This is a genomic window from Streptococcus parasanguinis (assembly GCF_009717775.1).
GTDB classification, from domain to species: Bacteria; Bacillota; Bacilli; order Lactobacillales; family Streptococcaceae; genus Streptococcus; species Streptococcus parasanguinis_AG.
This window is the reverse complement of record NZ_WMZF01000004.1, coordinates 1-57,671: the sequence shown is the minus strand read 5'-3', so window position 1 is coordinate 57,671 and position 57,671 is coordinate 1. Positions and strand designations below refer to the sequence as shown.

49 protein-coding genes, 1 other RNA gene and 1 pseudogene (1 of these 51 running past the window's edge) are annotated in these 57,671 nt (G+C 41.2%); 45 read left to right on the top strand and 6 right to left on the bottom strand.

Annotated features, from left to right (window positions below):
• The 11 genes and pseudogenes from infB to GMC92_RS07010 all read left to right on the top strand — a co-directional run.
• Positions 1–1,521, top strand: a pseudogene (infB, locus tag GMC92_RS07060) (translation initiation factor IF-2) (its annotated part extends 975 nt beyond the left edge of the window); the annotation flags it as partial.
• 73 nt (positions 1,522–1,594) lie between these two features.
• Entirely contained in the window at positions 1,595–1,945 is a 351-nt protein-coding gene (rbfA, locus tag GMC92_RS07055) for a 30S ribosome-binding factor RbfA (RefSeq protein ID WP_003003976.1), read from the top strand.
• Between the two features lie 450 nt (positions 1,946–2,395).
• Complete coding sequence (locus tag GMC92_RS07050; protein WP_155200057.1) at positions 2,396–4,027, top strand: Na/Pi cotransporter family protein; 1,632 nt, start codon at positions 2,396–2,398, stop codon at positions 4,025–4,027.
• Between the two features lie 153 nt (positions 4,028–4,180).
• A complete protein-coding gene (gene nagA, locus GMC92_RS07045) occupies positions 4,181–5,338 on the top strand; it encodes an N-acetylglucosamine-6-phosphate deacetylase (RefSeq protein ID WP_037608475.1) in 1,158 nt (385 codons plus the stop codon).
• Between the two features lie 131 nt (positions 5,339–5,469).
• Positions 5,470–5,688, top strand: coding sequence for a hypothetical protein (locus tag GMC92_RS07040; protein WP_003018530.1), 219 nt, complete (start codon positions 5,470–5,472; stop codon positions 5,686–5,688).
• Positions 5,685–6,527 carry an aldo/keto reductase gene (locus tag GMC92_RS07035; RefSeq protein WP_155200056.1) on the top strand — a complete coding sequence of 281 codons (843 nt, stop codon included), beginning with the start codon at positions 5,685–5,687 and terminating at the stop codon, positions 6,525–6,527. The genes GMC92_RS07040 and GMC92_RS07035 overlap by 4 nt, the downstream gene beginning before the upstream one ends.
• Before the next feature lie 269 nt (positions 6,528–6,796).
• Positions 6,797–11,215 (top strand): S8 family serine peptidase, encoded by a 4,419-nt coding sequence (locus GMC92_RS07030; protein ID WP_155200055.1) that lies wholly within the window; start codon positions 6,797–6,799, stop codon positions 11,213–11,215.
• Positions 11,216–11,724: 509 nt separating this feature from the next.
• Positions 11,725–12,642 carry a glycine--tRNA ligase subunit alpha gene (gene glyQ, locus GMC92_RS07025; RefSeq protein WP_002886077.1) on the top strand — a complete coding sequence of 306 codons (918 nt, stop codon included), beginning with the start codon at positions 11,725–11,727 and terminating at the stop codon, positions 12,640–12,642.
• 208 nt (positions 12,643–12,850) lie between these two features.
• Positions 12,851–14,887: a glycine--tRNA ligase subunit beta gene (glyS, locus tag GMC92_RS07020; protein WP_155200054.1), complete on the top strand. Its 2,037-nt coding sequence runs from the start codon at positions 12,851–12,853 to the stop codon at positions 14,885–14,887.
• 33 nt (positions 14,888–14,920) lie between these two features.
• Positions 14,921–15,178: a DUF896 family protein gene (locus GMC92_RS07015; RefSeq protein ID WP_003010384.1), complete on the top strand. Its 258-nt coding sequence runs from the start codon at positions 14,921–14,923 to the stop codon at positions 15,176–15,178.
• Positions 15,179–15,341: 163 nt separating this feature from the next.
• Entirely contained in the window at positions 15,342–16,724 is a 1,383-nt protein-coding gene (locus tag GMC92_RS07010) for an amino acid permease (protein ID WP_155200053.1), read from the top strand.
• Between the two features lie 101 nt (positions 16,725–16,825).
• Here the strand turns inward: GMC92_RS07010 and GMC92_RS07005 are convergent, their stop codons facing one another.
• Positions 16,826–17,005, bottom strand: coding sequence for a hypothetical protein (locus GMC92_RS07005; protein ID WP_042759811.1), 180 nt, complete (start codon positions 17,003–17,005; stop codon positions 16,826–16,828).
• A 150-nt stretch (positions 17,006–17,155) separates the two neighbouring features.
• Here GMC92_RS07005 and rsmH point away from each other — a divergent pair, with 150 nt between their 5' ends.
• The 13 genes from rsmH (at position 17,156) to pepC (ending at position 30,801) form a co-directional block, all read left to right on the top strand.
• Positions 17,156–18,106 (top strand): 16S rRNA (cytosine(1402)-N(4))-methyltransferase RsmH, encoded by a 951-nt coding sequence (rsmH, locus tag GMC92_RS07000; protein WP_155200052.1) that lies wholly within the window; start codon positions 17,156–17,158, stop codon positions 18,104–18,106.
• A gap of 11 nt (positions 18,107–18,117) precedes the next feature.
• Positions 18,118–18,453 (top strand): cell division protein FtsL, encoded by a 336-nt coding sequence (gene ftsL / locus GMC92_RS06995; protein WP_155200051.1) that lies wholly within the window; start codon positions 18,118–18,120, stop codon positions 18,451–18,453.
• Complete coding sequence (pbp2x, locus tag GMC92_RS06990; protein WP_009732319.1) at positions 18,446–20,728, top strand: penicillin-binding protein PBP2X; 2,283 nt, start codon at positions 18,446–18,448, stop codon at positions 20,726–20,728. Before ftsL ends, pbp2x begins: the two co-directional genes overlap by 8 nt.
• A gap of 1 nt (position 20,729) precedes the next feature.
• Positions 20,730–21,722 carry a phospho-N-acetylmuramoyl-pentapeptide-transferase gene (gene mraY / locus GMC92_RS06985; RefSeq protein ID WP_009732320.1) on the top strand — a complete coding sequence of 331 codons (993 nt, stop codon included), beginning with the start codon at positions 20,730–20,732 and terminating at the stop codon, positions 21,720–21,722.
• Between the two features lie 134 nt (positions 21,723–21,856).
• A complete protein-coding gene (locus GMC92_RS06980) occupies positions 21,857–23,200 on the top strand; it encodes a DEAD/DEAH box helicase (RefSeq protein ID WP_009732321.1) in 1,344 nt (447 codons plus the stop codon).
• Positions 23,201–23,396: 196 nt separating this feature from the next.
• The gene (locus GMC92_RS06975) at positions 23,397–24,197 is read left to right on the top strand and encodes an amino acid ABC transporter permease (protein ID WP_009732322.1); all 801 of its coding nucleotides are present in this window, start codon (positions 23,397–23,399) and stop codon (positions 24,195–24,197) included.
• A complete protein-coding gene (locus GMC92_RS06970) occupies positions 24,197–24,940 on the top strand; it encodes an amino acid ABC transporter ATP-binding protein (RefSeq protein WP_003003991.1) in 744 nt (247 codons plus the stop codon). Before GMC92_RS06975 ends, GMC92_RS06970 begins: the two co-directional genes overlap by 1 nt.
• Positions 24,941–25,021: 81 nt before the next feature.
• Complete coding sequence (locus GMC92_RS06965) at positions 25,022–25,249, top strand: DUF4059 family protein (RefSeq protein WP_003003995.1); 228 nt, start codon at positions 25,022–25,024, stop codon at positions 25,247–25,249.
• A 58-nt stretch (positions 25,250–25,307) separates the two neighbouring features.
• Positions 25,308–26,219 (top strand): thioredoxin-disulfide reductase, encoded by a 912-nt coding sequence (gene trxB / locus GMC92_RS06960; protein ID WP_155200050.1) that lies wholly within the window; start codon positions 25,308–25,310, stop codon positions 26,217–26,219.
• A gap of 137 nt (positions 26,220–26,356) precedes the next feature.
• Positions 26,357–27,817: a nicotinate phosphoribosyltransferase gene (locus tag GMC92_RS06955; RefSeq protein WP_023920286.1), complete on the top strand. Its 1,461-nt coding sequence runs from the start codon at positions 26,357–26,359 to the stop codon at positions 27,815–27,817.
• Positions 27,814–28,638: an ammonia-dependent NAD(+) synthetase gene (gene nadE, locus GMC92_RS06950; protein ID WP_031575281.1), complete on the top strand. Its 825-nt coding sequence runs from the start codon at positions 27,814–27,816 to the stop codon at positions 28,636–28,638. Before GMC92_RS06955 ends, nadE begins: the two co-directional genes overlap by 4 nt.
• Positions 28,639–28,847: 209 nt before the next feature.
• The gene (locus tag GMC92_RS06945; protein ID WP_031575284.1) at positions 28,848–29,399 is read left to right on the top strand and encodes a GNAT family N-acetyltransferase; all 552 of its coding nucleotides are present in this window, start codon (positions 28,848–28,850) and stop codon (positions 29,397–29,399) included.
• A 67-nt stretch (positions 29,400–29,466) separates the two neighbouring features.
• Positions 29,467–30,801 (top strand): aminopeptidase C, encoded by a 1,335-nt coding sequence (gene pepC, locus GMC92_RS06940; RefSeq protein WP_009732326.1) that lies wholly within the window; start codon positions 29,467–29,469, stop codon positions 30,799–30,801.
• A gap of 432 nt (positions 30,802–31,233) precedes the next feature.
• On the opposite strand, the gene pbp1a is transcribed toward pepC, so the two are convergent.
• Together pbp1a and recU are read right to left on the bottom strand one after the other, a co-directional pair.
• The gene (gene pbp1a, locus GMC92_RS06935; RefSeq protein ID WP_021154545.1) at positions 31,234–33,348 is read right to left on the bottom strand and encodes a penicillin-binding protein PBP1A; all 2,115 of its coding nucleotides are present in this window, start codon (positions 33,346–33,348) and stop codon (positions 31,234–31,236) included.
• On the bottom strand, positions 33,349–33,942 hold the full coding sequence (gene recU / locus GMC92_RS06930; RefSeq protein WP_003010355.1) for a Holliday junction resolvase RecU: 594 nt from the start codon (positions 33,940–33,942) through the stop codon (positions 33,349–33,351).
• Positions 33,943–34,006: 64 nt separating this feature from the next.
• Here recU and GMC92_RS06925 point away from each other — a divergent pair, with 64 nt between their 5' ends.
• The 5 genes from GMC92_RS06925 (at position 34,007) to GMC92_RS06905 (ending at position 37,987) form a co-directional block, all read left to right on the top strand.
• Positions 34,007–34,534, top strand: a complete 528-nt coding sequence (locus GMC92_RS06925; protein ID WP_070594448.1) for an SLOG family protein — start codon at positions 34,007–34,009, stop codon at positions 34,532–34,534.
• Positions 34,535–34,603: 69 nt separating this feature from the next.
• On the top strand, positions 34,604–34,945 hold the full coding sequence (gpsB, locus tag GMC92_RS06920) for a cell division regulator GpsB (protein ID WP_049496141.1): 342 nt from the start codon (positions 34,604–34,606) through the stop codon (positions 34,943–34,945).
• A 16-nt stretch (positions 34,946–34,961) separates the two neighbouring features.
• Positions 34,962–35,327: RNase P RNA component class B (gene rnpB / locus GMC92_RS06915), an RNA gene on the top strand.
• 66 nt (positions 35,328–35,393) lie between these two features.
• Complete coding sequence (locus GMC92_RS06910) at positions 35,394–36,551, top strand: THUMP domain-containing class I SAM-dependent RNA methyltransferase (RefSeq protein WP_023920295.1); 1,158 nt, start codon at positions 35,394–35,396, stop codon at positions 36,549–36,551.
• An 11-nt stretch (positions 36,552–36,562) separates the two neighbouring features.
• Positions 36,563–37,987 carry a cell division site-positioning protein MapZ family protein gene (locus GMC92_RS06905; RefSeq protein ID WP_023920297.1) on the top strand — a complete coding sequence of 475 codons (1,425 nt, stop codon included), beginning with the start codon at positions 36,563–36,565 and terminating at the stop codon, positions 37,985–37,987.
• A gap of 75 nt (positions 37,988–38,062) precedes the next feature.
• Here GMC92_RS06905 and GMC92_RS06900 read toward each other — a convergent pair whose 3' ends face one another.
• A complete protein-coding gene (locus GMC92_RS06900; RefSeq protein WP_023920299.1) occupies positions 38,063–38,545 on the bottom strand; it encodes an S-ribosylhomocysteine lyase in 483 nt (160 codons plus the stop codon).
• Positions 38,546–38,778: 233 nt separating this feature from the next.
• Here GMC92_RS06900 and GMC92_RS06895 point away from each other — a divergent pair, with 233 nt between their 5' ends.
• From GMC92_RS06895 to GMC92_RS06835, 13 genes are all read left to right on the top strand, one after another.
• Positions 38,779–40,386: a ribonuclease Y gene (locus GMC92_RS06895; protein WP_023920301.1), complete on the top strand. Its 1,608-nt coding sequence runs from the start codon at positions 38,779–38,781 to the stop codon at positions 40,384–40,386.
• Between the two features lie 106 nt (positions 40,387–40,492).
• Positions 40,493–41,125: a guanylate kinase gene (gene gmk, locus GMC92_RS06890; RefSeq protein ID WP_003003905.1), complete on the top strand. Its 633-nt coding sequence runs from the start codon at positions 40,493–40,495 to the stop codon at positions 41,123–41,125.
• 25 nt (positions 41,126–41,150) lie between these two features.
• The gene (gene rpoZ / locus GMC92_RS06885) at positions 41,151–41,465 is read left to right on the top strand and encodes a DNA-directed RNA polymerase subunit omega (RefSeq protein ID WP_003010339.1); all 315 of its coding nucleotides are present in this window, start codon (positions 41,151–41,153) and stop codon (positions 41,463–41,465) included.
• Between the two features lie 63 nt (positions 41,466–41,528).
• Positions 41,529–43,937, top strand: a complete 2,409-nt coding sequence (locus GMC92_RS06880) for a primosomal protein N' (RefSeq protein ID WP_037599925.1) — start codon at positions 41,529–41,531, stop codon at positions 43,935–43,937.
• Positions 43,938–43,948: 11 nt separating this feature from the next.
• On the top strand, positions 43,949–44,884 hold the full coding sequence (fmt, locus tag GMC92_RS06875) for a methionyl-tRNA formyltransferase (RefSeq protein WP_023920305.1): 936 nt from the start codon (positions 43,949–43,951) through the stop codon (positions 44,882–44,884).
• The gene (rsmB, locus tag GMC92_RS06870) at positions 44,874–46,187 is read left to right on the top strand and encodes a 16S rRNA (cytosine(967)-C(5))-methyltransferase RsmB (RefSeq protein ID WP_155200049.1); all 1,314 of its coding nucleotides are present in this window, start codon (positions 44,874–44,876) and stop codon (positions 46,185–46,187) included. Before fmt ends, rsmB begins: the two co-directional genes overlap by 11 nt.
• A gap of 21 nt (positions 46,188–46,208) precedes the next feature.
• Positions 46,209–46,949 (top strand): Stp1/IreP family PP2C-type Ser/Thr phosphatase, encoded by a 741-nt coding sequence (locus GMC92_RS06865; RefSeq protein ID WP_021154558.1) that lies wholly within the window; start codon positions 46,209–46,211, stop codon positions 46,947–46,949.
• Complete coding sequence (pknB, locus tag GMC92_RS06860; RefSeq protein WP_155200048.1) at positions 46,946–48,814, top strand: Stk1 family PASTA domain-containing Ser/Thr kinase; 1,869 nt, start codon at positions 46,946–46,948, stop codon at positions 48,812–48,814. The genes GMC92_RS06865 and pknB overlap by 4 nt, the downstream gene beginning before the upstream one ends.
• Before the next feature lie 119 nt (positions 48,815–48,933).
• Complete coding sequence (gene liaF, locus GMC92_RS06855) at positions 48,934–49,629, top strand: cell wall-active antibiotics response protein LiaF (protein ID WP_021154560.1); 696 nt, start codon at positions 48,934–48,936, stop codon at positions 49,627–49,629.
• A complete protein-coding gene (locus GMC92_RS06850) occupies positions 49,626–50,642 on the top strand; it encodes an envelope stress sensor histidine kinase LiaS (RefSeq protein WP_021154561.1) in 1,017 nt (338 codons plus the stop codon). The genes liaF and GMC92_RS06850 overlap by 4 nt, the downstream gene beginning before the upstream one ends.
• Entirely contained in the window at positions 50,639–51,271 is a 633-nt protein-coding gene (locus tag GMC92_RS06845) for a response regulator transcription factor (protein ID WP_021154562.1), read from the top strand. The genes GMC92_RS06850 and GMC92_RS06845 overlap by 4 nt, the downstream gene beginning before the upstream one ends.
• Positions 51,272–51,315: 44 nt before the next feature.
• Positions 51,316–52,716 carry a bifunctional Cof-type HAD-IIB family hydrolase/peptidylprolyl isomerase gene (locus GMC92_RS06840; protein WP_021154563.1) on the top strand — a complete coding sequence of 467 codons (1,401 nt, stop codon included), beginning with the start codon at positions 51,316–51,318 and terminating at the stop codon, positions 52,714–52,716.
• Between the two features lies 1 nt (position 52,717).
• A complete protein-coding gene (locus GMC92_RS06835; protein WP_023920312.1) occupies positions 52,718–53,083 on the top strand; it encodes a S1 RNA-binding domain-containing protein in 366 nt (121 codons plus the stop codon).
• 50 nt (positions 53,084–53,133) lie between these two features.
• On the opposite strand, the gene cysK is transcribed toward GMC92_RS06835, so the two are convergent.
• On the bottom strand, positions 53,134–54,057 hold the full coding sequence (gene cysK, locus GMC92_RS06830) for a cysteine synthase A (RefSeq protein WP_003004014.1): 924 nt from the start codon (positions 54,055–54,057) through the stop codon (positions 53,134–53,136).
• A 122-nt stretch (positions 54,058–54,179) separates the two neighbouring features.
• Positions 54,180–54,821: a YigZ family protein gene (locus GMC92_RS06825; protein ID WP_021154565.1), complete on the bottom strand. Its 642-nt coding sequence runs from the start codon at positions 54,819–54,821 to the stop codon at positions 54,180–54,182.
• A gap of 55 nt (positions 54,822–54,876) precedes the next feature.
• On the opposite strand from GMC92_RS06825, the gene GMC92_RS06820 reads away from it, so the two are divergent.
• From GMC92_RS06820 to hpf, 3 genes are all read left to right on the top strand, one after another.
• A complete protein-coding gene (locus tag GMC92_RS06820; protein ID WP_155200047.1) occupies positions 54,877–56,175 on the top strand; it encodes an ATP-dependent helicase ComFA in 1,299 nt (432 codons plus the stop codon).
• Positions 56,172–56,837, top strand: coding sequence for a ComF family protein (locus GMC92_RS06815; RefSeq protein WP_155200046.1), 666 nt, complete (start codon positions 56,172–56,174; stop codon positions 56,835–56,837). Before GMC92_RS06820 ends, GMC92_RS06815 begins: the two co-directional genes overlap by 4 nt.
• Positions 56,838–56,918: 81 nt before the next feature.
• Complete coding sequence (hpf, locus tag GMC92_RS06810; RefSeq protein ID WP_155200045.1) at positions 56,919–57,461, top strand: ribosome hibernation-promoting factor, HPF/YfiA family; 543 nt, start codon at positions 56,919–56,921, stop codon at positions 57,459–57,461.
• The last annotated feature ends 210 nt before the right edge of the window (positions 57,462–57,671 follow it).

Genomic DNA, 57,671 nt, shown 5'->3' with positions numbered 1-57,671 from the left:
TTGAATCCAGATGAGTTGGTAGAGCGTCCACCAGTTGTCACCATCATGGGACACGTTGACCACGGTAAAACGACCCTTTTGGATACCCTTCGTAATTCACGTGTAGCAACAGGTGAAGCGGGAGGAATCACCCAGCACATCGGTGCCTACCAAATCGTGGAAAATGGTAAGAAGATTACCTTCTTGGATACACCTGGACACGCGGCCTTTACTTCTATGCGGGCGCGTGGTGCATCTGTTACGGATATTACCATCTTGGTCGTAGCGGCAGATGACGGGGTGATGCCTCAGACTATCGAAGCTATCAACCACTCAAAAGCTGCCAATGTCCCAATCATTGTGGCCATCAACAAGATCGATAAACCAGGAGCTAATCCAGAGCGTGTCATCGGTGAATTGGCAGAGCATGGAGTTATGTCAACTGCCTGGGGTGGGGATTCTGAATTTGTAGAAATCTCAGCTAAGTTCAACCAAAATATCGATGAACTCTTGGAAACGGTCCTTCTTGTGGCTGAAATCCAAGAACTCAAGGCAGATCCAACTGTTCGTGCCATCGGTACTGTTATCGAAGCGCGCTTGGATAAAGGAAAAGGTGCGGTCGCAACCCTCCTTGTTCAACAAGGTACCTTGAATGTTCAAGACCCAATCGTTGTCGGAAATACCTTTGGACGTGTCCGTGCCATGACCAATGACCTTGGACGTCGTGTGAAGGTGGCAGGACCATCTACTCCGGTTTCTATCACTGGTTTGAACGAAGCGCCAATGGCGGGTGACCACTTCGCGGTTTATGAAGATGAAAAATCAGCGCGTGCAGCTGGTGAAGAACGTGCCAAACGTGCTCTGATGAAACAACGTCAAGCAACCAACCGCGTCAGCCTTGAAAATCTCTTTGATACCTTGAAGGCTGGTGAAGTGAAATCTGTTAATGTCATTATCAAGGCCGACGTCCAAGGTTCGGTTGAAGCCCTTGCTGCTTCCCTTCAAAAGATTGAAGTGGAAGGTGTGAAAGTGACCATCGTTCACTCAGCAGTTGGTGCCATTAATGAATCAGATGTCACTCTTGCGGAAGCATCTAATGCCTTTATCGTTGGATTTAACGTCCGCCCTACGCCACAAGCTCGTCAACAAGCTGAAGCTGATGAGGTAGAAATCCGTCTTCACTCAATCATTTACAAGGTGATCGAGGAAATGGAAGATGCCATGAAGGGAATGTTGGATCCTGAGTTTGAAGAGAAAATTATCGGGGAAGCAGTTATCCGTGAAACCTTTAAAGTCTCTAAAGTGGGTACCATCGGTGGATTTATGGTCCTCAGTGGTAAGGTCACTCGTGATTCCAAGGTTCGTGTCATTCGTGACGGTGTCGTGATCTATGACGGTGCTCTTGCAAGCTTGAAACACTTCAAAGATGATGTCAAAGAAGTGACAAATGGTCGTGAAGGTGGATTGATGATTGAAGGCTACAATGATATCAAGACAGATGATACCATCGAAGCCTACATCATGGAAGAAATTAAAAAATAAGAGGCTGACTAGGAAAAAAGAGGACTTTTCTCTGATTTCCTAGTTTTTAAACACAAAGCAGAAAGGAGTTCCTATGGCAAGTCATTTTCGGACAGATCGAGTAGGGATGGAAATCAAGCGTGAAGTCAATGAGATTTTACAAAAGAAAGTCCGTGACCCGCGTGTTCAAGGCGTTACTATTACGGATGTTCAAATGCTAGGTGATTTGTCTATGGCCAAAGTGTATTATTCAATTATGAGTGATTTGGCTTCAGACAATCAAAAGGCTCAGACAGGCCTTGAAAAAGCAACAGGAACCATCAAGCGTGAATTAGGTCGGAATTTGAAACTGTACAAGATTCCGGATCTTACTTTTGTCAAAGACGAGTCTATCGAATACGGTAACAAGATCGATGAGATGTTACGCAATTTGAACAAAGACTAGAGAGGTTGGAAATTTTCCACGCCCAGATTGAAAGACAAAGTCTTCTTAGAAACTTTCCTTAGGTGAGTACGGACGTCAGCGAACTTCTTCGAAGTTCCATGACTAATTATTGAGCCTAAGGTCTCAATAATTCCGAGTACCTGAAACTATTAAGTTTCAGGTACTTTTCTCACGACGAAAAGTTTCAGTAGATGATTGAATCACTCTAACGAGTAACATTTCTTTTTATAGAATTTATTAGATTTATAAAAAAGAATAGTTTGTCTACAGTCTCGGGTTGGAAATTTTCCACCCTCTTTTTTTGGCTCTTAAAACGAGGAAAATAAAACAGAAGGAAAAAACGGTTTCAAAAAATAATAGAAATTTACAGAAATCTCTTGTGTGATTGGAAATTATCCTTTACAATAGGAGAGGAGTTTTATTTCTGATCTCAAATTTGGAGGAATGAACATGTCGATTAACTGGCAGGAAATTGTATTTAACTTTTTGGGAGGCCTGGGGCTCTTTCTCTATAGTATTAAAACCATGGGAGAAGGCTTGCAACAGGCTGCAGGAGATCGACTTCGATACTATATTGATAAATATACGAGTAATCCCTTTCTAGGGGTTCTAGTAGGGATTGGGATGACTGCCTTGATTCAGTCGAGTTCAGGGGTTACAGTGATTACGGTCGGTCTGGTGAGTGCAGGACTTCTAACCCTCCGTCAAGCTATTGGTATTGTTATGGGGGCCAATATTGGAACGACTATTACCTCCTTTATCATTGGTTTTAAATTAGGAGACTACGCTCTTCCCATGCTCTTTATCGGAGCGGTTTGTCTCTTCTTTACCAAAAATCGTTTGGTTAATAATGTTGGACGAATCGTTTTTGGTGTCGGTGGTATCTTCTTTGCCCTCAACTTGATGAGTGGGGCTATGGAACCTCTTAAAGATTTGCAAGTCTTTCGTGACTATATGGTGCAGTTAAGTAAAAGTCCTATCTTGGGTGTCTTTGTTGGATCAGGCTTAACACTTTTGATTCAGGCCTCTTCTGCAACCATTGGTATCTTGCAAAATCTCTATGCTAGTCATTTGATTGACCTGAAAGGAGCCCTCCCAGTTCTCTTTGGTGATAATATCGGAACGACCATTACAGCTATCATTGCTTCCTTGGGAGCTAATATTGCGGCCAAACGTGTGGCAGGTGCCCATGTAGCCTTTAATGTTATCGGAACCATTATCTGTCTTGTCTTCCTTGTTCCGTTTACCTCTTTGATTCAATGGTTTGAAACGACTCTTCATTTATCCCCAGAAATGACCATAGCCTTTGCTCACGGAACCTTTAATATAACCAATACCATCATCCAGTTCCCATTCATTGGAGCTTTGGCATACTTTGTGACCAAGCTGATTCCTGGTGAGGACGAGGTTGTCAAATATGAACCGCTCTACTTGGATGAAAATTTGATCACTCAAGCACCTTCGATTGCTCTTGGAAATGCGAAAAAAGAGTTGCTTCATTTAGGTGGATATGCAGATAAAGCCTTTAGCCTCTCTTATGATTATATTGTTCATCAAAATGAGAAAACAGCTGAAAAGGGTCATAAGACAGAAGAAGCCATCAATACCATCGATGATGATTTGACTCGCTACCTGATTCGTTTGTCAAGTGAAGCCTTGAGTCCGAGAGAAAGTGAAGTTCTCACCAATATCTTGGATTCTTCACGGGATTTGGAGCGGATTGGAGATCACGCGGAAGCCTTGATCAATCTGACCGATTATTTAATTCGTAAGAAAGTGGTCTTTTCAGAAGCGGCCTTGGCTGAATTGGAAGATATTTACAACCAAACCCATCAATTTGTAGAGGATGCCTTAAAAGCTGTTGAGAACAATGATGTGAGTCTTGCAAACCAATTGGTAGCACGTCACGAGGCAATTGAAAAGTTGGAGAAAAGACTTCGGAAAACCCATATTCGTCGTTTGAACCAAGGTGAATGTACACCTCAAGCCGGAGTGAACTTTATTGATATTATTTCTCACTATACACGAGTTGCAGACCATGCCATGAATCTGGCTGAAAAAGTACAAATCGAGCAAATTTAAGGAACGTCAAACAGAGTAAGTAGGAAGCTTACTCTGTTTTTTGTTGGATTCTATTCAAAAATAGGTCTAGACCATTTACAAATGGAAGTGAAAGCGTTATAATATGTATGAATATAAATGGAACACAGTTCCTACAATGGAAAGGACGATTTTATGTCTACATATATTAAAGCAGATCAATTTTATTACCCACATGGGGTTCGCCGCGGAGGCTATTTGGAGCTTGTTGATGGCAAGTTTGGAAAACATGTGGAAAGCTTACCAGAAGGTGCGGATGTGCTGGATTATTCTGGTTACAGCATTGCGCCTGGCCTCGTAGATACCCATATTCACGGATTTGGTGGGGTAGATGTGATGGATAATAATATCGAAGGCACTCTCCATACCATGAGTGAAGGGCTCTTGAGTACAGGGGTTACGAGCTTTTTGCCTACGACCCTTACTTCCTCTTACGAACAACTTTTGGCAGTAACTGAAAATATCGGTGCACGATACAAAGAAGCAACAGGAGCTAAGATTCGCGGGATTTATTTTGAAGGACCTTATTTTACAGAAAAATACAAGGGAGCTCAAAACCCATCTTATATGAAGGATCCAAGTATGGAAGAATTCCGGGCTTGGCAAAAAGCTGCCAATGGTCTGTTGAATAAGATTGCCCTTGCTCCTGAGCGTGAAGGTGTAGAAGACTTTGTTCGGACCATTACAGGAGAAGGGGTGACTGTTGCTTTGGGACACTCCAATGCAACTTTTGAAGAAGCTAAAAAAGCGGTAGATGCAGGTGCGAGTGTCTGGGTGCATGCCTACAATGGTATGCGTGGTTTGACGCACCGTGAACTCGGTATGGTTGGTGCTATGTATGAGTTGCCTCATACAACAGCAGAGTTGATCTGTGATGGCCATCACGTGGATCCGCTAGCGTGTGATATCCTGATGAAACAAAAAGGAAAAGAAAATGTTGCCTTGATTACGGACTGTATGACAGCTGGGGGCTTAGAAGACGGGGACTACATGCTTGGGGAATTCCCGGTTGTGGTCGCTGAAGGGACGGCTCGCTTGAAATCAACTGGTAATCTAGCTGGCTCAATCTTGAAATTGAAAGATGGATTAAAAAATGTTGTAGAGTGGGGGATTGCTAACCCTCACGAAGCAGTGATGATGGCCAGCCTCAATCCGGCAAAATCAGTCCATATTGATGATGTTTGTGGTCAAATTCGCGAAGGGTATGATGCGGACTTCATCGTTCTTGATCAAAATTTGGATCTGGTTGCGACCTATCTCGATGGGGTCAAACGTTACCAGGCTACGAACTAGATTCAAGAATTAAAGATAGAATACTTCCTCTCTAGGTCATACCTAGAGAGGTTTTTGTTTACCAATGGTAGTGCAATTTTGTGAATGCTGTCTTTTCATGCTATAATGGGAATTGAAATGTGAGGTAGTTTATGAAGGCAATTGATATACGTTTTTTATTGATGGGAATTTTTTTCTTGCTCTATGGGATTGTAAGAAAAAATATCTTTATTGTGATTGTTGGTGGGGCATTTTTACTCTATAGTTTTTATAGCAAGAAGATGGAGCCAACCAAGAAAAATATTTTTAAGCCAGAGCTCAAGCTTCGAGGGCCTAAGAAACCGAAATCGAAGAAAGGAAAGAAAAAATGAATCATTATCGTTTAAATAATGGGGTGGAGATTCCTGTATTGGGATTTGGAACCTGGAAAGCAGCGGATGGAGAAGAAGCCTATCAAGCTGTCTTAGCTGCATTAAAAGCAGGTTATCGCCATATCGATACAGCTGCGATTTATCAGAATGAAGAGAGTGTGGGCCGGGCCATTAAAGACAGTGGTCTTGCGCGCGAAGACCTGTTTATTACCACCAAACTTTGGAATACTCACCACACTTATGAAGACGCTCAAGCTGCTTTGGAAGAGTCTCTTGAGAAACTAGGCTTGGACTATGTAGATCTTTATTTGATTCATTGGCCAAATCCAAAACCCCTTCGAGAAAATGATGCTTGGAAACAACGAAATGCTGAGGTTTGGCGGGCAATGGAAGATATGCTAGCTGCTGGCAAGGTTCGAGCTATTGGTATTAGCAATTTTCTGCCTCATCATTTGGAAGCCCTCCTTGAAACAGCTCGGGTCATTCCGGCTGTGAACCAAATTCGTCTAGCACCTGGGGTGTACCAAAGTGAAGTCATTGCATCAAGTCGTAAGCATGGCATTTTACTAGAGGCTTGGGGACCTTTTGGCCAAGGAGAATTGTTCCAAAATGAACAAGTAAAAGAAATGGCTACTAAATATGGAAAGACCGTCGCTCAACTAGCCTTGGCTTGGAGTTTGCAAGAAGGTTTCCTTCCACTGCCAAAATCGGTTACACCTGAGCGGATTGCGAGTAATTTAAATTGCTTTGATTTTGAATTGACGGCAGATGATATGGAACTCCTTCGCCATCTTCCGGTTGAAGCAGGTGCACCAGATCCGGACACCAAAGATTTTTAAGAGAGAATTTCTATTCATTAATGAAAACCGAGGACAGTTTCGTTCTCGGTTTTTAAAATCCTTTCAAGGATTAAATAATTTTAAAACTCCAACAAAAACAGACGTTCTATAATACTTTCCCATACTAATTTACATTTTTCCGAACGAAAATAAATTAACAGTTAGTAACATTCGTAAATGTTACATTTGTGTTACATTTTGTTTTTTGAATGAATTTTCAGATAATTTTGCGTTATAATAGTTACTATTAAAATAAAAGGGGAGTTTCTATGAATAGACAAGAACGTTTTTCATTAAGAAAATACAAATTTGGTGTAGCCTCAGTTTTATTAGGGGCTGTTTTGGTATTTGGATCTGCACAAGCGAGTGCTGAAGAACAAGCGGCTAACCAAACGAGTGCTGGAACACAGCTTGTAGCCACTACTCAACAGGCACCTGCTGAAGAAGAGCATTCACAAGCAACAGAAGCAAATACAGCAGTTGCTAGTGAGAAAGTAGCAGTTGCAAAAGAAGCAACAGTTGCTGCAAAGACAACGAATACAACAGAAGCAGCTCTTATTGAAAAAACAGAAGCTCCGAAAGAAGCAGCTGCTGTTCCAGAAACAAAACCGGAAGTAGCAGAAAAACCTGTAGAAAAAGCAACAGAAGTGGCTTCTGCGACAAGTTCAGAAACAACGAATCGCCATGAGGCAGCTGAAAAACCTCAAAGCATCGAAAGTGACGAAATTATTACTGTTCCCCAAACCTGGAAGCAAGGTTATAAAGGGGAAGGGATGGTTGTCGCCGTCATCGACTCTGGTTTGGATGTGAACCACGAGGTTCTTCGGATTACCGATCCTTCAAAAGCTAAGTTTAAAAACCAAGGAGAAATCGAAGCTGCTAAGAAAGCAGCAGGAATTGATTATGGTAAATGGTACAACGACAAGGTTGTCTATGCCTATGACTACTTTGATGGGACCGACAATATCAAAGAGGCCGAAAGAGATTCTCATGGGATGCACGTTACAGGGATTGCAACAGGGAATCCTGATAAAGCAGCAGGAAACGGAGAAAAGATCTATGGTGTAGCACCAGAAGCGCAAGTTATGTTTATGCGTGTCTTCTCAGATCGCCAAAAAACAACGGGATCTGCTCTTTATGTAAAAGCAATTGATGATGCTGTAGCTCTTGGTGCAGATACTATCAACATGAGTCTTGGTTCTACGACTGGTTCTACGGTCAATGCGGATTCAGATATTGTGGATGCCATTAAACGGGCGCGCGCTAAAGGCGTATCTGTCTTAATTTCTGCAGGAAATAGCAATACTTTTGGGAATGGTTATTCTAGACCAGCAGCAGAAAATCCAGATTACGGTTTGGTTGGAAATCCATCAACGGTAGAGGACTCTATTTCTGTTGCTTCAATCAATAATAAAATCATTACCACAGAGGTTTTTGAAGTCAAAGGTTTGGAAGGTAATGCAGAAGTAGATAACGGGAAGTTTGATTACAGTAAATCTGCTGCAGACGCTGATTTTGAAAAAGGCAAAGAGTACGAATATGTGTCAGTTGGTCTTGGAAAAGAAGATGATTTCAAAGATCTGGATCTTACCGGTAAATTAGCCTTAATCCAACGCGGGGAAATTCCATTCTCAGAAAAGATTGCCAATGCCTTCCATCATGGTGCAGCAGGAGCTTTGGTCTACAATAATGTGGAAGGATCGAACCTTGGAATGGCAATTGAAGGAGATGCGAAAAAGATCCCATCTGTCTTTATTTCAAAACGTTATGGGGAAGCTCTTAAGGCAGGTTCCTACAAAATTGTCTTTAACAATACTATGGCCAACCGTCCATCTCCAGAGGCAGATCAATTGTCTGATTTCTCAAGTTGGGGAGTAACAACCGATGGTCAGTTGAAACCAGATGTCACAGCACCTGGTGGGAATATCTTTTCTTCTTTAAATGACAATACCTATGGGGATATGAGTGGTACAAGTATGGCCTCTCCTCACGTAGCAGGTGTGGCAGCCTTGGTTAAAGAATACCTTGTGAAGAACCATCCAGAATTGACTCCAGAACAAGTTTCTGCAACTGTGAAAGCCTTGATTATGTCTACAGCCAAACCACATGTTGACAAAGAAACTGGTGTCTATACTTCTCCACGTCAACAAGGTGCAGGGGTTGTCGATACAGCCGCAGCCGTTTCAACAGACTTGTATGTGACTGGTGAAAACAACTATCCAAGCGTCACTCTTGGTAATGTTGGAGATAGCTTTACCTTTGATGTCACAGTCCACAATATTTCAGATACCGATCGTACCTTGAAAATGTTGGTGAATACTGACACAGATGAAGTGAAGGATGGTAAATTTACCCTTCGTCCACGTAAATTAACAGAAACTGCTTGGCCTGAAGTAACCGTGAAAGCACATAGTTCTGAAACAGTTACAGTGAAAGTAGACACAAGTAAATTCACTGAAGAATTAAGCAAAGAAATGCCAAATGGCTATTTCCTTGAAGGATTTGTTCGTTTTGTCGATCCAGCAGATGATGGGGATGTAGTTAGCTTGCCATTTATGGGATTCAAGGGAGAATTCCAAAACCTTCCAGCTGTTGAAAAACCAATCTATGATTTGGTTCGTGAAGGAAAAGATGGCTTCTACTATCATGTTCCAAAAAATTTGAATATCTCATCTAGTGCCAATGTTTCTGCGCTTGTCACCCTTCAAAATGACCTTCTCCTTACACAAGGGAAACGAGATGGTCGTCGGATTACCGTTCTTGGTATTGAAGAAAATGCGGAAGGAACTCATGCTCTTCAACTAGATGAGAATGGAAATGTTCGCATTGCCATTTCACCAAATGAAGATGGAAATAAAGACCTCGTTGAATACAAGACGGTTGCTCTTCGAAACATTGAAAACCTTCATGCAGCTGTCTATGCAGCAAGCGATACGGAACATAAAAATCCACTGTGGGAAGGAACTCCATCTGATCATCGTAAGAACTTCTTTGATGGCAATGAAAAGAACCCACGCAGCTATACACTAGATAACACTGCTTGGAATGGTACCGATGCAAATGGGAAAGCAGTAGCAGATGGTGTATATGATTATGTCATTCGTTACACCCCAATGGTTCCTGGAGCTGAGGAGCAATCAACAACCTTCAAGGTTCAAGTCGATACTCAAAAACCAGTGATCACATCTGGATATATCCGTTTCAAAGATGGGGCTCAACAGTTTGTAGCACGTAAAGCCAAAGATGTTGGCGATGGTGGTATCTTAACTGAAAAACTCGTCTATGTGACTCCATTTGATGATCAGGGGACAATGGTCCAAACCAGTGAAGATAAGAATGGTACACGTGCGCTTGAAAATTACCATGTGATCAAGGCCAATGCAGATGGTAGCTTCGATCTTCCTGAAAACATCGATAAGAAGAATATCTACTACTATGTAGAAGACTTTGCGGGGAACGTAGATTATGTTTCACTAGCTGATTTAGTTCGGGATCAAAATAGTGGTCGGGTTCAAATTGCAGTTCGTGACGCTAAAACGAACAAAGATTTGGATACTATGTATGTTTACCGAATCAAAGATAGCAAGGGCCAATACGTGTCAGTTGATAAGACAAAAGATATTAACTTCTTGAACTTTGGTCATTATACTGCTGAAATCTTTACGTATGATCGTACAGAAGTGAAATTTGTCAGCAGCTTGACGCAAGAATTTGATTTGACAGAGGATAATAGTTTCCAAACGATTGCTTTTCTTGCCAATACTTTAGAATACGCGCCAGTTAGCATCAGCTTTGATCAACCGGTTTCAAAAGCAGCTACGATCGTATTAAAAGGGGCAGATGGTGAAAACTTTGTCTTGCCAGCTGAAAAATATGGTAAAAATGGCTTTGGTAAATCTGTAGCAACTGGTCAATATACCTTGGTTGCAACTCTTCCTACAGGCTATGAACTAGCTGAGGAAGCACCAGTGATCTCAGTTGTCGCAGGACGCAACAACAATTATCGTATTGGAGTGATCTCAAAAGTGGATCTCTTAGCTGCTTTGAACAACCAAGCAGATATTACAAAGACAGCGCAATACTTCAATGCCAGTGCGGATAAGAAGGAAGCCTATGATCAAGCCTTGCAAGCGGCCCAAGCAGCCTTGACCAACAAGGTTAGTCAAGAGCAAGTCAACCAAGCTCTAGCTAGTCTTGAAGCTGCCAGCCAAGCTTTGGATGGGAAAGATTCAAACGTTGCGGCCTTGAAAGAAGCTATGCAGGCTTACGATGCTACGACAAAAACTGGTCGTTATGCCAATGCCAAAGAAAAAGTACGTCGCGACTACGATCGTGCTTTCCAAACAGTAGCCTTGCTTGCAGTTGATCCAACTGTGAAACAAGAACAAATCAATCAAGCACTTGCTGAGCTTAGCCGTGCAGAAGGAAAATTAAACGGGAAAGCAACTGATTTTTCAAGTCTTGAAAAATACATCAAGGAAGAATTGAAGTTCCAAGAAAAGAATGCTAAATTCATCTATGCTGGAAATGAAGAAAAAGAAGCTTACCTAGTAGCCTTCAAGGATGCACAAACCATCCTTTCAAATCCAGGAGCAAGCCAACAAGATGTGAAAGATGCTTTGACAGCCTTGAAGAATGCCAAGAAAAAACTTCATGGTAAAAAACCAAAAGCTGCAAGACGTCCATAAGAAAAACAACCTTGTTTGTTAGCCTAAAATCCGTATGAAACGATTGTTTCATGCGGATTTTAATTTACAAGTCACTAAAAATCTGCTATAATACTAGTCAAGAAAGAAGGGCTTACGGCGTTTTTCTAGCGAGCTTGGGATAGTGAGAGCCAAGTAGAGCAAGGTAAGCAAGTGGCGCTTTCTCTCAGTAAAAATCTGAGTAAAGTAAAATAAAATGAAGTAATAAATTAGGGTGGAACCGCGTTTCTGACGCCCCTAGGTCACAGACTTAGGAGCGAGGACACGGTTCTTTTTGTATCCTGAGTCACAAGAAACTTTATGAATAAGGAGTATTCAATGTCAAAAAAACTAACCTTTCACTGCGTCAGTGGCAGAGAGCTCCTTACAGTCGGACTGCCCCACGCTCAGCACTAGGGTGCCTGAGCTAAACGCAGTACTAACTCGTCTTGCCCCGTACGATTGACGAGGCAGACTCGTGTCGCAAGAAATTATAGAAAAAGGAGTAAATAATGTCTAAAAAATTGACTTTCCAGGAAATCATCCTTACTTTGCAACAATACTGGAATGACCAGGGTTGTATGCTCATGCAGGCTTATGATAATGAAAAAGGTGCGGGAACCATGAGTCCTTACACTTTCCTTCGTGCCATTGGTCCTGAGCCATGGAATGCGGCTTATGTAGAGCCATCTCGTCGTCCAGCGGACGGTCGTTACGGGGAAAACCCAAACCGTCTTTACCAACACCACCAATTCCAAGTGGTGATGAAACCATCACCATCAAACATCCAAGAGCTCTACCTTGAGTCATTGGAAAAATTGGGGATCAATCCTTTGGAGCACGATATCCGTTTCGTTGAAGATAACTGGGAAAATCCATCAACTGGTTCAGCTGGTCTTGGTTGGGAAGTTTGGTTGGACGGTATGGAAATCACTCAGTTCACCTACTTCCAACAAGTTGGTGGTTTGGCAACTGGCCCAGTAACTTCTGAGGTCACTTACGGATTGGAACGTTTGGCTTCTTACATCCAAGAAGTAGACTCAGTTTATGATATTGAGTGGGCTCCAGGCGTTAAATACGGAGAAATCTTCCTTCAACCAGAATATGAACACTCAAAATATAGCTTTGAAGTTTCTGACCAAGATATGCTTCTTGAAAACTTCGAAAAATTTGAAAAAGAAGCAGGGCGTGCTTTGGAATTAGGCCTTGTTCACCCTGCCTATGACTACGTTTTGAAATGTTCACACACCTTCAACTTGCTTGATGCACGTGGAGCAGTATCCGTTACAGAACGTGCCGGTTACATTGCCCGCATCCGTAACTTGGCCCGTGTCGTAGCTAAGACCTTCGTTGCAGAACGTAAGAAACTCGGTTACCCACTTCTTGACGAAGCCACACGCGCCAAACTCCTAGCAGAGGAGGAAGAATAAAGAGAGTATATTAAATAGGATTGGGTTATAGAGGGATCCTACAGAACCAGTTGCCGCAGTGATAGAGGTATCGTTAGAGAAACTAACGATACCAGGCAAAATTGGAGACCTTAGGCTCCGATTTTAGCAATGAAACGACGCAGTCGGTTGCTTGCGTGCCAATCACATAAGGCAAACTGGAAAAAAAGATATTTTTCGGAGAAAAAACATGACAAAAAACTTATTAGTAGAACTTGGACTTGAAGAGTTGCCAGCCTACGTTGTCACACCAAGTGAAAAACAACTCGGTGAGAAAATGGCAGCCTTCTTGGATGACAACCGTCTTTCATACGAGAGCATTCAAACCTTTTCAACACCACGCCGTTTGGCAGTCCGTGTCATTGGTTTAGCAGATCAACAATCTGATTTGACTGAAGATTTTAAAGGACCTTCTAAGAAAATCGCCTTGGATGCAGATGGAAACTTCTCAAAAGCGGCTCAAGGATTCGTCCGTGGGAAAGGCTTGACGGTTGATGATATCGAATTCCGTGAAGTCAAAGGGGAAGAGTACGTTTATGTTACGAAGCACGAAGCTGGAAAACCAGCTAAAGAAGTCTTGGCTGGCGTTCCAGAGGTGCTTGCTTCATTGACCTTTCCTGTTAGCATGCACTGGGCTAACAACACCTTTGAATACATTCGCCCAGTTCACACCTTGATCGTTCTTTTGGGCGACGAAGCGCTCGACCTTGACTTCTTGGATATCCACTCAGGTCGTGTGAGCCGTGGACACCGTTTTCTTGGACATGAAGTGGAAATTACCAATGCGGATTCTTATGAAGAAGACCTTCGTACCGTTTACGTGATTGCGGATAGCAAAGAACGTGAAAACATGATTCGTGAGCAAATCAAGGCCATCGAAGCAGAACAAGATGTTCAGGTTCAAATCGAAGAAGGACTTTTGAATGAAGTCTTGAACCTGGTGGAATACCCAACTGCCTTTATGGGAAGCTTCGACACCAAATATTTGGACGTTCCAGAAGAAGTCTTGGTGACCTCAATGGAAACGCACCAACGGTATTTTGTTGTACGTGACCTTGATGGTCAGCTGAAACCAAACTTCATCTCCGTCCGTAATGGGAACGCTGAGCACTTGGAAAATGTTATCCGAGGAAATGAAAAAGTCTTGGTGGCACGTCTTGAAGATGGTGAATTCTTCTGGCGTGAAGACCAAAAACTTAAGATTGAAGACCTCGTTGCTAAATTGGCCAACGTGACCTTCCATGAAAAAATTGGTTCTCTTTCAGAACACATGGCGCGTGCTGGTGTTATTGCAGCGTCGCTAGCTGAGCAAGCTGGTTTGACTGCTGAAGAAACGGCAGCCGTTGCTCGTGCAGCTGAAATCTACAAATTTGACCTCTTGACGGGTATGGTCGGAGAGTTCGATGAATTGCAAGGAATCATGGGTGAAAAATACGCCCTCCTCGCTGGTGAAGATGCTGCGGTTGCGACAGCTATCCGTGAGCACTACCTTCCTGATTCAGCAGACGGAGCCCTTCCAGAGACTAAGGTTGGTGCCATTCTTGCCCTTGCAGATAAATTGGATACCCTCCTTTCCTTCTTCTCAGTTGGCTTGATTCCATCAGGTTCAAATGACCCTTATGCGCTTCGTCGTGCAACACAAGGGATTGTTCGTATCTTGGATGCCTTTGGTTGGCATATCCCTATGGATGAGTTGATTGACAGCCTCTACGGACTTTCATTTGATAGTCTTTCATATGACAATCAAGCAGAAGTGCTCAACTTCATCAAGGCGCGCGTGGACAAGATGATGGGACGCACACCAAAAGATATCAAAGAAGCTGTTCTTGCTAGTTCAAACTTTGTCGTGGCAGATATGCTGGAAGCAGCTGAAGCTCTTTCAGAAGCTGCGAAGACGGATGGTTACAAGGCAGCTGTTGAATCCCTCTCTCGTGCCTTTAACTTGGCAGAAAAAGCAGATGCTTCAGTAGCGGTCGATGCTAGTCTCTTTGAAAATGATCAAGAAAAAGCCCTTTCTAAAGCGATTGAAGAGCTTGAATTGACTGGTTCAGCTAGTGATAAATTGGCTCAACTCTTTGCTCTTAGCCCAGTCATTGATGCTTTCTTTGACAATACCATGGTGATGGCAGAAAATGAGGCTGTTAAAAACAACCGTTTGGCCCTTCTTGCAGGCCTTGTAGCGAAAGCTAATGCTGTTGCAGCCTTTAATCAATTGAACACAAAATAAGTACCTGATGACAGGTAGAAAGTAGGTTTTATTATGACACCTGAAAAAATCGCTCGAATCAATGAGCTTGCTAAAAAGAAAAAAACAGAAGGTTTGACGCCAGAAGAAACAGTGGAGCAAGCAAAACTTCGTGAAGAATATATTGAAGGTTATCGTCGTTCGGTTCGTCACCACATTGAAGGGATCAAAATTGTGGATGAAGAAGGTAACGATGTAACACCTGAGAAACTACGCCAAGTGCAACGGGAAAAAGGTTTGCATGGCCGTAGCCTCGATGACCCTAATTCATAAGCAAAAGAGTGCTGGAAGAGACTCCAGCACTCTTTTTAATCTATAAAATTCAGAATATTCTGGACTAGATTGACCAATTTTTAAAAACATGGTATAGTAGATTGTGTGAAAATTTGAAGTATACTTTTCTGAAAATGTACAGAAAAAGAATTGGAGTAATCATATGTCAAAAAAACATCATCCTAGTCAAGAAACCGAAAATGGGATGGTTCGTGGTCTGCAAAATCGGCATGTTCAGCTGATCGCTATTGCAGGAACCATCGGGACAGGGCTCTTTCTTGGAGCTGGTCGTTCCCTTTCTTTGACAGGTCCCTCTATTATTTTAGTCTATATGCTGACTGGCGCCTTCATGTACTTGATGATGCGGGCGATCGGAGAAATGCTCTATATGGATCCTGATCAACACACCTTTATCAACTTTATCACCAAGTATCTAGGAAAAGGTTGGGGTTATTTTTCAGGATGGTCCTATTGGGTCTCCTTGGTATTTTTGGGAATGGCAGAGATCACCGCTGTTTCCAACTATGTCCAGCTTTGGTTTCCAAATTGGCCAGCCTGGCAGATTCAAATTATCTTTTTAGCGCTTTTAAGTTGTGTAAACTTGATCGCTGTGAAGGTTTTTGGAGAGGTTGAATTCTGGTTTGGAATGATCAAGATTGTCACGATTTTAGCCCTGATCGCAACAGGGATCTTTATGGTGACGACGAACTTTGAAACACCAGCTGGACACGCTAGCTTAAGTAACATTACAAATGGTTTTCAAATGTTTCCAAATGGTTGGGTCAAGTTCGTCATGGCCTTCCAAATGGTCTTCTTTGCTTACCAAGCGATCGAATTTGTTGGAATTACTACTTCTGAAACAGCTAATCCCCGCCAAGTATTGCCAAAAGCCATTAAAGAAATTCCAATCCGAATTGTAATCTTTTATGTAGGGGCTTTGTTGGCGATTATGGCTATTTTCCCTTGGCAACAGCTTCCCGTCAATAAATCACCATTTGTAACGGTCTTTCAGATGGTTGGAATCAAGTGGGCAGCAGGATTGATTAATTTTGTTGTACTGACAGCTGCTGCATCTTCCTTGAATTCCACCCTCTATTCAACAGGGCGTCACTTGTACCAGATTGCAAAAGAAACACCAAACAGCAAAGTGATGAATCGTTTGAAACTGAATAGCTTATCTCGTATGGGGATTCCAAGTCGCGCGATTATTTTTTCTGCGATTGTGGTTGCTGTTTCTGCCTTTATCAATGTCTTGCCAGGTGTCTCAGATGCCTTTGCCTTGATTACGGCCTCTTCTTCTGGTGTCTACATTGCTATTTACATTTTGACCATGCTTGCCCATCTTAAGTACCGTAAATCGAAAGAATTTATGCCAGATGGTTTTGTCATGCCAGCCTATAAAGTGTTGAATCCATTGACCATTGTTTTCTTCCTCTTTGTATTCGTTTGTCTCTTCTTGCAAGAATCAACATACATTGGAGCGATTGGAGCAACCATCTGGATCATTCTTTTTGGGATTTACAGCAATTGGAAACATAGTAAATAAACCGCAAAACTCACCCTTAGGTGAGTTTTTATTTCAGAGCTAGTTTGCTTTTTTTAAGAAATTTCTTGGAGTGATTAAAAGAAAAACAGAGATGGAAGAAATTATTTTTCTTCCATCTCTGTTTTTTGTCCTTGAATGGCTTTTTTGAACCACCAAAGTGAACCGACTAGGATCAGGGCAGCAAGCCAAAAAATCCAAGCCTCAATAGTGGTTAGAAAAAAGTAGAGAGCGATAGCATCGACCAATAAAAGTGGGATGAGAATCTGTTTTCTTATTTTCATAAGAATATTGTATCATAAATTCTAGAGGAAACAAATGAAATCAAGCCTTTCTAAGTATTTTGTAGGATCTGAAAAGGTCCGATAGGGTTAGTTAGTGAATTTTCTTTCAGGAGTGCATCTTGGTCCCATTTGTGGTAAAATAGTAAAGATATGAGTAAAGAATTTCATCATGTAACGGTTTTGCTTCATGAAACGATCGATATGCTGGATGTTAAGCCAGATGGGATCTATGTAGACGCCACATTGGGTGGGGCAGGCCACAGCGAATATTTGTTAACAAAATTAAATGAATCGGGCCATCTTTATGCCTTTGACCAAGATCAGCATGCAATTGAGAATGCTAAGATTCGTTTAGCTCCATTCATCGAGAAAGGCATGGTGACCTTCATTAAGGATAACTTTCGTCATTTGAAGGAACGTCTAAACGAATTGGGTGTGACTGAAATTGATGGAATCTGTTATGACCTAGGTGTCTCTAGTCCTCAGTTAGATGAACGGGAACGCGGATTTTCTTACAAGAAAGATGCGCCACTGGACATGCGGATGAATCAAGAAGCTTCCTTGACAGCCTATGAGGTCGTTAATAGCTACGATTACCATGATCTAGTCCGTATTTTTTTCAAATATGGAGAAGACAAATTTTCCAAGCAAATTGCGCGGAAAATTGAGCAAGCACGAGCAATTAAACCGATTGAAACGACGACTGAATTAGCAGAGATTATTAAATCTGCTAAACCAGCTAAGGAGCTCAAGAAAAAGGGCCATCCTGCGAAACAGATTTTCCAAGCCATTCGTATCGAAGTCAATGATGAATTGGGAGCTGCAGATGAATCGATTCAGCAAGCCATGGATTTGTTGGCCCTCGATGGTCGTATTTCTGTGATTACCTTTCATTCGTTAGAGGATCGATTGACCAAACAATTGTTTAAAGAAGCTTCGACGGTTGAGGTTCCAAAGGGGCTTCCCTTTATTCCAGATGATTTGAAACCAAAGATGGAGTTGGTTAACCGGAAACCTATTTTGCCAAGTGAAAAAGAGCTTGAGGAAAATAATCGATCCCATTCAGCAAAACTACGGGTTGCTCGAAAAATACACAAGTAAGAGGAATTGATATGGCAGCAAGAGATGAGAGAACAAGAACACAGATACTGCATGACCGCTTTCGCCGTTTCTCTAGAGTAGAAAAGGCTTTTTATGGGTCGATTGTCCTAACAGCTGTGATTTTAGCCATTAGTATCGTCTTTATGCAGACACGGATTTTACAAGTTCAGAGTGAATTGACTGATTTGAATACGGAACTAGAAGCCAAAAAGACGGAATTGGCAGATGTTCGTCAAGAGGTCAATGAATTAACACGTTATGACCGCTTATCACATTTGGCTAGCTCCCAAGGAATGAAGCTACAAAAAGAAAATCGAAAAACAGTGAGTGCAAGTAGTGATGAATAAATTCAAAAAATTTTTGATCGGGTATTCGATAAAGAAACGTCGCTTGCCGGATCAGAATCGAAAACAAGTTGGGAAAAATCTCAGTGTACTGGCGATTTTCCTCTTTTTTCTCTTTCTGATTAATTTTGCAATGATCATTGGGACTGACAAAAAATTTGGTGTGACCTTATCGGATCAAGCCAAAAAAGTCCATGAGCAGACGGTCATTGTTCCTGCAAAACGTGGAACGATCTACGACCGAAATGGAGCAGTAATTGCTGAAGATGCTACGACCTATAACGTTTATGCTATTATTGATAAAAAGTACAAATCAGCAACTGGGAAAATCCTCTATGTAGAAGAGAGCCAATTTAAAAAAGTAGCAGAAATCTTTAAGCAGTACTTAGGGATGGATGAGGATTACGTCATTCAACAGTTGTCGCAAAAGAAATTGAAACAGGTTTCTTTTGGCTCGAACGGAAACGGCATAACTTATAGTAATATGACAGCCATCCGTGAGGCCATGGAAGCGGCGAAGATTGAAGGGGTTGCCTTTACAACCAGTCCAAATCGAAGCTATAAAAATGGAGTTTTTGCTTCTCAATTTATAGGTCAGGCCTCTCTTCAAGAAGATAAAGAGGGGAATAAAACTCTGAAGGGGCAATCAGGGATGGAGAAATCCCTCGATCGTATTCTCGCTGGTCAAAATGGGGTTATCACCTATGACAAAGACCGAAACGGCAATATCGTTCCTGGTTCAGATAAGGTTTCTGTCAAAACAGAAGATGGAAAAGATGTCTATACGACCATTTCAGCAGAATTACAAACCTACCTTGAGACGCGAATGGATGTTTTCCAAGAAAAAGTAAAAGGAAAGTATGTTAGTGCGACTCTTGTGAGTGCAAAAACTGGAGAAATCCTGGCTACAACGCAACGTCCATCCTATAATGCGGATACCAAACAAGGGTTGGATCTGAAAAACTTGAAAACCTGGAATACCATCCTTTATCAAGATCAATATGAACCGGGTTCAACGATGAAGGTCATGTTATTAGCTTCGGCGATTGATCATGGAACTTTCCCAGCCTATAATGAAGTATACTACAGTAACGAACTACAAGTAAAAGATGCGACGATCCGTGACTGGGATGTCAATATGGGGCTGGCTGAAGGTCGCTATATGAATATCGCACAGGGCTTTGCTTACTCAAGTAACGTGGGGATGACTCGCTTAGAGCAAAAGATGGGAAATGCTGTCTGGATGGACTACCTAACCCGCTTTAAATTCGGTCTTCCGACCCGTTTTGGAATGGGAAATGAAGCTTACGGGGGTCTTCCAGGGGATAACTATGTCAGTCAGGCACAATCTGCCTTTGGTCAAGGGATTTCCGTCAGTCAAACCCAAATGTTACGGGCCTTTAGCGCCATCGCTAATGATGGGCAAATGTTGGAGCCGAAATTTATTAGTGCTATTTACGATAAAAAATCAGACACAGCCCGCAAATCAAAAAAAGAAGTTGTTGGAAAACCAGTTTCAGGATCAGCTGCGCAACAGACACGGAACTATATGATCACCGTCGGAACAGATCCAGAGTATGGAACCTTGTACAGCGATGGACCCATCATTCAGGTACCAGGTCAAAACGTTGCGGTGAAATCAGGGACTGCCCAAATGGCGACAGATCAAGGATACTTACAAGGAGAAAATGATTATATCAACTCGGTTGTAGCCATGACACCTGCAGAAGATCCTGAATTCATCATGTATGTGACGGTCCAACAACCAGAAGTGAAATTCTCAGCGACCAGCTGGGAAGAGCTGGTCAATCCTATTTTGGAAGATGCAGTTGCTTTAAAAGACGAATTGCATTTGACATCAGAGGCACCAACGTTGGATGGTGTGACCAAAGAAACGACCTACAAAATCCCTTCAGTAGAAACTCTCTCTAAGGAGTTGAATCTGAAACAAAATTTGAGCCCAGGTGCTTATTCAGAGGAATTGCGTCGCAATTTGGTGCAACCAATTGTCCTAGGAACCGGGAAAAATATCCGCAAAATGTCTGTGGATATAGGCTCTAAAGTCAAAGCCAATCAGCAAGTATTGTTATTGACAGAAGACTTTGATGCGGTTCCAGATATGTATGGTTGGACTAAGAAAAATGCAGACATCTTTGGAGAATGGACTGGAATTGAGATTACCTATAAAGGTAGTGGAAAGAAAGTAACTAAACAAAGTGTCAAAATGAACACCTCACTCAATAAAACTAAAAAGATTACGTTAACATTAGGAGACTAAGATGTATATTGCTACGATCCTTGTATCGTTTCTATTAACAGTGGCTGCTATTCCAGCCTTTATTCGATTTTACCATCGTGCTCATATTTCTGGGCAACAAATGCACGAAGATGTGAAACAACACAAAGCGAAAGCTGGCACTCCGACAATGGGTGGAGTTGTATTTCTCATTACAGCCGTTCTAGTTAGTTTTGTCGTTACCGTATTGACTGGAAATTTCACGCGCCCTGTTCAACTGATTCTATTTATCTTGATTCTTTATGGAATTGTTGGATTTTTGGATGACTTTTTAAAAGTTTTTCGTAAGATTAATGAAGGTCTTAACCCAAAACAAAAATTGGCCCTTCAACTTGTTGGTGGAATCATCTTCTATATTTTTTCTGAACGCCACGGTGCAGGAAGCCTTTTAAATGTCTTTGGTTACGATCTTTACTTGGGCCATTTCTACATTCTCTTTGCTTTATTTTGGTTGGTTGGTTTTTCAAACGCGGTCAATTTGACAGATGGGATTGATGGATTAGCCAGCATCTCCGTTGCCATTAGCCTGAGTGCCTATTCCTTTATTGCCTATATGCAAGGGAAATGGGACATTCTCTTTGTGACTTTGAGTATGATTGGGGCCTTGCTTGGATTCTTTGTCTTCAACCACAAGCCGGCTAAAATCTTTATGGGGGATGTCGGTAGTCTAGCTCTTGGAGGGATGCTTGCAGCCTTGTCAATGGCTCTGCATGTCGAGTGGACGTTGCTCTTGATTGGTCTGGTCTATGTCATTGAAACAGGTTCAGTGATGCTACAAGTGACCTATTTCAAATGGACCAAGAAACGTTACGGGGAAGGACGTCGGATTTTCCGAATGACTCCTTTCCACCATCATTTAGAACTGGGTGGCCTTTTTGGCAATGGGCAAAACTGGTCAGAATGGAAAGTGGATGCCTTTATGTGGAGCATTGCCTTGGTGACAAGTGTCGTGACTCTAGTTCTTCTCTACCTATAAAACGACGGTGGGCTTTCCCATCGTTTTTTTACTGACTCAGAGAGACTTCGCTGGTTAGGAAAAATGACTCATAAGAGAGGCAAGAAGACAGCTTTTCTGATATAATAATAGAGATCATGAAAGGAACTGAGAAAATGAAATTTACAGAGTTTAATTTTAAGCCCTATATTCAAGAGGCACTGAAAGAAATCAATTTTAGAGAAGCAACCGAAGTACAGGAAAAACTAATTCCGATTGTCCTAGATGGAAATGATTTGGTAGGAGAGTCAAAGACTGGTTCTGGGAAAACCCATACGTTCCTCTTGCCGATTTTTCAAACGTTAAATGAAGACAGTGAGCAAGTTGAAGCGGTCATCACGGCTCCTAGTCGGGAGTTGGCGACGCAAATTTACCAAGCTGCTCGTCAAATCGCTAGTCATTCTGAAAAAGAGATTCGGATTGTAAATTATGTTGGAGGAACGGATAAAAGCCGTCAGATTGAAAAACTGCAGGTCAAACAACCACATATCGTGATTGGAACTCCAGGCCGGATTTATGATCTGGTTGCATCGGGTGATCTGGCTATTCATAAGGCCCATACTTTTGTGGTGGATGAGGCAGATATGACACTGGACATGGGATTCTTGTCTACTGTGGATAAGATTGCTTCAAGTCTTCCGCAACAACTGCAATTTTTAGTTTTTTCAGCCACCATTCCGCAAAAATTGCAGCCTTTCTTGAAAAAATATCTCTCAAACCCAGTCATGGAGCAAATTAAGACTAAGACGGTGATTTCAGATACCATCGATAATTGGCTGGTTTCCACCAAGGGTCGGGATAAAAATGAGCAAATTTACCAATTGACCAAGACCTTGCAACCTTATTTGGCCATGATTTTCGTTAATACCAAAACGAGAGCAGATGATCTCCATGCCTATTTGGTGGCTCAGGGATTGAAAGTGGCAAAGATTCACGGAGATATCCCACCACGTGAACGGAAACGGATCATGAATCAGGTTAAAAATCTTGATTTTGAGTATATTGTGGCCACCGATTTGGCGGCTCGTGGAATTGATATCGAAGGGGTGAGTCATGTCATCAACGATGCTATTCCACAAGATCTTTCCTTCTTTGTTCACCGTGTTGGCCGGACAGGACGCAATGGTCTACCAGGTGTCGCTATTACTCTTTATCAACCAAGTGATGATTCAGATATCCGTGAACTAGAAAAAATGGGAATTCGTTTCGTACCGAAAGTGTTGAAAAATGGGGTTATTGAAGATACTTATGATCGGGACAGACGGGCCAATCGTGAGAAAAAGCAAGAGAAACTCGACATCGAAATGATTGGTCTGGTGAAGAAGAAAAAGAAAAAAATCAAACCAGGCTACAAGAAAAAAATCAAATGGGCAGTTGATGAAAAGCGGAGAAAAGCTAAAAGAGCTGAAAACCGTGCGCGTGGTCGGGCGGAACGAAAGGCCAAACGCCAAACTTTCTAACCCCTTCTTTCACATGTTCAGAAGAAAACATAGATTTTCTTTATGAACTCCATAAAGAAAAACTATTAGGAACTTGTCTAAAATTATGATAGACTAAATTTGAGTAGTCTATCATTTTTCTATTTCTGTAGCAATTTTTGGAATTCCGATAGTGAATGTGATAGAATGTTTATGTTCGAGAAAGGAAGTAACAAAAATGTTTACAACTAATCTTTTAACTGCCAACTGGTATGCTGACTTTTTAAAACACGTTCCAGATAGCAAGCTGTTTAGTTTGAGAGCCGTATTGGATGCATTTCCGGCAGTCATAGGAAAATTGCCTGTGACGATTTTATTAGCCCTAGGAGGCGCATTTTTTGGGATTGTTTTTGCTATGATTTTTGCTCTGGTCAAAATTAATCGTGTACGAATTCTTTACCCGATTCAAGCTGTTTTTGTCAGTTTTTTACGTGGGACTCCTTTGTTGGTTCAGCTGATGTTGACTTATTATGGGATTCCTCTTATTTTAAAAGCGATCAATCAGTCTTATGGAACAGCTTTTAACATTAATGCTATTCCAGCTGAGCTGTTCGCAATTGTGGCTCTTGCCTTTAATGAGGCGGCTTATGCGAGTGAGACCATCCGGGCAGCTATTTTATCAGTGGACCCTGGTGAAATTGAGGCAGCACGTAGTCTTGGGATGACCAACCGTCAAGTTTATCGACGGATTATTATTCCCAATGCAGCAGTCGTTGCAACTCCAACCTTAATCAATTCTCTCATTGGCTTGACCAAGGGGACCTCGCTAGCCTTTAGTGCCAGTGTGGTTGAAATTTTTGCCCAAGCACGGATTGTTGGGGGGAGCGATTTGAAGTACTTTGAACGCTTTATCACGGTATCGATTGTTTACTGGATTGTGAACATTCTCATTGAAATACTAGGCCGTCACATTGAACGTCGACTGGATATTGAGACTCCCGTAGCAATTGATTTACCAGATCAGGAGGTCCGGATCTAATGATTTATATTTCAGAATTATCAAAGACATTTTCAGGTCAAAAGGTTTTAAATAATCTAAGTTTGGAAATTCAAAAAGGGGAAGTCGTGGCCTTAATCGGGTCTTCGGGAGCTGGTAAATCAACCTTCTTACGCAGTTTAAACTATTTGGAAGCTCCAGACAGTGGTAGAATTAAGATTGATGATTTCGAAGTTGATTTTGAGCACATTACCCAAGATCAAATCTTAACCTTAAGAAGAAAATTGGCCATGGTGTTCCAACAGTTTAATTTATTTGGTAGAAAAACAGCCCTTGAAAATGTGAAAGAAGGGCTCATTGTTGTGAAGGGCTTATCCGATCAAGAAGCAACGAAAATTGCTCGAGAAGAACTGGCAAAAGTCGGCTTATCGGATCGTGAAAATCACTATCCTCGTCACCTCTCAGGTGGACAAAAACAACGGGTGGCTTTGGCTCGTGCCTTGGCCATGAAACCAGAGGTTCTTTTGCTGGATGAACCGACTTCAGCCTTGGATCCAGAATTGGTTGGAGAAGTTGAAAAATCCATTGCCAATGCGGCAAAATCGGGACAAACCATGGTACTGGTCAGCCATGATATGTCTTTTGTAGCGCAAGTAGCAGATAAGGTCCTATTTTTGGATAAAGGACGGATTATTGAATCTGGAACACCAGAGGAAATCATGCAACATCCAAAAGAAGAACGGACAAAAGAATTCTTTGCTAGTTACAAACGGACCTATGTTTGATATAATAGAGAAGAGGTAAGACTCAGCTGGCGATGCTAGCTGGGTTTGTTTTCTGAAAATGTAAAAATATTTGGAGTCGTGATGTTAAATAAATTATTGTCCTTATATTTACAAAGTTTAGTGACGACAACGATTTTAGTTGGGATCGCTTCTTGTATTTGGATTGGCTACCGTGCCCTTAAGAAGAAAGATAAAACAGCCAAGCAACGACAAGCCCATTTGTATGATATCCTCTTAATTGATATCATGACGATTCCTATTTTAACCTTTGCGGTCATAGGGATTTTGTTTATCTTTCAAGCACGATAATTGCAAAAAGACCGTGTTAGAATTATAATGGTTACAACAAAACAGAAAGAGGTTGAGTATGTTTGATACAGTGATTATTGGAGCAGGTCCTGCAGGGATGACTGCTGCCCTTTATGCAGCACGAAGCAATTTAAAAGTCGCATTAATTGAGAGAGGAATTCCAGGCGGTCAAATGAACAATACGTCTGACATTGAAAACTATCCTGGCTATGCGAATATTAGTGGCCCAGACTTGGCTGAAAAAATGTTTGAGCCTTTAGAAAATCTTGGCGTGGAACATTTGTTTGGTCAGGTAGAGCGCATCGAAGACCTCGGAGCAACCAAAAAGATTGTCACAGATGACGGAGAATTTGAAGCTAAAACTATTGTGATTGCAACAGGTTCCAACCACCGTTTATTAAATGTCCCTGGTGAAGAGGAATTGAATAGTAGAGGGGTTTCCTACTGTGCTGTTTGTGATGGAGCTTTCTTTAGAGATGAGGATCTCTTGGTCGTTGGTGGTGGCGATTCAGCAGTAGAAGAAGCTGTCTTTTTGACTCAGTTTGCAAAAACAGTGACCATTGCTCATCGTCGTGATCAATTGCGTGCCCAAAAAGTTCTTCAAGATCGTGCCTTTGCCAATGATAAAATTCACTTTGCTTGGAATACGGTTGTTGAAGAAATTAAGGGTGAACAAAAAGTAACCTCTGTCCTTTTAAAAGATGTGAAGACAGGAGAGGTTAGAGAGCAGTCTTTCGGAGGTGTCTTTATCTATGTCGGTTTAGATCCTGTCAGTGAATTTGCGACAGAACTTGGTATTTTAGATGAAAATGGCTGGGTGGTCACGGATGATCATATGAGAACCACAGTCCCAGGTATTTTTGCAGTTGGCGATGTTCGTCAAAAAGATTTGCGTCAAGTGACGACAGCCGTCGGAGACGGTGCGATTGCTGGCCAAGAAGTTTATAAATATATCACAGAAAACTTTTAATCCAAAAAATCTGAGCTTCCTGTCTCAGATTTTTTTTGTGCTTTCCTTTCAGTATTCAATGGGGCTGAAATGTGCTATAATGGTACTAATTTTATGGTAGGAATTCATAGAACAAATCTAAAAAAAGAGGTATTCATATGTATCCAGATGACAGTTTAACGTTGCATACTGATTTATACCAAATCAACATGATGCAGGTCTATTTTGATCAAGGTATCCACAATAAACATGCTGTATTTGAAGTGTATTTTCGTCAACAGCCTTTTAAAAACGGCTATGCTGTATTTGCTGGCTTAGAGCGAATTGTGAAATATTTGGAAAACTTGAGTTTTTCTGAGAGCGATATTGCCTATTTAGAGTCACTTGGTTATCATGGAGCCTTCTTGGAATATCTCCGTGATCTTAAATTGGAACTGACAGTACGCTCGGCTCAAGAAGGTGACTTAGTTTTTGCCAATGAACCAATTGTCCAGGTCGAAGGTCCTCTGGCTCAGTGTCAATTGGTGGAAACAGCCCTCTTAAATATAGTCAACTTTCAAACCTTGATAGCCACAAAGGCTGCACGCATTCGTTCGGTCATTGAAGATGAGCCTTTGATGGAATTTGGGACACGTCGCGCGCAAGAAATGGATGCTGCGATTTGGGGAACTCGTGCGGCAGTCATCGGAGGTGCTAATGGGACTAGTAATGTTCGGGCAGGAAAACTCTTTGGAATCCCTGTTTTAGGAACCCATGCCCATTCTCTTGTACAGGTATATGGAAATGACTACCAAGCCTTTAAGGCCTATGCGGAAACCCATAAAGATTGTGTCTTCCTCGTCGATACCTATGATACCCTTCGTATTGGGGTACCAGCAGCTATTCAGGTAGCGCGTGAAATGGGAGAGAAGATCAATTTCTTAGGCGTTCGGATTGATTCAGGAGATATTGCCTATATTTCTAAAAAAGTTCGCCAGCAATTAGATGAGGCTGGGTTTACAAATGCTAAAATCTACGCTTCTAACGACTTGGATGAAAATACCATCCTCAACTTAAAAATGCAAAAAGCAAAAATTGATGTATGGGGTGTGGGAACCAAACTAATTACGGCTTACGATCAACCAGCACTTGGGGCGGTATACAAAATTGTTTCTGTTGAAAACGAAGCAGGAGAGATGATCAATACCATCAAGCTTTCTAATAATGCAGAGAAAGTTTCTACTCCAGGTAAAAAGCAAGTCTGGCGGATTACGAGTCGTGAAAAAGGTAAGTCAGAAGGGGACTACATTACTTATGATGGAGTAGATGTTTCTCAACTGACAGAACTTAAAATGTTCCATCCGACTTATACCTACATCAATAAAACGGTCCGAAACTTTGAGGCTATTCCTCTTTTAGTGGATATTTTTAAAGAGGGGCAATTGGTTTATCAACTACCACCATTATCAGAAATTCAAGAATATGCTCGTAAAAATTACGATCAATTGTGGGATGAATACAAGCGTGTCCTTAATCCACAGCATTACCCAGTTGACTTGGCAAAAGATATTTGGCAGGATAAGATGGATCTAATCGAGGAAATGCGTAACAAGGCCAATGGAGAAGGAGAAGCAAAATGAGTTTGCAAGAAGAGATTATCCAACAATTGGGTGTCAAGCCTAGCATTGATCCTCAGGAAGAGATTCGCCGCTCGGTTGATTTCTTAAAAAGATATCTAAAAAAACATCCCTTCTTGAAAACATTTGTATTAGGGATCTCAGGAGGACAAGATTCGACTCTTGCTGGGCGATTAGCTCAATTAGCCATGGAAGAAATGCGCTCAGAGACAGGAGATGCCTCCTATCAATTTATTGCTGTTCGCCTTCCTTATGGGGTACAGACAGATGAAGAAGATGCTCAAAAAGCTTTGACCTTTATCCAGCCAGATGTCAGCCTAGTCGTTAACATCAAGGAATCAGTTGATGCCATGGAACGCGCTGTCGAAGCAACAGGAACGGATATCTCCGACTTCAACAAGGGCAATATCAAGGCTCGCAGTCGCATGATTGCTCAGTATGCTTTAGCAGGTGCGCGGAGTGGAGCCGTTATTGGGACGGACCATGCAGCGGAAAATATTACAGGTTTCTTCACAAAATTTGGAGATGGTGGTGCAGATATTTTACCCCTTTTCCGTTTGAACAAGCGCCAAGGAAAACAATTGCTTAAAGCCTTGGGAGCTGATCCTGCTCTCTATGAGAAAATCCCAACTGCAGATTTGGAAGAAGAAAAACCAGGAATAGCAGACGAAGTAGCGCTGGGTGTCACCTATAATGAAATCGATGATTACCTAGAAGGCAAACAAGTGAGCCCAGAAGCTCAAGCCACTATTGAAAAATGGTGGTACAAAGGCCAACACAAACGCCACCTGCCAATCACAGTATTTGATCATTTCTGGGAGTAAAAAGGTCCACTGGACCTTTTTAGCCCGAGTCTTAAAATAGGAAAACGAGACAGAAATCGGTAACTCGCAGAGTTCGATTTCGTAGTCTCACCATACAATATTGTGAAAAGCATCAAAAAGAAGGGCGATTTCATCCGTCCTTTTCTTCTAGATTAAAGTAACCAACTTGCAACGTTCAAGTTGCATGAAAAAATGAAGGGAGACAATCTATGAATCATCTTGGAAGTCTTGTCATAGAGACAGAGCATTTATACTTGAGGCCTTTCGTTTTGGAAGATGCACCAGCGATGTTTGAAAATTGGGCTTCGGATCCTGAAACCCTGAAATATGTCACTTGGGATGCCCATGCATCTACTGAGAGAACCAGAGAATCGATCAAAAGATGGATCGAACAGTATCGTAAACCAGATACTTATAAATGGGCGCTTTGTTTGAAAACATCACTGGATCAGGTAATTGGAGATATTAGTGTGGTTTCTCAAGACCAGGAAAGTCAATCATGCGAGCTAGGTTATATCCTTGGCAAGAAATTCTGGGGGCGGGGATTCATGACAGAAGCCGTCATAGCTGTTTTGGATTTCTTATTGAACAAAGTCGGATTTAAAGAAATCAAAGCCACTTATGTCAGTTTAAATCCTGCTTCAGGGAAAGTCATGGAAAAGGCAGGAATGCAGTATGTAGAAACCATCCCTCATGCCATTCAACGCAAAGGATATTGCGGGGATAAAATCATCTATTCTAAACAGAATCCCTCTCTATAGGGTGATTTTTACTTGAAGATTCTGCTCAAAGGATTATAATAGTAAATAATGAAAAAAGGAGATTGCTATGTCAGAATTAACGAAAGAATTTACAGACCAGCTCTATGCTAATTATGAAGCAAATGTGAAATATGCGGCTCTTGAAAATGCTGTTACCCACAATGGGATCCATGCATCGCTTGAAACGCGCAAGAGTGCAGTAGAAAATACACCAGTTTTTTCACTTGATTTGACCAAGGATAAGGTGACAAACCAAAAAGCATCTGGACGTTGTTGGATGTTTGCGGCTTTAAATACCTTCCGTCACAAGATGATTTCAAGCTTCCAATTGGAGGATTTTGAATTGTCTCAAGCACATACTTTCTTTTGGGATAAGTATGAAAAATCAAACTGGTTTTTGGAGCAAGTGATTGCTACAGCAGATCAAGAATTGACCAGCCGTAAGGTGGCTTTTCTCCTACAAACCCCACAACAAGATGGTGGTCAATGGGATATGGTGGTATCCCTCTTTGAGAAATACGGAGTGGTTCCAAAATCAGTTTATCCGGAATCGATTTCTTCAAGTAATAGCCGGGAATTGAACACCTACCTCAATAAACTCTTGCGTCAAGATGCGCAAATCTTGCGTGACTTGATTCACTCAGGCGCAGATAGTGAGGCAGTTGCGAGCAAGAAACAAGCGTTGTTGCAAGAAATCTTTAACTTCTTGGCTATGTCTTTAGGATTGCCTCCGCGTGAATTTGACTTTTCATACCGTGATAAGGACAACCAATTCCATACCGAAAGTGGCTTAACTCCACAAAGCTTCTACAAAAAATATGTAGACCTTCAATTAGACGATTACGTCTCCATTATCAATGCCCCAACTACAGATAAGCCATATGGAAAATCTTACACCGTAGATATGCTGGGCAATGTGGTTGGTAGCCGTCCAGTCCGCTACCTAAATGTTCCAATGGATCGATTGAAAGAATTAGCTATTGCTCAAATGAAAGCAGGAGAAACTGTCTGGTTTGGTTCAGATGTAGGCCAAGTCAGCAACCGTAAAGCCGGAATCCTGGCAACAGATGTCTACGATTTTGAAGCAGGCATGGACATTCATTTGACACAAGACAAGGCGGGTCGCTTGGACTATGCAGAAAGTCTCATGACACACGCTATGGTCTTGACAGGGGTTGATTTAGACGAAGCAGGTCAGCCTCGTAAATGGAAGGTTGAAAATTCATGGGGAGACAAGGTCGGTACAGATGGTTACTTTGTGGCTTCTGATGCTTGGATGGATGAATATACCTATCAAATCGTGGTTCGTAAAGAATTCCTAACAGCAGACGAATTAGCAGCCTATGAAGCAGAACCAATTGTCCTAGCACCGTGGGATCCAATGGGAGCTTTAGCAAAATAATGATATAGAAAAGAGCCGAAAGGCTCTTTTCAGATTGAAGACAAAATATCTTAAAAACTTTCCTTAGGTGAGTACGGACGTCAGCGAACTTCTTTAAAGTTCCATGACTAATTATTGAGTCTAAGGTCTCAATAATTCCGAGTGCCTGAAACAATAACGTTTCAAGCACTTTTCTCACAGCGGAAAGTTTCAGTATTTTCTTAAATCGATTTAAATATTGGAACTCAATTTTGTTTTTTGCAGAATCACTTAACTTATTTTGCTTTAAAATAGTTTGTCTACATTCTAATAAGAGCCGAAAGGCTCTTTTTTTTATATACTCAAAAATAAAAAAGCTGGGAAGTCTAACTAAATAAATCAGATTTTATTCGTTCTGGTTTTTTAACCATTGTTTTAAAAAAAGCCGGGCAAAAGCCCGACTTCTCCATTCTATTATTCGTTATGATTGTTAGAGTCTTGCGAAGAAGGCTCAGATGGTTTAGATTGATTTTCTTCGTTCGAAGAGCTAGACGATGGTTCTTCATACGAATACTGATCAGTGGAATAACTTGGCTCATAGTAGTAGTTATTGTAGTTGTTCTTACCATTGTTTAAGTAGAGATAAGAACCACTTCGATACAGTCCACTTGGTTGCGTCCAATCCGTATGACCAGAGTTATTATTATTAGCAAGATAGAGCATCATTTGACGGTAGACATCCGTTGCGACCTGTATTCCATTATCCAATACTGGTGTAAAGCGATTGGAATAACCTGTCCATACTGCCATGGCATATTCAGGAGTGTAGCCTACAAACAATTCATCCGGTGTTACAATATTTGAATAAGCATTTTTTGTCAATTTACCGATTTCGTTATCAGCATAGTTTGATGTACCTGTCTTACCAGCTTGGTAGATTCCCGAAATGGCAGCATTTGTACCGGTACCAGACAAGAGAACTGTCTTCATCATATCTGTCATCATGTAGGCAGTTGTTGCTTTCATTGCACGAGTTCCTTCGGACTCAAATTCCTTGGTTGTGCCATCACTAAAGACAACCCGACTAACATAGGATGGTTTGTAATAGGTACCGCCATTGGCAAAAGCAGCATAGGCAGCTGCCATTTTCTCACTGCTGGCTCCGTATTTGTTGCTAGAATCGCTAGTGTTACTCGAGATAGCGTTGGCGTAAACCATTTCTGGGTAATCGATCCCTAATCCATTGAGGAATTTCTTAGCTTGTTTAAGACCAACTTTTTCCAGGGCCTTCACCGCAGGCACGTTACGAGATTGTTGAATTGCGTAGGTAATGGACATGCTACCATAGTATGAACGGTCCCAGTTGTAGACAGGCGTTGATGAATGAGGGAAGTTGTATGGCGCATCTGTTGTAGTAGCTGCTGTAGAGGTATATTCCTCATGTTCAAGAGCTGGTGCGTAATCTGTGATTGGTTTCATTGTTGAACCCCAGTCACGGTTCGTTTCAACCGCTTGGTTTGTACCAAAGGAAACATTGCTGGATTGGTGACGAGAACCCAGCTGAGCAATGACTTTACCAGTATTGACATCAATAACGGTAGAAGCTACTTGCATTTCATCATCCGGGTAATTGACATATTCATCTGTATTGTAGATATCCCATAGTTTCTTTTGAGCTTCTGTATCCACGTTTGTATAGACATCCATTCCGGTTGTCAACAAATTGTAGCCCGTTTCTTCTTCGACTTGCTCGATCACTTCTTTTAGGTAATTATCCATATAGGCTGGGTAACTGCTTGAAGAACTGAGACTTTGCAGACCATCTGTAACAGGTGTATTGACCGCTGCTTCGTATTGTTTGTTAGAAATGGTCTTCATATCGAGCATTTCTTTTAATACTAAGTTTCGGCGCTGTTGCGCTGCTTCAGGATGGGAGTATGGATCGTATTGGTTTGGTGCTTGGGGCATCCCCGCAAGGAGTGCCAATTGAGGGAGCGAAAGATCTTTTAGATCTTTTCCGTAATAACTTTTCGCAGCTGTCTGCATTCCGTAGTTCCCATTCGCCATAAATACTTTATTGACGTAATAGGTCAAGATTTCTTGTTTGGTTGCTTTCTTTTCTAGTTGGGTTGCTAACCAAGCTTCTTGGATCTTACGAGAGAGGGTACGGTCAGAGGCTGAAGTGGAGAAATAGGTTAACTTGATCAATTGTTGCGTCAAGGTTGACCCACCTTGACTTCCTCCTCGTAAGTTGTGAAGGAAGGAACCGCCGATCCGAATGATGTCGACCCCACGGTGATTGAAGAAACGGTGGTCTTCAATCGCAACGATAGCATTGACCAAATCAGTAGGGATTTCATTGGCTGTGACATTGATTCGTTTCTCAGCTCCCAAATCCGCGATCAAGTTATTTTGGTTGTCATAGATCTTACTAGATGTTGTTGCAACCAAATCTTTTTCAGACAAGGTTGGTGCTTTCATAGCATAGTAACTAAATATCAGTCCACCGAGGACGAATAAAAGTAAGAAAAATGAAATGGCTGCGATGGCAACATATTTCAACCATTGAATGACTGTTTGTTTATTCATTTAAATACCGCCTAGAAGTTTCTGTTCGATAATATCAAGATAAGGAACGCTTGGAAGACGATTCTTATCTACTAGAAAGCCGTGCTCCTGAATATAGGAGAGGGGCATGGATTTACTACCATGATCGATGTTGTAATAGTGAATTAATGCAGGAGCAGGAAGTAAGTAGGTTTCACTCAACTTTGCAAAATGCAAGAGAACGAAACAGATACCGCCTTGCTGGACAACCGCCTCCATATGATCGATTTGATGTTGATGAAAATTTTTCATCGGCATGGATTGCTTTTGCTGTGTTTCCTTAGCTTCAAAATCGATATAGCGTCCCTTGTATACTCCAGAATAGTCCGTCGTTGAGGCTTGCCTGAAATAGGCTTCAACAATCTTTGCCCGACTGCGACGTGGATAATCTACTTTCACGATTTGAATCGGTGTTGGTTTTTTATGGATGACTGCCAGACCTCGAGAAAGATAGTATTGATTACTTTCATTGATCATTTTTTCAAATGTCATCCCACGATTCGCAAAGTCGACTGGATGTTTCCTTTGTGTAGAGACCAAGGTTTTTTTGGCTACTTTATGTGGATAGTTGACCATAGTTCTCCTTATTGGTACAATTACATCACTCTATTATATCATAAATTAGAATAATGAGGAAAAAATGAATACCATACTTGTTGCAGGTTATAAGAGTTTTGATGTGGGCGTCTTTTCCAATAAAGACCCTCGACTGACCATTATCAAAAAAGCCATTGAAAGAGATCTTCGTCGTTTATTTGAAGAAGGAGTGAAATGGCTGGTCTTTTCTGGTAATTTGGGATTTGAGGCTTGGGTACTAGAGGTCGCCTTTGCATTAAAAAAAGATTACGATTTTCAAATGGCGACGATCTTCCTATTTGAGAATATTGGCGAAAATTGGAATGAAAGCAATCAGGAATTATTAGCACGCTTCAAACAGGTGGATTTCGTGAAATATGCCTATCCCCACTATAGCAATCCGGGTCAACTAAAAGAATACAATCAGTTTTTGATAGATAACGCGGATGGAGCTTATGTTTTTTATGATCCAGAAAATGAAACCAATTTAAAATATCTTTACAAAATGATGGTAGAAAAAGAACCATTTTATGTCAAACAATTAAGTTTTGATGACTTAAATGAACTTGCTGAAAATTTTTACGAAAACTAAGTGTTATACCTTGATTTTTCTTACCATTTTTTTATATAATTGAGATGATGAACTAGATTGGAGAGAGTAATGGCGAGTATTATTTTTACTGCGAAAGATATTTTTGATCAAGATTTCAAACGAGAAGTTCGTGGTTATAATAAAGATGAAGTAAATGAATTTTTGGATGATGTCATAAAAGACTATGAAACCTATGCTGCTTTGGTGAAGGAATTGCGTGAAGAAAACGCCCGCCTTCGTGAAGAACTTGCCCAAAAAGCACAGGAAACACCACAAACATCTCCGATTGCTAGCACTGCTACGCAAGAATACCCGCAAGTGACAACAGCGACGAACTTTGATATTCTCAAACGTCTCAATCGTTTGGAAAAAGAAGTTTTTGGGAAACAGATCGTAGATCGCGATTATTAATCCCATAGATTGTGCAATTTTTGGATAATCGCGTGAGAGAATCCTCTCATGAGGAAAGTCCATGCTAGCACAGGCTGTGATGCCTGTAGTGTTTGTGCTAGGTGAATCCATAAGCCTAGGGACTTGGTATTCAAGTTACGGCGAGTGAAGGAGCTAAGTCTAAGGATAAGCTCTAGTAACTCTGAAAGTGCCACAGTGACGTAGTTTTTAGGGAAACCTAAAAAGTGGAACGCGGTAAACCCCTCAAGCTAGCAACCCAAACTTTGGTCGGGGCATGGAATGCGTGGAAACGAACATAGCATTCTGACTGGAAACAGTAGACAGATGATTATCGAAGGAAATGGTACCTAGTCATTTCTGGAACAAAACATGGCTTATAGAAAATTGCATATAGGTTGATGAGGTGGAGAGAGATCTCAACCTCCTTTTTTAAAGTGATAGGAATAAGATGAAAAAACAATTTGAATTGATTGCAACGGCCGCTGCTGGTATAGAGGCTGTTGTTGGTCGAGAACTACGCGATCTCGGCTACGATTGCCAGGTTGAAAATGGACGGGTTCGATTTCAAGGAGACCGTCGAGCAATCATAGAGACCAATCTCTGGTTGCGCGCGGCTGATCGAGTAAAAATTGTGGTTGGGACTTTTCCAGCCAAAACCTTCGAAGAACTCTTTCAAGGTGTCTTTGCTTTGGATTGGGAAAATTATTTGCCTTTAGGAGCACGTTTTCCTATTTCTAAGGCTAAATGTGTCAAATCAAAACTCCATAATGAACCTAGCGTTCAGGCCATTTCGAAAAAAGCAGTGGTTAAAAAGTTACAAAAACACTATGCCCGACCAGAAGGTGTTCCTCTCATGGAAAATGGGGCAGAGTTCAAGATCGAAGTATCGATCCTTAAAGACCAAGCCACTGTCTTGATTGACACCACTGGTAGTAGCCTCTTCAAACGTGGTTATCGGACTGAAAAAGGGGGAGCCCCTATTAAGGAAAATATGGCAGCAGCAATTCTTCTGCTGTCAAACTGGTATCCAGATAAACCCTTGATTGACCCGACATGTGGTTCTGGAACGTTTTGTATTGAGGCGGCAATGATTGCGAGAAATATGGCACCTGGTTTACGTCGGACCTTTTCTTTTGAAGAATGGAACTGGATGGATGATCGCTTGATTCATGAAGTCCGTCAAGAAGCAAGCAGAAAAATCAATCGCGAGATCGAATTGGATATTATGGGAACCGATATCGATGCACGGATGGTTGAGATTGCCAAAGAAAATGCCCAGAAAGCGGGCGTTAGCAGTGATATTACTTTCAAACAAATGCGAGTCCAAGATCTTCACTCAGATAAGATCAACGGGGTGATTATCTCCAATCCTCCATATGGAGAACGCTTATCCGATGATGAAGGTGTGACGAAATTGTATACTGAAATGGGGCACGTATTTGCACCTCTCAAAACCTGGAGTAAATTTATCCTAACCAGTGATGAAGGTTTTGAATCTAAATTCGGTAGTAAAGCAGATAAAAAACGAAAACTTTATAACGGAACCCTAAAAGTTGATCTCTACCAATATTTTGGGGAACGAGTAAAACGGCAGATTAAGGCATAGAAAGGATTTTTATGACAGAGAAGGATAAAAAGCCATTAGAGCAAGAAACAGAATCAATTTTAGAGTTTGAAGATGCTAAAGAGATGACGATTGGGCAGGCCAATCGAAAGGCAGAAGAAATCGAAGCAGGTGTCACTGAAGGTGATAATGTCTTAGACAAATACATCAAACAACACCGAGCAGAAATTGAAGCTGAAAAATACGATACAAAAATTTTGGCCAAAGAAGAATTGGCTAAAGCTGAAGAGTTGGCAGCTACAGAAACAGTTGCTGAAGTAGCTGAAGCAGTGGAGGAGCCGGAAGTGACGGAAACGGTCTTGGAACAAAGGCCTGAAATGGATGCTATCTCAACTGAATTACCTGCTAAGATTAAATTTGGTCCCACACCAACTGAACCAATTGTAGAAGCTGAGGAACTTCCTGAGGAAACACCAAGCAATGCGGGCAAACGAATCAAAGCGGTTCTATACTCTGCCTTAGGTCTTGCGATTGTCGGTTCGGCCATTTTTGTGACCTATAACTGGATGCACAGTCGTGGAAAATCTGGTGGTACAACTGTTGTATCGTCTTCATCTAGCAAGTCATCTTCTACTTCTAAATCAAGTAGCAGTGAAACACAGGCTCAAAAATTGGAAGAGTTTACCAAAGCCTACGATGCCTTTTTTGTAGATGAATCAAAAAGTGCTCTTAAAAATGATAAATTCGGAGACTTGGAAAATCTGAAGAAACTGCTGGACAAATTAGAAGGAAGCAGTGATTATAATGCGGCTAAAACAAAATATGAAGACCTTGTGAAGCAAGTTTCTGCCATTCAAAAAGTGAATTCTCAATTTAGTTCTCCAGTCATCAAAGATGGAGTTCTTGATGCAACTGCCAAAGCGAAAAGTGATGCGACCTTTGCAGAAACAAAGACAGGCAATGAAAAATTAGATAGCTTATTGAATGAGGCGGTTGCGCAAGGACGTTCACAACAAGTTGCGACACCGGCACCAGTGACAGGGACAGGTGGTACAGATACTTCTAATGCAACTCCAGCCCCAGCTCAAGCAGCAACGCCTACGGCCCCAGCTGTCAATGCTGCTACAGGTAGTGCAGGAACGGCAAACCCAGGCTATTCAGGGTACGGTCTTCCAAGCGATGGAGTTCCACTTCAGCGGAACTTGAGCCGTGTGCCATATAACCAAGCAGCTATCAATGATGTCAATAACCCGGCTTGGGTGTTTGGTGATGGGATCCTTGAAAAAGTATTGAACATTGCTCGTAAACGTGGGCATATCACTGGCAATCAATACATTTTAGAGCGTGTTAATATCATTAACGGTAATGGCTATTACAACCTCTTCAAACCAGATGGAACCTATCTCTTTAGTATCAATGCCAAGACTGGTTATTTCGTAGGGAACGGCAAAGGTCATTCAGATGCTCTGGATTATTAATGCTTGATCAGACATCCCTTTTCTGGGAAGAAATACAATAAAAAAGGATGAACCAGAGGTTCGTCCTTTTTTATATCAAACAAGATGACGTTCAAAGGGATCGTCCGAAATTCCTTGATCTAGAATCAGGCGACACCATTCTTTGGCTGAAAAGAGACTGTGGTCCTTGTAATTTCCACAAGACTCAATAGTGGTGCCTGGGACATTCTCCCAAGTGCTGACAGATGCAATTTCTTCTAAAGAATCTTTGATTACTTTAGCAATTTCCGTACTCGAATGTTGTCCCCACATGATCATATGAAAACCGGTACGACATCCAAATGGGGAACAGTCAATCATACCATCTATGCGTTTGCGAATGAGCATCGCAAGAAGATGCTCGATTGTGTGGAGCCCTGCTGTTGGAATCGCATTTTCATTCGGCTGCACTAGGCGAATATCAAAGTTAGAGATGATATCTCCGTTTGGTCCAGTTTCCTCCCCAATCAAGCGCACATAAGGAGCCTTCACGGCTGTGTGGTCCAATTCAAAACTTTCAACAATTACTTCTTTTGTCATATTCAAATCCTTCTTTGTTTTTCTTGATTATAGCATAAAAAGCAGATTCAACAAAGTGGAAATAGATGAATTCCTCACAGATGTTCCATGAAAGAAAAGTAGATAAAAGAACAATCGTTAAGCAAAAATATAAAAGTTTTTTCCTGTTTTTTTAGATTGTTAATTTTAGTAATTTATGGTAAAATGTAAAAGAATTTTTAATTCAACTAATTAAATAGATTTGGGGTAAAAGCATGAATTTTTTAATTACAGGTGTTTTTGCCGCGGTCATTGGTTTAGTCATTGGATATGTGGGAACTGCTCTTAAAATGAAAGCTTCAAAAGAAGCTGCGGAATTCACCCTTTTAAATGCTGAACAAGAAGCAACGAATTTACGTGGACAGGCAGAACGCGAAGCCGATTTGATTTTAAAAGAGGCGAAGCATGAGTCAAGTTCACTTAAAAAAGAAGCACTTTTGGAGGCAAAGGAAGAAGCCAGAAAATATCGTGAAGAGGTCGATGCTGAGTTTAAGTCAGAACGACAAGAATTGAAGCAATTAGAAAGCCGTTTGGCAGAACGTGCTAGCAATCTTGATCGTAAAGACGACATTTTAACAAGCAAAGAACAGTCTCTTGAACACAAAGAGCAAAGTCTTACAGATAGAACTAAACACATTGATACGCGTGAACAACAGCTGGAAGAGCTTGAACACAAGAAAGTAGAAGAACTGGAACGTGTCGCTGCTCTAAGTCAAGGAGAAGCGCGTGACATTATTTTGAATCAGACGGAAGAGCATCTTTCAAAAGAAATTGCATCGCAAATTCGTGATGCTGAGTTGGAAGTGAAGGAACGTTCTGATAAGATGGCTAAAGACATTCTTGTCCAAGCCATGCAACGGATGGCAGGTGATTTTGTTGCTGAGCAAACAAACTCAACGGTTCATTTACCAGATGATAGCATGAAGGGCCGTATTATTGGGCGTGAAGGGCGCAATATTCGTACTTTTGAGAGCTTGACAGGTGTCGATGTGATTATCGATGATACGCCTGAGGTGGTGACCTTGTCAGGGTTTGATCCGATTCGTCGTGAAATCGCCCGCATGACAATGGAGAGCCTTCTCAAAGATGGTCGGATCCATCCAGCCCGCATCGAAGAGCTGGTTGAGAAGAACCGTCAGGAAATTGACAATCGTATTCGTGAATACGGTGAAGCGGCTGCCTATGAAATTGGTGCGCCAAACCTCCATCCAGATTTGATGAAAATCATGGGACGGTTGCAATTCCGTACCTCTTATGGTCAAAACGTTTTGCGTCACTCCATTGAAGTTGCCAAACTTTCTGGTATTATTGCTAGCGAGTTGGGTGAAAATGCTACCTTGGCACGACGTGCAGGATTCTTACATGATATCGGTAAAGCGATTGACCGTGAAGTGGAAGGAAGTCACGTCGAGATTGGAACTGAATTGGCACGGAAGTACAAGGAACACCCAGTGGTTGTCAATACCATTGCCAGTCACCATGGAGACGTGGAACCAGAAAGTGTCATCGCAGTCATTGTCGCTGCAGCGGATGCCTTGAGTGCAGCTCGACCTGGAGCACGAAGTGAGTCACTTGAAAGCTACATCAAACGCTTGCAAGATCTTGAAGAAATTGCAAATAGTTTTGAAGGAGTTAAGACAAGTTTCGCCCTTCAAGCGGGTCGTGAAATCCGTATTATGGTTAGCCCTGAGGCGATCAAGGATGATAAAGTGACGATCTTAGCTCATGATATTCGTGAGAAGATCGAGTCCAATCTTGAATATCCTGGAAACATTAAGGTTACCGTTATTCGAGAATTGCGTGCAGTCGATTACGCAAAATAAATGAAAAGCTTGAGATCTAGCATCTCAAGCTTTTTGAATGAAAAAATCAGTTGAAAATTAGGCCGATTTTTGTTACACTAGATAGAAAGACATTGAAGGAGAAATCATGGCGGATCGTGGCTTATTAATCGTATTTTCTGGCCCTTCGGGGGTTGGAAAAGGAACGGTCAGACGAGAAATTTTTGAAAACTCGGACAATCAGTTTCAGTATTCTGTATCGATGACGACGCGTGCACAACGTCCAGGTGAAGTGGATGGTGTCGACTATTTTTTCCGTACACGTGAAGAATTTGAAGATTTGATCCGTCAAGGGCAAATGTTGGAGTACGCTGAGTACGTTGGAAATTACTATGGGACTCCTTTAACCTATGTGAATGAAACCTTGGACAAGGGAATCGATGTATTCCTTGAAATTGAAGTTCAGGGTGCCCTTCAAGTAAAGAAGAAAGTTCCAGATGCAGTTTTTATTTTCTTAACTCCGCCTGATTTGGATGAATTGCAAGATCGATTAGTGGGTCGCGGGACAGATAGTGCAGAAGTTATTGCGCAACGGATTGAAAAAGCAAAAGAAGAAATCGCCATGATGCGTGAATATGACTACGCCATTGTGAACGACGAGGTTCCTCTTGCTGCTGAGCGTGTCAAACGTGTGATCGAAGCAGAGCATTTCCGTGTAGACCGTGTCATTGGCCATTATCTGGATATGTTACCAAAAACACAAACTATTGTGAAGAGATAAATAATTAGAAATTAGGTATAGGAATATGATGTTAAAACCTTCTATTGATACATTGCTTGACAAAGTACCATCAAAATATTCATTGGTCATTCTTGAGGCAAAACGGGCCCACGAATTGGAAAGTGGTGCAGTACCAACTCAAGAATTCCAATCAGTTAAATCAACATTACAAGCGCTTGAAGAAATCGAGTCTGGAAACGTAGTTGTTCACCCGGATCCAGAAGCAAAACGTGAAGCGCTTCGTCGTCGGATTGAAGCAGAGCGGATTCGCAAAGAAGAAGAAGAGCGCAAAATTAAGGAACAAATTGCCAAAGAAAAAGAAGATGGTGAAAAAATTTAAGGTTGGGGCTTCTCAATCTTATTTTTTGCTATTTAAAGGGTTCCGTGATAAAGTAAAGCTCATATGATAGAGGCTGGAGGTGAAAAAGTGATAGCAAAAGTCATCGTAGATGTCCCATTGATGCAGACAGATAAACCCTATTCTTATCAGATCCCATCAGAATTTGAGGATATGGTGGAGGCAGGTATGCGAGTTCATGTCCCCTTTGGTAAAGGGAATCGCCTCATTCAAGGGATTGTGGTAGATGTTTTAGAAGAGGCAGACACAAGCGAGGAATTAAAAGCGATTGTGGAGGTCTTGGATTACACTCCGGTCTTAAATCAAGAGCAGTTTTGGTTGGCGGATCAATTACGAAAAAGTGTTTTTTCTTATAAGATCACGATTTTAAAAACCATGCTTCCTTCTCTCCTCAATTCGAGTTATGATAAGATTTTGTATCCTCAACCTTCTTTAGATCCCACTCTCAAAATAAAACTTTTTGGTGCAAAAAATGAAGTTTCTTTTTCTTCTCTAGATGCAGCCGATCAAGCCCAAGTGATGCGGTTGGTCAGAAAAGGAGATTTGGTACTTGAATACAAGGCCAAGGATAAGAAACAAATTAAAACAGAAAAATGGTATCGCGTTAACCAGGAAGGATTAAAAGAACTTCAACTATCAGCGAGAGCTAAAAAAAGGCTAGCATTGAAAGAGCGCCTGTTACTAGAGCAAGGGGAGCAACCCTTAGCAGGATTGTATCAGGATTTTTCACGAGAAGTAGTGGCTTATTTTATTGATCAGGGTGTTTTAGAAATAACAGAACGAGAAGTGAATCGGGCGGCTGCATATTATGAAGGCAAAGAACAGACCCAGGCTCTGCTTTTAAATTCAGAGCAAGCAAAAGCTGTAGAAAGAGTAGTTTCTCAAATTGGGAAAACATCAAAGCCTTTTTTATTAGAAGGTGTGACTGGAAGTGGGAAAACAGAAGTTTATCTGCAGATTATTCAGGAAGTTCTAAATAAGGGGAAAACGGCTATTATGTTGGTTCCTGAGATTTCCCTGACGCCACAGATGACGGATCGTTTTATCTCTCGTTTTGGTCAGGAAGTAGCTATTCTGCACTCGGGCTTATCAAATGGTGAGAAGTATGATCAATGGCGAAAAGTTGAACGTGGGGAGGCCAAGGTAGTCGTTGGAGCACGCTCAGCCATCTTTGCCCCTTTGAAAAACATCGGAGCCATCATCATTGATGAGGAGCATGAGGCTTCCTACAAACAAGATAGTAATCCACGCTACCACGCAAGGGAAGTCGCAGTCCTAAGGGCTCAGTACAATCAAGCAGTCTTGCTTCTTGGATCTGCTACTCCAAGTCTAGAATCACGGGCTCGTGCAACAAAAGGGGTTTATGAATTAATTCGTCTAACCCAGCGGGCCAATCCGGTAGCCAAAATTCCAGAAGTTAAAGTCGTTGATTTCCGTGATTATATTGGCCAAAATGAAGCTGGTAACTTCACTCCGGTTCTAGTGGAAGCTATTGCTGATCGCTTGCAGAAAAAAGAGCAGGTTGTCTTGATGTTGAACCGCCGTGGTTATTCCAGTTTTGTCATGTGTCGCGAGTGTGGAACTGTAGATACTTGTCCCAATTGTGACATCTCTTTGACCCTCCACATGGATACTAAAACCATGAACTGTCATTATTGTGGCTATAGTAAAGCGATTCCTCGACACTGTCCAAATTGCCAAAGTCCTTCCATTCGTTATTACGGGACAGGAACACAAAAAGCTTATGATGAATTACAAGAGATCTTTCCTGAAGCTAAAATTCTGCGCATGGATGTGGATACCACTCGAAAAAAGGGGAGCCACGCAGCGATATTAGATGCTTTTGGGAATGGAGAAGCGGATATTTTGTTAGGGACGCAAATGATTGCGAAGGGATTGGATTTTCCAAATGTGACCTTAGTGGGTGTCTTGAATGCGGATACTTCTTTAAATTTACCGGATTATCGATCCTCTGAGAGAACCTTTCAACTCTTGACTCAGGTGGCAGGAAGGGCCGGACGAGCAGAGAAAGAAGGAGAGGTTATCATTCAAAGCTACAACCCCAATCATTATGCGATTCGATTTGCCAAAGACCAAGATTATGAAGGTTTTTTTGCCTATGAAATGCAGATTCGCCGGCAGTTAGGCTATACGCCTTATTACTTCACAGTTGGGCTAACCCTATCTCATAAGAGTGAGGAAATGGTGATGGAGAAGTCACATCAGGTCATGGAAATTCTCCGATCTGGCTTATCTGATCAGGTCCAAATCTTAGGACCAACACCTAAACCAATTGCACGCACACATAATTTGTATCATTATCAAATCATTGTGAAATATCGTTTCGAAGAAGGCATGACTCAGGTCTTGAATCAAATCTTAGAATTTACACAAGAAAGAGGCAACCAAGATCTACGTGTCAGTATTGATAATGAACCTCAAAGTTTTATGTAAGGAAGAAAGAAATGACAAAATTAATTTTTATGGGAACGCCTGATTTTTCAGCGACGGTTTTAAAGGGATTGTTAGCAGATTCGCGCTATGAAATTTTGGCAGTTGTGACTCAACCAGACCGCAAAGTAGGTCGCAAAAAAGAGATTCGAATGACCCCGGTGAAGCAGGTAGCTTTGGAACATCAACTACCGGTTCTTCAGCCGGAGAAATTATCGGGTAGTCCAGAAATGGAAACTCTCTTATCACTAGATGCAGATGGAATTGTGACCGCTGCTTTTGGACAATTTTTACCGACAAAATTGTTGGAGAACTTTCAGTTTGCGGTGAATGTCCACGCGTCTTTATTACCTAAATATAGAGGTGGAGCTCCCATTCACTATGCCCTGATCAATGGTGACGAAGAAGCTGGGGTTACAATTATGGAAATGGTCAAGGAAATGGATGCCGGAGACATGATTGCAGCTCGTTCTCTCCCAATTTTAGATGAGGACAATGTGGGAACTTTGTTTGAAAAATTGGCAGTCCTTGGACGTGACTTACTCCTAGATACTTTGCCAGCTTACCTGGCAGGGGAGATCAAGCCAAGTCCACAAGATCCAAGTTTGGTCACATTTTCACCGAATATTTTACCGGAAGAAGAGGTTTTGGACTGGACCAAAACCAATCGCCAAGTCTTTAATCAGATCCGAGGGATGAATCCTTGGCCGGTCGCTCATACGTTATTAAATGGGCAACGCTTTAAAATTTATGAAGCAGAGCTATGCGAAGGAAATGGAAATCCAGGAGAAGTGATTGCTTTGACCAAAAAAGAGTTGCTGGTCGCTGCAGGAGAAGGCGCATTGTCCCTTAAAGTTGTGCAGCCAGCAGGAAAACCAAAAATGTCCATCACAGACTTTTTGAATGGCGCTGGCCGTCAATTGAAAGTAGGAGATCACTTTGGAAGTTAAACAAATGAATGCGCGTGAACAGATCGTTCGAGTGCTAGAAGAGGTTTTTGAGCAGGGAGCTTATTCTAATATTGCCCTAAATCAAGCGCTAGAACACTCTCAACTTTCAGATAAAGATAGAAGCTTTGTTACGGAAGTTGTATACGGTACTGTAGCACGGAAGATAACGCTCGAGTGGTATCTCGCCCACGTAATTGAAGACCGGACGAAATTAGATCCTTGGCTCTATTATCTTTTGATGATGAGTTTGTATCAACTTGTCTATTTAGACCGAATTCCCGATCATGCCATCGTCAATGAAGCTGTCCGGATAGCAAAACGTCGTAAAGAAGGCAGTGAGAAGTTTGTCAATGCTATTCTTAGAAAGCTCCTCCGCGAGGGACTACCAGCTATTGATACGATCAAGCGAAAGAACAAACGTTATTCGGTAGAGTATTCCCTACCCGTATGGTTGGTCAAAGCATTGATCGAAGAATACGGTGAAGAACGTGCTGGCGCTATTTTTAAGAGTCTCTATCAACGTAATAAATCCAGTATTCGTGTGATTAATCTAGACGAAAAAGAAGAGTTAGCGCAGCTACTCGAAGCAACCTCCTCTCTACTTGCTCCCTCTGCTCTCGTGAAAGAACAGGGACATTTTGCAGCGCATTCCTTGTTCAAAGAAGGGCACATTACTATTCAAGACGAGTCCAGTCAATTGGTGGCACCGGCTTTGGATTTGCAAGGAGATGAGTGGGTTTTAGATGCCTGTGCGGCGCCAGGTGGAAAGACGACTCACCTGGCTTCTTATCTCACAACTGGGAAAGTCACAGCCTTGGATCTCTATGACCATAAGCTCAAATTGATTCAAGAAAATGCTAATCGGCTCCATGTTGCGGACAAAATTTTGACAAAGAAGTTAGATGCGACAAAAGTCTTTGAAACATTTGGACCTGATGCTTTCGATAAAATTTTGGTGGATGCGCCTTGTTCAGGGATTGGTTTGATCCGGAGAAAGTCTGATATCAAGTACAATAAAGAGAGTGCAGATTTTGTATCTTTACAAGCTATTCAATTGGCCATTCTGGATAGTGTTTGTCAAAGTGTGCGTAAAGGTGGTATAATAGTGTACAGTACGTGTACAATTATGGGTAAAGAGAATTTTGAAGTGGTGGACCAATTTTTGAAAAACCATCCAAATTTCGAACAAGTCCCATTGGATCACGAAAGAAAAGATATTCTTAAAAATGATTGTATCCTTATTACACCCGAATTATATGGAAGCGACGGCTTCTTTATCAGTCGTTTTAAGAGAATCTCATAATATCAGGAGGAAACTGACAGTATGGATATTACGATCTTAACCGATGTAGGTCAAAGACGGACAAATAACCAAGACTATGCAAATCAATATAAAAACAAGGCAGGAAAATCTATGGTTTTACTTGCTGATGGTATGGGAGGACACCGTGCCGGAAATATTGCTAGTGAAATGGCAGTCACAGACCTAGGTGCGGCTTGGGTTTCTTCTGAGATCGAGACGGTTAATCAAGTACGGGAATGGTTTGCAGAACATTTAGAAGCTGTGAACCGTCGGATCCATTTAGCTGGGCAAGATGATGAGCACAAAGGAATGGGAACGACACTGGAAGCTTTGGCTTTTGTAGAAGGACAAGTGATTTATGCCCATGTTGGAGATTCGCGGATTGGCCTCATTCGTCAGGGCGAATACCAGCAGTTGACCAGTGATCATTCTCTTGTAAATGCTCTTTTGCGAGCAGGTCAAATCACAGAGGAAGAAGCAGCCCATCATCCTCAACGTAACATCATCACTCAGTCCATTGGCCAAAAAGATGAGTTGGAGCCGGATTATGGTTTGGTGACGGTTGAAGCAGATGATTATATTTTGATCAATAGTGACGGTTTAACTAATATGATTGGCCCGGATGAAATCAGAGATATTGTCTTGAGTGATGTTTCACTGGAAGAAAAAGCTCAAACCTTGATTCGTTTTGCCAATAATGCTGGAGGCTTGGATAATATCACTGTTGTACTGCTCCACTTTACTGAGGAGGACGCAGCATGATTCAAATCGGCAAAATTTTTGCCGGGCGATATAAAATCATCCAACAAATTGGACGCGGCGGGATGGCAGATGTTTATCTTGCGCGTGATTTGATTTTAGATGGGGAAGAAGTTGCAGTCAAGGTACTGCGTACGAATTACCAGACGGATCCCATTGCGGTTGCGCGTTTTCAGCGTGAAGCAAAGGCGATGGCAGAGCTGGACCATCCAAATATCGTTCGGATTACAGACATTGGCGAAGAAGAAGGACAACAATACCTTGCAATGGAATATGTTGCAGGTTTAGACTTGAAACGCTATATCAAAGAAAATGCTCCTTTATCAAATGAAGAAGCTGTTCGTTTGATGGGGCAGATCCTTCTAGCTATGCGTCTTGCCCATACGCGTGGCATTATCCATAGAGATTTAAAACCACAGAATGTCCTCTTGACACCAGATGGAACAGCAAAAGTTTCAGACTTTGGGATTGCAGTGGCCTTCGCAGAGACTAGCTTGACCCAGACCAACTCGATGTTGGGGTCGGTTCATTATTTGTCCCCTGAGCAGGCGCGTGGATCAAAAGCTACGGTGCAAAGTGACATCTACGCTATGGGGATCATTTTCTATGAGATGTTGACAGGACACATTCCTTATGATGGAGATAGTGCAGTCACAATTGCTTTGCAGCATTTTCAAAAGCCACTCCCATCTATTCGTGAAGAAAATAAGAATGTTCCACAAGCTTTAGAAAATGTGGTGATCAAAGCGACAGCTAAAAAACTGACGGATCGCTATAAATCAGTGGCAGAGATGTATGTGGACCTTTCAAGTTGCTTGTCCTACGAGAGAAGAAATGAGAAAAAACTGATTTTTGAAGATCAATCGAAAGCTGATACAAAGACTCTTCCAAGAGTGAGTCCAACTCCAAAGACGGCTCCTGTTCCAATCTCTGAGGTACGCAGTGAAATCAGTTCGGTAGATCCTAATCGACCATTATCTGACCAGCAGACCATGGCACCAAGTAAAAAGCCAAGAAGACGCTTGCGGGCGCGCTACAAGGTCTTGTTTGTTGCCATTGCCCTAGTTCTTGCTGCCTTTACTTTCTTGTTGTATATGAGCCCAGCCAATAAAACCGTTCCAGATGTTTCCGGCAAAACCATTGCCGAAGCTAGAGCGGTTATTGAGGGACAAGACCTTCAAGTCGGTGAAGAGAAAGAAGAGTACAGTGATTCGGTTGCAGAAGGCTATGTCATTCGAACCAATCCAAATGCAGGGGCCCAAAAGAAAGAACAAAGTCGAATTGATTTGATTGTTTCAAAAGGACCAAACAGCTTTGAAATGCCAAATTACGTGGGTGAAACACGGGCAAAAGCAGAAGAAGATTTGAAAAATACTTATAAAGTATCAAGCAAAATGATCACGATTGAAGAAGTTGAGACCTTCGATTATGCTGCAGGGACAGTTCTTGAACAAACTCCAGCTCCAAGAGAGCAATATTCTCTGAATTCAAAAACTAAGATTGTTTTGAAAGTAGCGAAAGAAACGACTTCAATTGAAATGCCAAACTATGTTGGATCAACTTATGATTTTGCTAGAAGTAATTTGATTGAGATCTATGGTATTAAAGAAGCCAATATCGAATTAAGAAAAACAGAACATCTCCCTGATGGGGTAGTTGTTTCTGCCGGTCAAATTGTCAGTCAAACTCCAGAAGTTTCGAGTACGGTGGATATTAACCGAACACGAATTGTTTTGACTGTATATGAGCCTAAAGTGACAGCTTCTTCAAGTACGAAAGCCTCATCAAGTTCTGATACATCTAGTTCATCCTCTGGTGAACGATCAGATACAGAAAGTTCAAGCAGTAGTGCAACTAGTGGAGATTAATAAATCAGTCTAAGACTCAGATGGATTTCTGGGTCTTTTTGATTGTCTGCTATTATCCACCCACAGACGGAAGTCAAATGAGGAAAAATTTGATAAAATAGGAAAAGATGAGGTAGACTATGTGGAAAATACAAATTTTTATTTTCGTTGAAGCCGTTTTGTTAACATTAGCAGCGATCACCATTTTATCAATCGATTTTTCCAGATTTGTTGTCTTGATGGTTCTCTTTTTGCTCCTTTTGTATTACTATTTTGGCAAACAAAAAGCGAATTTTCTATTAATCGCGCTGAGTGTGCTCTTGTTTTTTATCGTGATGCTGAATCCTTTTGTGATTGCAGCCATTTTATTTGCGGTGGTTTATGGTTTATTGATTGCTTACCCTTATATGTATAAGGAAAATGAAGCAGTTGTGTTTGATGTTGAAGAGGATACGAAAATTCGTCAGGAAAAAACTCGATGGATTGGTGATTTACAACATTTTTCAAAGCAAAGTCGAGGGTATCGAGATCTGAATGTGATCCGAGTTTTTGGGAATGACACCCTCCATTTAGAGGAGGTAGCCATTTGCAATTGGGACAATGTAGTGATCATTCGGAAAGGGTTTGGAAATACAAAAATTATCTTACCGATTGATTTGGAATTGCATTTACAAATTAACACCTTGTATGGAGATCTGAAGTTTTTGGATCTTCCTGTCCGTAAAATGAGGAATGAAACCATAGATATTGAAACGGCACATTATCGGAGATCGCACCGTTCTGTAAAAATTGTGTTAGTTGGTATTGTTGGGGATGTTGAGGTGTTTCGCGCATGAAGAAATTAGACTATCTCCTATTGTATTTCTATTCCCTAATGGTGGTTGCGGTCATTTGTCATACCATTTTCCATTTTGTTGGTTTTCAGTGGGGCAAACTTCTCTCAGATCTTTCCTTGCTTCAATCATTCCTATTTTTGATTTTTAGTCTGACGCTTGCATTGACGGCTTTGGTTATCTTAATTATTAAAATCACGCAATTTGTAACGGTTCATGCAGTACAACAAAAGGTAGAAGCGATCCTGACTGCTTCACAGCGAAAAGAAATTGCCCCCAAAGAATTGAATCAACAGTTAGATTTATTGGACAGCAAATTGCTTCGACTAGAAGAAAATTTACAAAAAAGTGAAAATCGTGTGATGCGAAATGAGGAAGAAATTGTGGAAATCGAGCGTAAGAGAATTGCGCGTGATCTACATGACACGGTTAGTCAAGAGTTGTTTGCAGCCAATATGATTTTATCTGGAGTGGCAGCACAGGCCCTTGAGTTAGAGAAAAGTCAGATCCAGCAGCAACTAAATGGTGTGTCAGATATTCTAGGGACAGCCCAAAATGATTTACGCGTCTTGCTCTTACATCTTCGTCCTACAGAATTGGAAGGAAAAAGTTTGGTAGAAGGTATGGAGATGATTTTTAGAGAATTGAAGGAAAAGAGTAACCTAACAGTTGTCTTCCATCATAATGACGTGAGCATTCCAAAAGATATGGAAGAACATCTATTTCGAATCGTCCAAGAAATTGTCAGCAATACCTTGAAACATGCTAGAGCTCAACAAATGGATGTCTTTTTGCATCAGGAAGGAAAACAACTTCATTTACGGATGGTGGATGATGGAATCGGCTTTGAGCAGGAAAAATTGGAACGATTGAGTTATGGGTTGAAAAATATTCAAGAACGTGTAGAAGACATGGCGGGGACCATTAAAATAAGAACGAGTCCTCAAAAGGGAGTGGCTGTAGATATTCGTGTTCCCCTCCTTGTAAAAGATAAAAATGAAAAGGAAACTGTATGAAAGTATTATTAGTAGATGATCATGAAATGGTCCGATTGGGATTGAAAAGCTTTTTGTCCATGCAAACCGATATTGAGAAAGTCTTAGAGGCGAAAAATGGGCAAGAAGGGGTGGAGTTGGCGCTGAAAGAAAGACCAGACGTCATCATCATGGATATTGTGATGCCAGAGCTAAATGGAATCGATGCGACTCTAGCCATCCTAAAAGAGTGGCCGGAAGCTAAAATTGTCATTTTGACGTCTTATTTAGATAACGAAAAGATTTACCCTGTCTTAGATGCCGGTGCAAAAGGATATATTTTAAAGACCTCGTCAGCAACTGAGATCTTACAGGCTGTCAGAAAGGTTGCAAAGGGAGAATTTGCAATTGAGACAGAAGTTAGTCAAAAAGTTGAGTCACGAAAGAACCATGCTGAATTGCATGATGATTTGACAGCTAGAGAACGAGATATTCTGGCTTTATTGACGAAAGGATATGAAAATCAACGAATAGCAGATGAACTCTTCATTTCTTTAAAAACAGTGAAGACCCATGTCTCCAACATCTTATCCAAATTAGAAGTCAGTGATCGGACGCAAGCAGTCGTCTATGCCTTTCGACACCATCTGGTGAATCAAGAAGATTTTTAAAAGGAAACATGCTATAATAGAGCATGATCATAAGGGGGAGACAAGTGGACGCAAAATTACGTTATAAAGCCAAAAAAGTTAAAATCGTCTTTTTTGATATTGATGATACATTACGTGCAAAAGAAACTGGATTGATCCCAGAATCTGTCAAAGAAGTCTTTCATCAGTTGAAAGAAAAAGGAATCCGAACAGGGATTGCAACCGGTAGAGGGATTTTTGGGGTTGTTCCTGAAATCATGGACTTAAAGCCTGATTTTCTAGTAACCTTAAACGGTGCCTATATAGAAGATACAAAAGGAACTGTGATCTACCAATCACCAATCAATGAAGCAATCGTTTCTTCTTTTGTGGATTGGGCCAAAGAATCCGAGATTGATTATGGGTTAGTGGCTAGTCATCAAGCTGCCCTGTCTAATCGGACACCCTTGATCAGTGATGCTATTGACATCATTTATCCAAACTTACCAGTAGATCCAGATCTGCATTTGAAAGAACCTATTTTCCAAATGTGGACCTTTGATGAACAGGATAGTGAGCTAGAGTTGCCCCCTTCTTTGCAAGAGAACTTGCGCCTAGTTTCGTGGCATCCCCATTCGTCAGATGTTGTTCGCTTTGAAGCTTCAAAAGCTTCAGGAGTTTCTCATCTTGTAAATCATTTGGGCTTGAAGCCAGAGAATGTTTTAGTATTTGGGGATGGATTAAATGATCTAGAACTGTTTGATTACGCTGGAATTAGTATCGCAATGGGAAAATCTGCCCCAGAGTTACAAGAAAAAGCTGATTATATCACTAAGAATTTAGAAGAAGATGGCATATTCTATGCCTTAGAGGAGTTAAATATGGTTGAAAAAGAATTGACATTACCACAGTTGGAACTTGCTACGGTTGACGGTCCTGTCGCTGTGATCAAAACCAATCACGGTGAGATGAACATTCAATTGTTCCCGGATCAAGCGCCAAAAACAGTTGCAAACTTTGTAGCTCTTGCTAAGTCTGGCTATTATGATGGTGTCATTTTCCATCGGATTATTAAAGATTTTATGATCCAAGGGGGAGATCCAACAGGCACAGGTATGGGTGGTGAATCCATCTATGGGGAGAGCTTCGAAGACGAGTTTTCAAAAGAATTGTACAATATTCGCGGAGCCCTTTCGATGGCAAATGCTGGACCAAACACAAATGGCAGCCAATTCTTTATTGTACAAAATCAACATCTTCCATATTCGAAAAAGGAATTGGTCCGCGGTGGCTGGCCTGAAAAAATCGCAGAAATCTATACGACAGAAGGGGGAACTCCTCACCTAGATCAACGTCATACAGTATTTGGTCAATTGATGGATGAAGCTTCTTTTGCTGTGTTGGATGAGATCGCGGCTGTTGAGACAGGGATGATGGATAAGCCAGTAGAAGATGTCGTGATTGAAACCATCGAAATTGAGGACTAATATGAAAATTGGAGATAAGTTAGAAGGAACCATCACAGGAATTCAACCTTACGGCGCCTTTGTCGAACTAGAGTCGGGTGTGACGGGCTTGATTCATATCTCAGAGATTCGAAGTGGTTATGTAAGTAATATTCATGATATTCTGTCGATTGGGGAGAAGGTCTTTGTCCAAGTCATCGATGTTGATGAATATTCTAAGAAAGCCAGCCTCTCTCTGAGAACACTAGAAGAAACACCACAACGAAGCATTCGACACCATCGTTTTTCAAATGACCGCCACAAGAGTGGTTTTGCGCCCTTAGCTCAACAGATGCCGACCTGGGTCAAAGAAGGAAAGGTATTCTTTAGCAAACAAGAAAAAAAATAAAAACTTCGATAGGTTGAGGAAACCTATCGAAGTTTTTTTGATGTAGAGAATTATTCAAATTCGTAAAGGGTAGTAGAAAGGTAACGTTCTCCATTATCTGGTGCAAGAGCAAGAACTTTTTTACCGCTTCCCAATTCTTTTGCGACTTCAATAGCAGCATAGATAGCAGCTGCGCTTGAGATACCGACTAAGAATCCTTCAGCACCACCAATAGCGCGTGCAAGTTCGAAAGCTTCTTCTGAAGATACGCGACGAACACCATCATATGCATTAGTGTCTAAAGTATTTGGGATAAAACCAGCTGAAATCCCTTGGATTTTATGTGGACCAGGTTTTTCGCCAGAAAGGACTGCAGATTCATTGGCCTCAACGGCATAGACTTTGACAGCGGGATTATTCTTTTTCAAAGTATGAGAAATACCAGAAACAGTACCACCAGTACCAACACCTGCGACAAAAGCATCTAAACCATCTTTTCCAAAGGCATCAACGATTTCTTGTCCTGTTGTTCTTTCATGTACCTCTGGGTTAGCAGGGTTTTCAAATTGAAGAGGAAGGAAGCCATTTCTTTCTGCAGCGATTGCTTCAGCTTTAGCGATGGCGCCTTTCATTCCTTCACTTCCAGGAGTCAAAACGAGTTCAGCTCCATAGGCTTGGATGATTTTACGACGTTCCACACTCATGGTTTCAGGCATGACAATCACAACTTTATAGCCTTTAGCTGCGCCAACCCATGACAAGCCAATACCTGTGTTCCCACTAGTTGCTTCGACAATGGTATCACCTGGTTTGATCAAGCCATCCGCTTCAGCTTTTTCAATCATGCTCAAAGCAATCCGGTCTTTAACTGATGATCCAGGGTTGAAAGCTTCGAGTTTGACATAGACATCTGCAGCTCCTTCAGGAACAAGACGGTTCAATTTGACAATCGGAGTGTTCCCAATCAATTCTGTAATATTTTCATAAATAGCCATAATATACCTCAGTTCTAGTTTTCTTAATACTAACAAGTATAGTCCCTTGTGAGAAGAATGTAAAATATAGAAATTTTATGGGTGTGATAAAAAAAAACTATCGTTGCCGATAGTATTGTTAATTATTTTTCTACAGAAAGCAGGGGTACTTCAACCTCACGAATTCCTTGGTCCTCAATAATGACTTTGCCATTGTAAAATTCGACTAAAGCCGCTGTGATAGAGTTTGTGTTTTCTTTATCCACAAAAATGGTTGTCATCACCTGATCTGTAAACATCGGATCTTGTTCCGCCAATTGATGGTCTTTTAAGAAATTAGCAAATTCTTGGTATTGGGAGTAAGAAAGTGTGATCCCAAGAACCACTTGCTCTTTGATTTCTACCAGTCCAATTTCTCGAACTGCTTGTGCAACACTTCCAGCGTAAGCACGAATCAGACCGCCAGCGCCTAATTTAATACCTCCAAAATAGCGGGTAACCACGACGCAACTATTAGTGATGCGATGATTCTCCAAAACTCCTAACATCGGTACCCCAGCTGTTCCGCTAGGCTCTCCATCGTCACTGGTCCGTTTGATATCACTTTGTTCTCCAATGATGAAAGCAGAGCAGTTATGCGTAGCCTTATAGTGTTCCTTTTTGATGGCATTGATAAAGTCTCTAGCTTCCTCTTCAGAGGAGACTCGCTTGACATGACAAATGAATTTTGATTTTTTGATTTCTTCTTGAACAGTGCCGTTCTCTTTAAATGTAACATATTCCATATTCTTATTTTACAAAAAAAGAATGATTTTCTCCAACTTTTGCGAATTAATAAGTATGAAGATAGAAGATTCTTATGGAAGACTCTTAACAGAGAGTCAAATGACAAATGATCTAAAAGAAATTGCCCAAGAACTTCCAGCTATAGAAAAAGAGAATGGAAGGTACCATTGCTTTCGATGTGGCAGTTTGATTGATCAGAAACTTTGGAAGTTGAGTGAGGAGGTGCTGTATTGTAGAGCCTGTATCCAATTGGGAAGGATCCGGAGTGATCAAAAACTTTATACTATTGCACAGCGAGACTTTGAAGGTCAAGAGGTGCTAAACTGGAAAGGGACCTTGACTTCCTATCAACAAGAGGTATCTGAAGGACTTATCCAAGCAGTTAAAGCAGGAAAACATGCCTTGGTACATGCTGTGACAGGAGCTGGAAAAACGGAAATGATGTATCAGGTTGTAGCAACAGCGATCAAGGCAGGAAAAGCAGTCTGTATTGCTACCCCAAGAATCGATGTCTGTATAGAATTGTACGGAAGAATGAAGGAAGATTTTTCCTGCCCCATCTCTTTACTTCATGGAGAATCGGAGCCCTATTTTAGAACACCTTTAGTGATCGCTACAACCCATCAATTGCTAAAGTTTTATCAGGCCTTTGATCTCCTTATTATAGATGAGGTAGATGCTTTCCCCTATGTAGACAATTCGATGTTATACAAAGCAGCTCAGAATGCGATAAAAAAAGAAGGGAACACCCTTTATTTAACCGCAACTTCAACAGATGAGTTAGATAAAAAGGTCAAGAAAAAAGAGATCATCCGTTATATCCTTCCAAGACGATTTCATGGGAACCCGCTAGTGGTCCCTGAAATAAAATGGGTATCGAAAATGAGAAAAAAAATAGAAAAAGGAAAAATCCCCTACGAACTATTGCAACTGATCAAGAAGCAAAGACAGACTCACTACCCATTGTTAATCTTTGTATCTGAAATAGAATTAGGACAACAATTTACTGAGAACTTAAAAAAATACTTTCCCAAAGAAACAGTAGGTTTTGTATCCTCACAGACAACAGACCGTCTACGAATGGTAGAAGAGTTTAGAAACAGAGCCATAACCATGCTAGTCTCTACAACTATTTTAGAAAGAGGAGTGACCTTTCCGTTTGTAGATGTCTTTGTTTTAGAAAGTAATCATAAATTATTTACTAAAAGTACCCTCGTACAAATTTCAGGAAGAGTCGGTCGAAGTAAAGAAAGACCAACAGGTAAACTACTTTTTCTATCAGATGGCATAACACGAGAAATGAAGAAAGCGGTTAAGGAAATAAAGGAAATGAATCAGGAGGCTGGATTTTGAAAGAATGTCTGCTTTGTACGAAAGAGTTGAAAACTGGTGAACATTTCACAGACCTTATTTTTATGAATCAACAAGAAGAATGGATTTGTAAAGAATGCAAAAAAGACTTCGAACAAATTGGCGAAATCCATTGTCCTAGATGTTATAAAGATAAGGAGGAGAAAGTATGTAAAGATTGCGAATACTGGATACAAAAGGGGAATATGGTCCAACATGAAGCATTATATAGATATAATGCAGCAATGAAGGACTATTTCAAGCGATATAAATTTGAAGGAGATCGTTTATTAGGAATGGTATTTGCAAGTGAAATCAAAAAAGCCTTGAAAAAGTATAAAAGCTATACGATAATACCGACTCCAATCAGCCATGAAAAAAAGCAGGAGAGAGGATTTAATCAGGTTTCGACTATATTAGATTTTGCAGAAATAAAGTACAGCAGTCTCTTCCAAAAAGAAGACAGCTTAGCCCAATCAAAAAAAACAAGAGAAGAAAGATTAAAAACCTCTCAACACTTTCAATTAAAAGAAGAAGTTTCAAAAAAGCAGAAATATCTTATCTTTGATGATATCTACACAACGGGCAAAACAATCGAGTTAATGAAGCGCCTACTAATTGAAAAAGGTGTGAAAGAAATAAAGACATTTTCAATCGCAAGGTAAAAAAAGATTTGCAAAAACTTTATGAAAGCGTTATAATATACATATAAATAAAAACATAATGTTTAGAAAGTAGGTACTAATATGATTAAATATAGTATCCGTGGTGAAAACCTAGAAGTAACAGAAGCCATTCGCGACTATGTCGTTTCTAAACTCGAAAAGATTGAAAAATATTTTCAGGCAGATCAAGAGCTAGACGCTCGAGTAAACTTAAAAGTTTACCGTGAAAAGACCGCAAAAGTAGAAGTAACCATTCCACTTGGATCTGTTACACTGCGTGCAGAAGATGTCTCTCAAGATATGTACGGTTCAATTGATCTGGTTGTAGATAAAATTGAACGTCAAATTCGTAAGAATAAAACAAAAATCGAAAAGAAAAATCGTGTTAAATCTGGTGCAGGTAAATTGTTTACCGATGCAGTTGTAGAAGAAGCAGCAACCACAGAAAAAGTTGTTCGCTCAAAAACAATTGATCTAGAGCCAATGGATTTAGATGAAGCGATCCTTCAAATGGATCTATTAGCACACGACTTCTTCATTTATCGTGATGCAGAAGACAACACAACAAATGTGATCTACCGTAGAGAAGATGGAGACATCGGTCTATTGGAAGTAAAAGAATAGAGATCAAAAAGAGATTGAAAACATCAATTAAATTATAGAGGAATCAGGAGCATTCATGCTCCTGATTTTTTATATAAGTAAAAAAACTTTCAAAAAAATAAAATTTTTTGAAAAAAGTGTTGACAGTAAGGGTAGGTCATGATATACTAATATAGTTGTCGCGCGAGAGCGACAAAGACCTTTGAAAACTGAACAAGACGAACCAATGTG

Bases quoted from the DNA above. Each gene is read 5' to 3' on its own strand.
- rbfA (WP_003003976.1), top strand. From the start codon at position 1,595: ATGGCAAGTCATTTTCGGACAGATCGAGTAGGGATGGAAATCAAGCGT.
- GMC92_RS07050 (WP_155200057.1), top strand. From the start codon at position 2,396: ATGTCGATTAACTGGCAGGAAATTGTATTTAACTTTTTGGGAGGCCTG.
- nagA (WP_037608475.1), top strand. From the start codon at position 4,181: ATGTCTACATATATTAAAGCAGATCAATTTTATTACCCACATGGGGTT.
- GMC92_RS07040 (WP_003018530.1), top strand. From the start codon at position 5,470: ATGAAGGCAATTGATATACGTTTTTTATTGATGGGAATTTTTTTCTTG.
- GMC92_RS07035 (WP_155200056.1), top strand. From the start codon at position 5,685: ATGAATCATTATCGTTTAAATAATGGGGTGGAGATTCCTGTATTGGGA.
- GMC92_RS07030 (WP_155200055.1), top strand. From the start codon at position 6,797: ATGAATAGACAAGAACGTTTTTCATTAAGAAAATACAAATTTGGTGTA.
- glyQ (WP_002886077.1), top strand. From the start codon at position 11,725: ATGTCTAAAAAATTGACTTTCCAGGAAATCATCCTTACTTTGCAACAA.
- glyS (WP_155200054.1), top strand. From the start codon at position 12,851: ATGACAAAAAACTTATTAGTAGAACTTGGACTTGAAGAGTTGCCAGCC.
- GMC92_RS07015 (WP_003010384.1), top strand. From the start codon at position 14,921: ATGACACCTGAAAAAATCGCTCGAATCAATGAGCTTGCTAAAAAGAAA.
- GMC92_RS07010 (WP_155200053.1), top strand. From the start codon at position 15,342: ATGTCAAAAAAACATCATCCTAGTCAAGAAACCGAAAATGGGATGGTT.
- GMC92_RS07005 (WP_042759811.1), bottom strand. From the start codon at position 17,005: ATGAAAATAAGAAAACAGATTCTCATCCCACTTTTATTGGTCGATGCT.
- rsmH (WP_155200052.1), top strand. From the start codon at position 17,156: ATGAGTAAAGAATTTCATCATGTAACGGTTTTGCTTCATGAAACGATC.
- ftsL (WP_155200051.1), top strand. From the start codon at position 18,118: ATGGCAGCAAGAGATGAGAGAACAAGAACACAGATACTGCATGACCGC.
- pbp2x (WP_009732319.1), top strand. From the start codon at position 18,446: ATGAATAAATTCAAAAAATTTTTGATCGGGTATTCGATAAAGAAACGT.
- mraY (WP_009732320.1), top strand. From the start codon at position 20,730: ATGTATATTGCTACGATCCTTGTATCGTTTCTATTAACAGTGGCTGCT.
- GMC92_RS06980 (WP_009732321.1), top strand. From the start codon at position 21,857: ATGAAATTTACAGAGTTTAATTTTAAGCCCTATATTCAAGAGGCACTG.
- GMC92_RS06975 (WP_009732322.1), top strand. From the start codon at position 23,397: ATGTTTACAACTAATCTTTTAACTGCCAACTGGTATGCTGACTTTTTA.
- GMC92_RS06970 (WP_003003991.1), top strand. From the start codon at position 24,197: ATGATTTATATTTCAGAATTATCAAAGACATTTTCAGGTCAAAAGGTT.
- GMC92_RS06965 (WP_003003995.1), top strand. From the start codon at position 25,022: ATGTTAAATAAATTATTGTCCTTATATTTACAAAGTTTAGTGACGACA.
- trxB (WP_155200050.1), top strand. From the start codon at position 25,308: ATGTTTGATACAGTGATTATTGGAGCAGGTCCTGCAGGGATGACTGCT.
- GMC92_RS06955 (WP_023920286.1), top strand. From the start codon at position 26,357: ATGTATCCAGATGACAGTTTAACGTTGCATACTGATTTATACCAAATC.
- nadE (WP_031575281.1), top strand. From the start codon at position 27,814: ATGAGTTTGCAAGAAGAGATTATCCAACAATTGGGTGTCAAGCCTAGC.
- GMC92_RS06945 (WP_031575284.1), top strand. From the start codon at position 28,848: ATGAATCATCTTGGAAGTCTTGTCATAGAGACAGAGCATTTATACTTG.
- pepC (WP_009732326.1), top strand. From the start codon at position 29,467: ATGTCAGAATTAACGAAAGAATTTACAGACCAGCTCTATGCTAATTAT.
- pbp1a (WP_021154545.1), bottom strand. From the start codon at position 33,348: ATGAATAAACAAACAGTCATTCAATGGTTGAAATATGTTGCCATCGCA.
- recU (WP_003010355.1), bottom strand. From the start codon at position 33,942: ATGGTCAACTATCCACATAAAGTAGCCAAAAAAACCTTGGTCTCTACA.
- GMC92_RS06925 (WP_070594448.1), top strand. From the start codon at position 34,007: ATGAATACCATACTTGTTGCAGGTTATAAGAGTTTTGATGTGGGCGTC.
- gpsB (WP_049496141.1), top strand. From the start codon at position 34,604: ATGGCGAGTATTATTTTTACTGCGAAAGATATTTTTGATCAAGATTTC.
- GMC92_RS06910 (WP_023920295.1), top strand. From the start codon at position 35,394: ATGAAAAAACAATTTGAATTGATTGCAACGGCCGCTGCTGGTATAGAG.
- GMC92_RS06905 (WP_023920297.1), top strand. From the start codon at position 36,563: ATGACAGAGAAGGATAAAAAGCCATTAGAGCAAGAAACAGAATCAATT.
- GMC92_RS06900 (WP_023920299.1), bottom strand. From the start codon at position 38,545: ATGACAAAAGAAGTAATTGTTGAAAGTTTTGAATTGGACCACACAGCC.
- GMC92_RS06895 (WP_023920301.1), top strand. From the start codon at position 38,779: ATGAATTTTTTAATTACAGGTGTTTTTGCCGCGGTCATTGGTTTAGTC.
- gmk (WP_003003905.1), top strand. From the start codon at position 40,493: ATGGCGGATCGTGGCTTATTAATCGTATTTTCTGGCCCTTCGGGGGTT.
- rpoZ (WP_003010339.1), top strand. From the start codon at position 41,151: ATGATGTTAAAACCTTCTATTGATACATTGCTTGACAAAGTACCATCA.
- GMC92_RS06880 (WP_037599925.1), top strand. From the start codon at position 41,529: ATGATAGAGGCTGGAGGTGAAAAAGTGATAGCAAAAGTCATCGTAGAT.
- fmt (WP_023920305.1), top strand. From the start codon at position 43,949: ATGACAAAATTAATTTTTATGGGAACGCCTGATTTTTCAGCGACGGTT.
- GMC92_RS06865 (WP_021154558.1), top strand. From the start codon at position 46,209: ATGGATATTACGATCTTAACCGATGTAGGTCAAAGACGGACAAATAAC.
- pknB (WP_155200048.1), top strand. From the start codon at position 46,946: ATGATTCAAATCGGCAAAATTTTTGCCGGGCGATATAAAATCATCCAA.
- liaF (WP_021154560.1), top strand. From the start codon at position 48,934: ATGTGGAAAATACAAATTTTTATTTTCGTTGAAGCCGTTTTGTTAACA.
- GMC92_RS06850 (WP_021154561.1), top strand. From the start codon at position 49,626: ATGAAGAAATTAGACTATCTCCTATTGTATTTCTATTCCCTAATGGTG.
- GMC92_RS06845 (WP_021154562.1), top strand. From the start codon at position 50,639: ATGAAAGTATTATTAGTAGATGATCATGAAATGGTCCGATTGGGATTG.
- GMC92_RS06835 (WP_023920312.1), top strand. From the start codon at position 52,718: ATGAAAATTGGAGATAAGTTAGAAGGAACCATCACAGGAATTCAACCT.
- cysK (WP_003004014.1), bottom strand. From the start codon at position 54,057: ATGGCTATTTATGAAAATATTACAGAATTGATTGGGAACACTCCGATT.
- GMC92_RS06825 (WP_021154565.1), bottom strand. From the start codon at position 54,821: ATGGAATATGTTACATTTAAAGAGAACGGCACTGTTCAAGAAGAAATC.
- GMC92_RS06820 (WP_155200047.1), top strand. From the start codon at position 54,877: ATGAAGATAGAAGATTCTTATGGAAGACTCTTAACAGAGAGTCAAATG.
- hpf (WP_155200045.1), top strand. From the start codon at position 56,919: ATGATTAAATATAGTATCCGTGGTGAAAACCTAGAAGTAACAGAAGCC.